Here is a 54,469-nt window from a genome sequence, read left to right as displayed (position 1 = left end):
TTTCAAATCTCCAATCGGCCATACGCCTCTGCACATTGAATATTGTTTCTATATAATTTTGATAAGGTTTGCCCTTGAATCCACGGGCGTGTATTGGCATCCGGTGTACAACATCTTGGAAGATGGGCGAACTGTGATTTTGGTCAATCCACAACATATGAAGGCGGTTCCTGGACGCAAAACAGACATCAAGGACAGTGAGTGGCTCGCAGAGCTCTTGCGCCATGGTCTGCTCCAAGCCAGTTTCATCCCCCCGAAACCCATCAGGGAACTCCGAGATTTGACGCGGTATCGCAAGTCCTTAGTCTCTGAGCGTACCCAAGAGGTCAATCGTCTCCAGAAGCTGCTCGAAGGGGCGAATATCAAACTTGCCTCAGTAGTAACCGATGTGTTAGGCAAAAGCGGGTGAGCAATGCTTCAAGCGCTCTCGGTAGGAGAAAGCGACGCAGAAGAATTGGCAGCGCTCGCTCGTGGTTCTTTACGAAAGAAGATTCCCCAGTTGCAATGAGCCCTCACTGGTCTGGCTCAACCTCATCATCGCTTTCTTATCGGACAGATTCTCACCCATATTGATTTCCTTGAGGGTACCATTGCCCAGGTGCAAGGCGAAATTGAGCAGCAACTCCGCGAGCAAGCACAGGAGGCTGAATTGCTTCAAACCATTCCCTCCATCAAAGCGAATGCCGCTGCCATCATCCTTGCCGAAATTGGGACAGACATGAGCCGCTCCCCTCGGCCAAGCATCTGGCATCCTGGGCAGGGGTGTGTCCTGGGAACAAACAGAGTGCTGGCAAGCGTCTCAAGAATGGGATCACCAAAGGAAATCCGTACTTGCGCGCGGTGCTTGCAGAAGTCGTCTGGGGGATTACGCGTACTGACACCTATCTGGCCGCCCAATATCATCGGCTCGCACGGCGCAAAGGGAAACGTCGTGCCGTGATGGCAGTCGCGCACAGCCTTCTTGTCATTATCTATCACGTCTTACGCGAGAAGAAACCATATGAGGAACTGGGTCCAGATTACTTCGATCAGCTCGATACTGAAAGGACACAGCGCTATTACGTTCGCCGCTTAGAGCAGCTGGGGTTTAATGTGGAACTGGCCCCGGCTCACATTGCCTGAGAGGAGAGGTTTTCTGCCCTCCACCCCGACGACGCAGATTTTCCGAGGAATGCAGTCGGCATCTTTTCGCGCGAAAGAGCGTAAGATATCAATTCATTCAGCAACATCGGCACGAGTATTGCATCACGCTCTTGTGCCGAGTGCTCGATGTGTCGATCAGCGGGTACTATGCCTGGTGCAAGCGCCTGCCGAGCGAGCACAGCCGGAAAGATGCCGAACTCGCTGAGCAAGTGAAAAGTGTTTTCCAAGCCAATCGTAAGGTGTATGGTAGCCCACGGATACATGCCGAGCTGCGGGATTAAGGGGTGAAGTGTGCGCGTAAACGGGTGGCTCGATTGATGCACGAACACCAGTTGTTTGCCAAACGTCCTGGGCATCGCACGATCACGACTCACAGCGATCCCGAGGCACGAGTGGCGCCGAATCTGTTGTATCGGGATTTCACTGCCGAGCAGCCCAACACCAAGTGGGTCGCTGATACGACCTACATTTGGACTGCTGAGGGCTGGTTGTACCTAGCCGTCGTGCTCGATCTGTTGCGCACGCATGGTCGTGGGCTGGTCAATGTCAGTCGCTCAGGACGCCACCCTGGTTGTCCAAGCACTGCACATGGCAATCACCCGGCGTCGCCCACCATTTAGGTTGCTCCATCACTCTGACCGTGGTAGCACCTACACGAGCAAGAGCTATCAGATGATGTTAGCAGAAGCGCATATGATTGGAAGTATGAGTCGGACAGCTGATTGCTACGATAACGCTGCGATAGAAAGCTTCTTCCACAGCTTGAAAGGAGAGTGTCTCGCAGAACATTCGTTTCAGACACGAACGCAAGCCAGGAGCGTGACCTTTGATTGCATTGAAACGTTTTACAATCGAATCCGAAGACATTCCACGCTCCAGTATATGAGTCCTCTCATGTACGAACAATCTATGAGCTAGCTCTTCTCTTTGGAGATTCTACTTTTTCGGGTGAAGATCAGGTGGGCTTACCCCGTTTTTGTAGAGTGTTCGGCATGAAAGGTTGTGTTGCAAAAAAGAAAGCTGATCTGTCAGAAAAAAGGAAGCAACTGTTTCCGAAAAAATAGGAAAAAGGGATCAATCATGGGCAAGACGCCACGCTTTTGGGCTTTTTGACAGATGAGAACATTTGCTCTATACTCAGGCAAATATGAGGGAAGGGAAAGAGCAGAACCACATGATTCGCGCCCATAAAATCAGACTGCATCCTACACCTGAGCAGGCCAACTCCCTTGCTCGTGCCGCAGGCGTTGCTCGCTTTGTGTGGAATTGGGCGCTCGCCGAATGGAACCGCCAATATGAAGCCGGGGAGAAACCCACTGCCTTGAAACTCAAAAAGCAATTCAACCAGATCAGGCGGGAGCACTTCCCCTGGACCTGGGACGTCACCAAGAACGCTTCTGATCAGCCCTTCCTGGACCTAGGCAAAGCTTTTACGGCCTTTTTCGCAGGCAAGGCTCGCCCTCCCAAATACAAAAGCAAGAAACGTGGTAAGCCAAGCTTCTACCTAGCCAATGATCAGTTGGCTCTGAGGGATCACCGCCTCTGGGTGCCCAAGCTCGGCTGGGTGAATATGGCTGAGAATCTGCGCTTTCACGGCAAGGTGATGGGCGCGCGGATCACCAAAACAGCGCAGTGGTGGTTTGTTTCCATCCAGGTCGAAATGCCTGATTGCATCTCGGTGAAGAAGCGAACTGCCGTAGGGATTGATGTTGGACTGAACCGACTGGTAACCTTGAGTACAGGAGAGCAAGTCGAGAACCAAGCCTTCCTCAAAACCGCCCTCAAGAAATTACGCCAGGCAAACAAACGCCTGCATCGTCGAAAACTGGGATCAAAGAATCGGGAGAAAGCGTGCCGACAGGTCGCCCGTCTGCATTATCGTATCACGTGCCTGCGCCAGGACGTCCTGCAGAAGTTCACGACGAGGCTGACAGAGAGTTACGGGATCATCGGGGTGGAAGATCTCCACCTCAGGGGACTGCTCAAGAATCGCCGTCTCGCTCGCTCGTTCGCAGATGCTTCGCTGGGCACCCTCAGAGAGCTGCTCGAGGCAAAAGCGGCACATCGTGGGGGAGTGGTAATCAAGGTGGGCCGTTTCTTTCCTTCCAGTAAGACCTGCCACTCGTGCGGTTGGACGTGGGAAGCGATGACGCTCAAGGATCGCCTTTTTGTGTGTCAGAATCCTGCTTGTCCATATGAGCAGTTTGAGCAGGATCGAGATCACAACGCAGGTCAGAATGTGTTACGGGAAGCCCTTCGCTTGATCGGGCTCGTTGATCAAGCCGTCTCCGGTACTGGCTCGGACGAAGACGCAAACTTGCCTGCGGACGCGGGGTAAGACCAAAAGGCTTCGGCCTGGAGGCACCTGCGGATGAAACAGGAACAACGAAATTCGGTGGAAACGCATGCTTGCATACGTTTGCATAGGAAAATTGGAGCAGGACCAGCTATGGCGGAGCAGTATTGTCAACTTGGCAATACTGCTGAACACTATGCAAAAATACCTTCATGAAAACACAGAATCTTGCCCCGATTACAAGGGTTTCCGCTTCCCGCCAGAAATCATCAGCCATACGGTGTGGTTGTATTTTCGTTTTTCGCTCAGTTTCCGTGATGTCGAAGAACTCATGGCAGAGCGTGGAGTTGTGCTCACCTTCGAAACCGTCCGTCAGTGGTGCCTTAACTTTGGCCAATTGTATGCCAATGAGCTGAGACATCGCCGTGCAAAGCCGGGAGACACATGGCATCTGGATGAGGTTTTTTGACGGTCAAGGGCAAAAGACAGGATCTATGGCGTGCGGTTGATCAACATGGCAACGTGCTCGATATGCTGGTCCAGAGTCGACGCAACACACAAGCTGCCGAGAGGTTCTTTTGCAAGCTCTTAAGGGGACTCAAGTACGCGCCTCGCGTCATCATCACTGACAAGCTGGCCGGCTCTGTTGCAGCTAAGAAGGAAATCCTGCCCAGCGTCGAGCATCGACAACACAAAGGCCTCAACAATCGAGCTGAGAATTCGCATCAGCCCACCAGATAACGAGAACGAACCATGTGACGTTTCACATCTCCTGGTCACGCTCAGCGCTTCCTCTCGGCCTTTGGCCCCATTTCCGATCATTTCCGACCCCGAAGGCATCATCTCAACGCCTCAGAGTATCGTGCGTTTCTACAGGAACGATTTGAGATCTGGAAGGAGGTTATCATCGAAAAATCAGCTGCATAATGGGCCTTTTCTCCAGTTCCCTCCTCCTCTTGTTCTCTCAGCAAGCGTTTTCTCGCTACTTCAAACATTAACTTGACAATACCCGTAAGAGGGCAGGTCGCCTTGGTTGCCAAGCTCCTTGGAGTGTTCGCCTAAATTGAACTAGGAGAAAACTCCATGAGTATTTTGATTTCTTCATAATTCTTGCAACACAACCAGGCGACGACGTCGCAGCTCATTTGCAAAGGCTTGCCCAAACGTCAAACACCACTGCCGGACCGTTTCATAGCTTACAACGATCCCACGTTGCGCCAAAAGCGCTTCGACATCACGAAAATTGAGCGAGAAACGGAAATAGACCTACACAATGTGACTGATAATTTCGGGTGGGAAGCGGTAACCTTTGTACGCAGGAGCAATACTGTTTGTTTGCAGAAAGCCATTCTCGCAGCGTGTTCAGTTTTCTCGCCGAGTTGACAATACCTTAGATATGGATACCAAACTCGTCCCGTAGCGAGAGCTGACCACTTGCCGTCAAGCGGACCGCGCGGCTAAAAGGTGTACGTGTAATCCATTGAAGCTCGAAAAGACGTTGCGCCAGGGCGGCACCTAGTGCTCCGGCGATATGCGGACGATGTTCACTCCAGTCTATGTGATGAGAAACGACCTCTAAACCACGCCTTTTAAGAGCCTCTCCCTCAATCCCAAAGTCACACAGCCATTGTTGACCATAGCTTGTCATGTAATATCCCTCTTCTGACGCGGCAAGCACACCTTTGTTCACAAGGGCCTGGGTGAGATCAACCCCAAGCTTGCCCGCCAGGTGGGTAGAGCACATTCGCGCGCTACGCACCGCTTGCGCGATTTGTGCTTCTCGTAGAGAATGGACCTGACGAACAGGCGCGAGAGCCGCCAATGCTTCAATGGCTTGCACAATGGCGGGGTCCGCGATGCGATAGTAACGATGCTTCCCCTGCTTCTCAGCGATCAGCAGTCCGGCGTCCATCAATTTAGCGAGGTGAGTACTTGCCGTTGATGGAGTCACATGCGCGCGCCGCGCTAGTTCTCCCGCTGATAAGGCTTGCCCATCGCTTAGCTCTTGCAGGATGCTCGCTCTTGTCTGATCCGCAAATAACAGGGCAATAGGAGCGATATTCACATCTCCTGGCATCTCTTTTCCCTCCTCAACTCTCAAGTATATACGAAGAACATTTCGATGCCACATGAAATATCTTTGCTCTATACTCCGTTAGAGCGCCGGAGGCAACCTACATGCCTCACTTCACGCTCAAAGGGATGCCTACCTCTAGAGAAGGCAATTTCTATCCCCTGGTTTCTTTTATTCCATCTTGCAAATTACCGCTTTCAGGAGATTTCTAGTGCAGCAACCTATCATCAATCACAACAATCCAGACCATTCCGTATCTTCCATTTCGCAAGCACATATGACGCACAGCACCGCGAGTTTACCTGATGGGTTTGTCCATCGTTTCACAAAGGTCAACGAAATGACGCTCCATGCTGTAGAAGGTGGTCATGGTGACATTATTGTCCTCCTGCATGGTTGGCCGGCAACATGGCGTGTGTGGAGAAAAGTCCTGCCCAACCTAGCCACACAGTACCATGTGATCGCTATCGATCTACCTGGACTCGGTGGCTCGGATCCGTCGCCATCGGGATACGAGAAAGCAAGCATCGCACGCGAGATACACGCACATCTCTCTACCCTCGGACACAAACACATATATCTTGTTGGGCATGACATTGGTGCGGCCGTCGCGTATGCCTATGCGCGCCAGTTCGCGGACGAGGTACTAAAACTGGTGGTCATGGATGATCCTCTGCCAGGCTTAAAGGAGTGGGAGAGGGCGCGTGAGCAGTGGCCGCGCTGGCACTTTGCCTTCCATAGCCTTTCCAACCTTCCCGAGCAACTGGTCGCGGGCAAGGAATTTACCTACCTGAGCTGGTTCTATCAAAATGCCTATCAGAAGGACGCCATCAGCGATGAAGAGCGGCATGTGTATGCGGCGAGCTATGCCAGGCCGTCTTCTCTGCACGCAGGCTTTGAATATTACCGCGCCTTCGAGCTTGACGCACAGTACAACGAACAACACGCTGCCATATTATCAATGCCGATCCTTGCCATTGGGGGAGAGCATTCCCCCTGGAAGGACATCCTTTCTACACAATTACAGGATTATGCATCAAGCCTTCAAGGTGCTATCGTTCCCGCGTGTGGTCATTTTATCCCTGAAGAGCGTCCAGACTGGGTAATCGAGCATCTGCCGCGCTTTTTTTCGTCACCCCTCAAATAATCTTGTGACCAGGAGCGATGAGAGTAGCAAGCCCTAGCAGTACGACGTGCTCATGGCGGGAGTTATTTGAGCGCTCAGTCCTCTCCCATCTGGTTGTGGGGGTGAATGACGTGCTTTGGATGGTGGTCATCTTTGCGAATATGATTCCCTCAAGGCTTGTGGCCTTTTAGAAGGAGGAGATGTTTGTGAATGTGCTGCTTCGTCAGGCGTCGCGCTTAGAGCTGAGGAGTGTCCTGGTGGTCGCTGCGAGGAATGTTGTGGGATCGAGCTTGTGGCTTCTAGATTCTTGCGCTCTTCCTCATCTGCGCTCACAGGTAGAGAGCGAGCAGGGAGCTGTACATGTTATATTTATAGCATCCAGATAGGACAACAACAAGGCAGACACAGCCCCAAATGGGCATCAAACTTCTATAGTGCAAGAGATTGTTCGTGATACTGGCGCGGGAGGTTGGTGAGTGAGGTCCCCTGCAGGAGCAGGGAGACGATCTCGGCAGGAAGGGCAGGGCATCAGGGATGGGCTGCCCCCGTTCACGCAGGCTTGCCAGGGCTTTGAGGAAGGCATGGAGTTCGGGCGTGACGCTTCGTTTGGGGACAAAGAAGACCTCACACCAGCCCGCGGCGTTGCTCAAGTGCGCATGGAGTTCAGGTAACTGCGCTTCAAAGTAGGCCAGGGCATGCTTTGCGTCTTCTGTCGATCCCAGGAGCGCGGTCACAGAGGCGCTCTGGGGTGTGAGAAACGTTTTTAAGAAAACATGTCAGCTGTTGACACTTGGAGACATCTCTGGTAGAGTGGTATTGGAAAACATGTTCTTCTAGAAAATGACACGCAAGTGACCCATCGACTTGAAGGATGTGGTGCTGCAAAGGTAGGAGGCCACCAGATGCAGTTGGTCGAACGACATCTCATTCGCCAGCATGATGCCCGCTTTGCTCTCATCGATCAGGCGGCCTTTGCTTCCAAAAACCTGTATAACCAGGCCAATTACCACGTCCGACAAGCCTTCCTTCATGAGGGAACCTATCTCCCTTACCCTGCCATCTTCCACCGCTTGAAACACCATGACGCCTATTGTGCCCTCCCTCGCAAGGTCAGTAACGCCATCCTCATTGCGCTTCACCACAATTGGAGGGGCTTTTTTGAAGGCATGAAGGCATACCGCCAAGACCCCACCGCCTTCATCGGACGCCCCAAAATCCCTGGCTATCTCGACAAAACCAAGGGCCGCTTCTTGCTCGTCTACGAGAAGAAAGCCCTGGGCAAGAGGGCCTTCAAGCGCACAGGCACACTGGTTCCATCGGGACTGCCCATCGAGATCGCGACCCAACTCCCCTGGGAGGTTATCCGCCAGGTTCGCATCATTGCACGCGCTGATGGCTACATGGTGGAGGTCGTCTATGAGCGGGAGATCCAACCGGCTGCGGTCAACCCAGCGCTTCGAGCCGCCGTGGATGTGGGCGTCAATGTACTCGCCGCCATCACCAGCGACAAGCCCGGCTTTGTGCCTCGCCTGGTGAGTGGCAAACCTCTCAAAAGCCTCAATCAGGGCTACAACAAAGAGCGTGCCAAGCAGCAGCAACGCCTCGCGCATGAGAAGCGATGGACCTCGCGGCACCTGGATCGTGTGACGACGAAGCGCAATCGCCGTGTGGATGGGTATCTGCACACGGCCAGCCGTCGGATCATTGATCTGCTGGTGAGCGAAGGCATCGGGACGCTGGTAATAGGCAAGAACCCCTTGTGGAAACAGGAGGTGCGCCTGGGGCGCAGGAACAACCAGCAGTTTGTGCAGCTTCCCCATGCCCGTTTTCTTGAGCAGTTGACCTACAAGGCGCAGCTGGTTGGGATCAGGGTCATTCTTCAAGAGGAAAGTTACACCAGCAAGGCCAGTTATCCGGATGGCGATCCCATCCCATCCTATGAGGCGAGCGCGGCTGAGAAGCAGGTGTTCTCAGGCAAGCGTGTGGCTCGCAGTTGGTATCGCGCCGGGGATGGACGCCTCATCCATGCCGATCTCAACGGATCCTACAACATCTTGCGCAAAAGTAGCTCCGACCCTTTGCAAGTGGGGCGAGGAGTAGCGGGAGCGGCAGTACTCCCCAGACGGCTGGCCGTCTGAACGGATGACTTCTCTGCCGAGAAGTCATCATTTTAAGATACTGTACGGGTCTGCTGTGTCTGTGAGCGCGGCGAGGAAGGGTGATTCTTCAGGGGAGTGCTCAAGATCCTCGAGACGGTGCATCGTCAGTGTGAGTGACGCTTCGAGCGCATGCATCTTGCCGCGAAGCCGACGGCGTCGCCAGAGCCTGATGGCATATGGAACGGAGCTGCTGCTGATAGACGCCGATCGCGCCTCCGTTATTGCTCACTCAGATTCAGTGCTTTGAAGGGACGAAGGCATGTGCTCGTGTTCTTCTTGTCTGTGACGAACGATTTGGCGAGAAGCCTCAAGAGCCAAGAGCCATTCAGCGAGAGAGCGTTCTGTTCTCACGCGAAACCAACAATGGTACCCACAGGTATGATCGTCGGCATCGCCTTCAAGCGAGTAGATATACTCCCCATGCTCAAAGATGACTTGCTCTCACCCTTGCTCCCAATCCCAAAAGTCGAATGGAATGCCGGTGAAAGTGTCTTGAGAGTAATCAATGACAGCATGGCCGATGAGGCCAAAATAGGCGAGTAGCCCTCGCTGTTGACTGAAGAAGCCCATATGATATCCCCAATCTTTCCGCCCGCCCCAGTTTCTGAATACCTGTGGTGTTGGAAAAGGGCCACTTCAAAATCATCAATGATGGGAAATGTGTCTAAAGGAAGTGCTTTTTTCTGGGCAGGAGAAAGCAGTTCAGTCCATGATCCAATAGGGTGCGGCAAGTTTTTTTGCGTGAGGCAGAGCCCAGGAAAAAGCACCGTACTACAATGATCCTCGAGCACTCATGGACCGGATGACAACGCTAGTGTTTCCAACTGGTAATTCAGGCGAAGAAGAGCGAGCAGGTTTTAGGGTGAAGAAAGAGCGAGCACTCGGCGCGAAGCGTGAGCTCAGGTATGAATGTCTCTGGGAATGGCGCTCTCCATCTGGTATACTCCCTGTGAGAGTTGTAAATTGCGTTCTTTATCGCTAGCTGATTGGCCGTAAGAACGCTTCATCTACCGCTCGTGCAGCAGAGATGCTGATGATCGTCCCAACTGGAAAAGGCAAGGTATTTCAGAAGGTTGAGCAGTATGAATGCTACGATAACACTGCAAGAAACAATCGAGCATATCTATACGACCTTTGCAAGCTATCTCCTGCACCATCCTGTGGAAGGCTGCCCACATTGCGTTTCACACGAGGACCAAGAGCGAATCGCCTCAAAACCCCTACGCGAACTTACCGAAGAGGATCTTCGGCGCTACACACTCAAAGCTCTCACCACCTGGGGAGATGTGAACGATTTGAAACATTTTCTGCCACGCATGCTTGAATTGGTCGTTTCCCATCGCTTCCCGTATCTCGATTACATTTGTAGCAAATTGAACTATGCAAATTTTGAAAGATGGCCAGAGGGCGAGCGTCAACCGATCATGGTTCTTGTATTGCAACTCTGGGACGCTTCCTTGCGCGACCTACCGCAATCCCCTTCCTCGCCTGACGTCCTGCTGGGAGAGTTGTCACCCATTCTTGACGATTACATCCCATTCCTGAATGATTGGCGCAGCAGACGCACACCCTACGCGTTACGCCACCTCGCATGGTTTATTTGTGGCAACATCTGGCAGGGGCAGTTCCAGAAGCACCAACAGATTCAACAATGGTTCCGTGAACCTGCCACGAAGGCGGCACTTGAAGAAGGTTTTGATCGCTTTATCGATGAATCTTGGGGCAATGATCTTGCCGAAGCTGTTGATATCCTGGAGTGGTCAACAGATTAGGGGAGGTAAGTTTTTTTGCGCTGAGCCTCTCCTGATCAGAAGGACACGATCGATTTCCATTGTTCCCAGCGCTTCATCGCTTGCCGCTGACAGTACGCCCGTTGGCGACACCGATGAGAACAGTACTCCTTGGTGCGGTGTCCCTTGAAGCGGATCAGCGGCATCCCACAGGGGCAGGTATCTGACTGTTGAGGGGCAACAGGGACCTGTAGATGCGCGGGAGGACGGGGAGAAGGAGACGGGAGGATGGGATGGACCGGTGGAAGGGGCGTGAGAGGAGGAGCGGCAGCCTTTGCGTGTGACGGAGGCTCAGGAGGAAGCGCGCGAGGCCTCGATGGAGCAACGAGGGGAAGGGCGGAAACCGAAGGAGAAGAGGTTCCTGTCAGGGAAGCTTGGACCTCAGACTCAGCAATGGCACTGCGTTGGCATGCGTCCCCCATGTGTTGCTGACGGATGGCCTTTTGCCACATCTCCTGCCAGCGGTCATTGCACACGGCCATGCGTAAGGTTAGCAGGGGATTGACATGGCTACGCAGCCAATGCATGCCCGATCCTTTCAGACGGGCATGCACGACCAGTTTATTAGCACTTTCCACCATGCCTGAGCCGATGGGCCAGCCCTGTGCGCGAAAAGCTGGATACTGCATCAACGCCTCACGCTTGCGCAGGTAGTCCAGATGTTCCCCAATCCCCTTTTGCTGCATGAGATCGCTCTCCAATCGGCCTGCCATGCGCAGCAACGCACCAGGTCCTCGGTGCTTGAGCACATGTAAACAGCGCTCCAGCATGCGATCAGGAAAACGCACGCCAGCATGTTCCAAGGTTTCGAGCATCTGGCTCAGGTGTTCTGCTGCATGCGGAAAATCCAAGATGCGCAAGGCATCAGGTCGATAGCTCGCCGTTACGTTTTGACACCACTCGGCTCCGTCGGTGACGCTACACACTTCCCTCGCCTCCAGAACCTTGCGCCGTCGGATCTCCCCTGCGACATGTTGGAGAAAGGTGAAGGCATCACAGAGACGGGACACATACGAGAGGCGCCCCACATGGATCTCCGGTTCACCATCAGTATCCGGTCCTACGTGAGGTTCTCCAATGGCCAGAGTACGTACTTCGGCCCACTGCTTGTGGACCAGAGAAATCATGGCCCATCAGCACTCAGGACATACCGTTGTGGAGCAGGCTGATCAGTGAGAGGAGGAAAGGAGGGGGCCTCATTGTCAGCAGCGTAGGCTACTTCCATGCAGGCACTCATGCGCTCGGTCAGAGAACGGGCGGTCTCCTTGGTCGTTCGCACTCCGAGGAGCGTTTCAAGCATCTGAGCGGCTTTCTCGAAGGGCATGAAGCATGCCAGGTGCGTCAGGTGTTCTTGTTGCCGGAGCGCCAGATGGCCTGGCAGCAGCCCGAGCTCCTCATCGAGGGGGAAAAAGACCGGCCCCACATCTGGGGCAGATGCCATAGTTTCGCTTCAAGGTCACGCTTTGGCCTCCATTGCCGTGCAGCGTTCGCTCTCGCTGGCCTCGTGCCTGCAGAGGAAGCGCACAGGTGGGGCACAACGGAGCAGGTGTGCCCGTCGATTGGCCCCATGCTCGGCGCTCGCTCGCCGAAGCCGCATCTTGCAAGATGTGAGCTTCCAGTTCCATCAGGTGAGCATGCACCTCCTCTTCGATTTCCACAAAGGTGGCTTGGGGATGCGCTTGTCGCCACTCCTTGATCTCCGTCAGGATCTCGACACTCTTTGCCTGCCAAGCTTGTTCATCCATTGGTGCTCCTTCTCTTGCTGTCGTTTTGCCGATGGTTCTCTTGTAGCACCACGTTCTTCCCTGGATCACGCTCAACGCAAAAAAACTTGCCGCACCCGATCCAATACGTGGTTCTTTCGCAAGAGGTACTGGATTTTCCCAGGATGGTGAAAGATATTCATCAAAAATACGCATGTCCTTTTGCGTGCCTTTCATTCTGCTGTGAACGTGACCTGCCACTGTGGAGCGAGGTCCTGCCATTCTACTTCTTTCCTACCAAGCTTGCAATCTTGAGTCGTGGAGCGAGGAGAAGGGGAAGGCATGCCTCACTTTTCCCTTTGTGGCATAAAGAGTTTCTACTTGACAGTAACAAAGGAACAAGATATACTGTGTAAAGACGCGAAGGCAGGGAACTGTGACAGGCGATGTTGCAGGCAGGACACGAGTGGGCATCAGAAGGAGGAGAGAGGCAATGGCAGCGATTTTAGGCTGGGTGCAGCGGCGTTGGAGTGAGGTCTTGGAGCCAGTGGTGAGCGGTGCCACAGTGGCGCAGGAGACGCAATTGCGAGAGGTGTGGGAGCGTGAACTGAACTGGTGGAAGAGCGAGCGGGGACTGGCGGGTGATTCATTGCGCAAACCGATCACGCAGGTGCGCCATTTGATCCGCCTGTTGCCTTTGACGCAGGAGAATAGCTGGGAGAATCCCCGGACGGGGGAGCCAGAACATATCGGGCTGCGAGTCTTCAACCTCTCGGAAGGGGAGTGGGTGCAGATGAATGCGCGTACGCAGGGCGTAACGCAGGATCGACTCACGCAGCAAGTGTTGCTCAAAGACCCCGATGCGCTGGTGGAGCGAGCCTTGTCCTTGCTCTTTTCGCCGGAGTGGGCCGACCTGGTGGTGGGGATTGCCGTGTGTACGGGTCGGCGGCTGGCCGAGATCATGAAGACGGGACGTTTCACGGTGAAGGAGGCGTATACGGTGTGGTTTGAGGGGCAGGTGAAAGGACGTGGTCGGGAGCCAGAACGCTATGAGATCCCAACCCTGGTGCGAGCGTTCCTGGTGGTCGAGGCGGTACAGCGGTTACGCGCCCTGGTAGACACCACAGACCTGGAGATCGAGCAGGTGAGTCAGAAGTATGGCAAGGCGGTGAACGAGGCCGTCGAACGCCGATATGGGGACCTGGAGGAGCTGGTGCGAGCCACGCGCGAGAAGGTGAGTGTGCATAACTTCCGAGGGATGTATGCCCGCATTGCCTGCTTCTGGTACGCGCCTCCACCAGTGGCCGACATCACGTATATGGCACAAATTCAGGGCCATCGGTTTGTCTTGGAGCCACGAGTAGAAGCCGGGACTCCACCTGAAGAGGTGGAGAAGATCCGCCTCAATTATGCCAGCCATGCCAACTATGCGGATTATAAGATTGCCGACAAGGATGGCAACATTGACGGACGCCAGGGCGTACGGTTAGGGCAGCCTGGTGTCACGGTGCTTGATGTGTTCCACAAGGAGTACATGACATGGGCAGAGAGCACGCACCCAGAACAGCTTCACCCTGTGATCATGCTCAAGAAAGGGCGAAAGAAGGCGGCCAAAGAGAACAAGACAGGATATTCGACGTTCAAGCCGACGATTCAGACGCGAGCCTGGGGTGATGATCTACGGGAAGAGATTGCTCGCCAGGTCAAGCGTGAGGTGAAGGATGATGAACTCTTGCGCCGCGCCTTTGCGGCCTATGAGCAGCAGGAGCGCCTGGGGGAGCAAGTGCAGGGCAGCGTGGTGCGTCAGGATGGGAAGGTCTCATTGTCGCTAGAGCACCTCAATCTCCCAGCAGAGACGGCTGCCCTCTTACGGGAAGGGATGGCCCAGACGGGAACGTCCGATCTCTTGTCCTATCTTGTTGCGGCAGGGGAGCGGGAGGCACGCCATCTGCGCAGCCAGGCGAGGCGACACGACAGCGAACGCTACGGCGCCATGCCTACGTCCAAACTGGCGGGAATGAAGGCTCCTGAAGCAGGGAATGAGCGCTATCGTCGGGCCGTGCATACACTCATGCAGTGGAATGAGACGCGCCGTCCGTTGGAGCGCTGGTATATTACCACGCTTGCGATCCAGAAGCTGGTTGGTGGGCGCAAGGAAGCCATCAATGCCTATCTCGAAACGCATGAGGAGGAGATTAAGGCGCATCATGCGCGCCTGGAGATTAAGCCCTCATTCAACCGCAAGCCCGAACCCATCACGGAGATGATCCACATCGCTGAGGAGCCGACCTCGTTCCCCTGGGGGAAGCCTGAAGAAGAGGAAGCTTCCTCACATTGAGAGGCAAAGGAGGCTTTCCCTCACGCGTCTCCTCAGGTCGCCTTGAAGCCCATCTTCTCGTCCGACACTGAAAGAGAACGTCCGTGCCGGACGAGAAGATGGTTGCTGTGTGAGTCTCTTGCATCTTTTTTCCTCTCTCGCTTTGAGGGAGGTGGAGACGAGATGGACGTACCTTCTCTGTACCCCTGTAATTCTTCTCGTCATTGAGGGGTATTGGTCGCCCTGCACACGGATGTGCGAGGAGGAGACATGCTGTGGTGGTGGTGGCGGGGTGTTCACCACAGCCACCACGCACTCCTTGCCAGACCGACTAGATCGAGAGTGCTCATTCTCCACGCCTCCTGCCAGGAGGAAAGATAGATCAGGCATCCATGGCACGGCGGAGCAAGCCCAGCACACGCTGACGAGAGGTGCCCAAACGTTCAAAGCCCCACTCGTCGTATACCTCTTCTCCTCCATGAACAGGAAATCTCTCTTGCAGGATTCGTAAGCAACGGAGTGCGAGGCGCGGAGCAAAATCAGCAAATGAGAGGATCAGCCAGGCGCGTGTGTTTCCTCCTGCTCCAGGTATCAGCGTCCCAGCACGAGCGAATCCTCTATCGGTAAAGACCATCTCGCCTCTTGACTTAAAGCTAACTTGAAGAGGTAGAGTGGCGATATGAAAGAGCAATGGCACATGCTATTTGCCCAACATAAACAATTACAAGCTGAAAGAGTGAGACATATGCGTATCCTGGCAATCTCTGGAAGTCTTCGGATCTCTTCAACGAACACCTCTCTCGTGCGGGCGGCAACAACTCTAGCCCCTGAGAACATGCACATCATGATCTATACCGAGCTTGGAACCTTACCACCATTTAGTCCTGAACTTGACGGAGATGATGCACCTGCGTCAGTGAAAGAGCTGCGCGCTCAAATTCAATCATCTGATGGCGTCCTTATCTGTACGCCAGAATATGCCTATGGTATGCCTGGCTCTCTGAAAAACGCTCTCGATTGGACAGTTTCTTCAGGTGATTTACATGGGAAGCCCCTCGTCGCGATCAGTGCCTCACCTGGAGGAGGAGAGCGTGCGCTTGCCTCCCTCTTACTCACGCTACAAGCCTTGAACGCGAAAGTGGCAGAGGGGGGAACTCTTAGTATCTTTAATGCTCGTGCGAAAGTCGATGCTCATGGAAACGTCGCAGATGAGGCTACTGTAAAAGACCTCAAAGCGATTCTTGAAGCGCTGGCGCGAGCAATTGCAGGCGAATAACGCCTCTCATAAAGAAGCAGAGCAGTTTCTCCGTGAGGAAGACAAGCCAGCAGCACGATTCCAATACCGTGCATGCTAGTTGAGAAAAGTCCTCTCAATGACGATGAGCGTTTCTTCCCTTCAAGGGAGCAGAATCCATCTGAGGTCATGGAGGCGTGCACTTGTATTATAGGCGAGTCTAGTGGAGTGGGTTTCTCATATCGAGGAAGGTGCACACGAAGTACTCTGGGCGCTATGAGAGCCTCTTGTGTGAGTTGGCGCTTGACGGGAGTCTGGAGCAGTCGCGTTGATGCGTGTGAGACCGGTATGGTGGTGGGAACATGTTTTGAAACGTTGTGAGCCAGGTGCGTAAGAGGCTGGGCAGTGCGAGAGTTGCGGCTGTTTCGCCCGGCGTGTGTGTATCACTGGTAGGAGAGGGCAGGGGAGAGGAACAGGAGGACAGGCGTTTCGTGTGCGTTTTTGGTGCATTTCAAAACGCACACGAAACGCCTGGTCTTGCCGTGTGGTGCCAGGTGGCTGGGGTGTGAATCCTGGAATGCCTCATGCTCGGTTCTGCTTGGGTGATAGGACGCTCTGGCTGGCGGTGAGACAGGAGAGGGTTGCTACCTGCGTGTGAGGAACACTATGAAAAGTTGTGAGCCAGGTGCGTAAGTGGTTGGGTAGCGCGTGGGCCGTGGCTGCTTCGCCTGACGCGTGTAATGTTTCGGCAGGAGCTGGAGCGACCAGGGGAAGATCCGCGTCAAGGTGCATGTTGGCGAAGGATGCGTGCGCCCGTCTCTGGCGCGCCAGTTCTCGCACAGGCGTTAGAAGCCCTGGGGCGTGAAAGGGGAGGGGGGAGAGTCGTTGAGGAGGACGAGGCTGATGGTGGAGGTGTGAGCGTCTTCGCGCCAGCGAGAGCGGACGGAGGGTCCCAGCTGCACGATATGGAAGATGACATCGTGATACTGGCGCGGGAGGTCGATGGGTGAGGCGCCCTGCAGGAGCAGGGAGACGACCTCGGCAGGGAGAGCCTGGGCTTATGGCATCAGGAATGGGCTGCCCCCGCTCACGCTGGAGAGCCACTAGGCTTCGGGAATCTGGATTAAGGCATGGAAATGATACTGCTGGAAGCTGTTCCTTTTCTTAGCTATCATCTCGTCAAAGAGCACCCCAATGCCAGCAACAACGCCTCCTGCACGCTCAACGAGTCGAATAGCAGCTTGGCCTTGCTCTCCGCGTTCAAACCAATCATCTAGAATTAGGACGCGGTCACCTGGCAGAATTCCATGTGCATGGATTTCGATTTCAAGGATTTTGTGTTGCCCTGAGTAATCAATGCTCACGGGATGCGCAACGCGATAAAAGCAAGGAAGCGAAGAATAAACTCAATGCCAAACAATTTCCGGAACAAGAGACGAAGAGAAGAGAGCTCACCTGTTCAACGCTCACATCCAGCTTGTGCCTTCCATTTGTTGGTCCAGCGGCGTGCAGGAGCTAGTTCGTTCGGGATGTGTTTGTAGCGCGGTGCGAGATTGTACTGGATGACGGTCCCCGCCCAGGTATAGAAGAGAGACATATCCTTGAAGCGCCCACGCTCGCGTTGATAGCCGATGCGCCAGGCTTGTTCAAAGATGCGCAAGCCCAGCAACACCAGCAACGGCTTACGTGCCAGGGGATCGACACGCAGGATAGAGACCGTGCGCGCGACATCAGCCCGTGGGTCACCTGCAAGCGCGTTCGTCCAATCCACAATTCCAGTGATGTGTTTGCCATCAGTTAGGACATTGCGCAAATGATAGTCCAGATGCAGCAAGGCTATCTGGTCACCTTGTAGATGGCGCAAGCCATCTTGCAGAGCCTGTTCTCCTTCGCATTGCCAGGCGATCCACGCATCTGGCCGCTGACGGAGCAGAGCAGGAGCAGGTATCGCATGGATCTTGGCCTGCATGTGACCGAATGCGATCCCCAGCGACCAAAGCCGCCATGGTCGTGCCCGTAGCTCGTCTTCTACTGTGCGTCCGGCAAGCCAGCTGAGAAGCAGCGCCGGGCGATCCTGCCAGACTCCTGCTTTCTGTACCTCTGGCACAGGCAGACCTGCGGCACGTGCGGCTTCCATCACGCTTTGTTCGTGCTCGCAATCCTCATGCGCTCCCACACGAAATACACGGAGAGCAGAGATCTGACCCTCGTGCTCAACCTTCCACATGGCCATGTCAAACCCACCCTGCACTGGAGTGGCAATGGGCATTCCGTTGATCCCAAGCGTCTGGAGAATTTCTAGGGGTGCTAGCTCAGATGGCATCATCGAGACTCCTTCATGAGAAAAAATGATAGAGGCGAGCCGGGCAAACCACTCGACGTTTTCCTCTGCAGAGAAGATACCACGGAAAAGGAAACAGGTTCAAGTGTGGAGCTAAACATGCCGATAATGAAATTCGCCGTACAGAAGACATCAGGAAAGAACCATCGCACAAAGGGATTTGCCTAACTCAGGCAGTCGTCACCAGACCGAAGCCAAAGGTGTAAATCAGAGGGTTTCGTGAGCGAAAATCGGATAATTGCGTGGTTGAGGAAGCAGCCAGAGTAGATAGCAGAGCTGCAACTAGCGTCTCTGAGTTGCAATTCATGCCGACTGGCCTCTGCAGTTCATACCTGTTTTACTGCCCACCGAGATATCCGATTTTCACTCACAAAATTCTCTGATTTACACATATAGCGCCAAAATGATGTCAGAATAATTTCCAGCACGGGTAACATACTGGAGGACTGTTTCGCCTTAATGATCATATCCCATGCCAGCTCAAATTTCTTTCATCCCGCGGCATCGGAAATCTGGTGTCAGAAGGGCTTGACATGGAGTGCACTCCATGTTTTATGCTGAGCATATGGAGAAGACATACACCACCAGCGACGTTGCCAGGCTCACAGGACTCAGCATCGACACCTTGCGCTACTATGAGCGCATCGGACTGATCCACGAGGTGGATCGGCTCTCAAACACGCATCGGCGCTACACAGACTCTGACGTCCAGTGGATTCAGTTTCTGCTCAGGCTGCGTGACACAGGCATGTCCATTCAGCAGATGCTCTCATATGCCCGTTTGCAGCGCCTGGGCGAATCAACGCTGCGCGAGCGCGTCGCTCTGCTCAAAGCACATCATGAACAGGTTGAGCTTCACATTCAGCAATTGCAAGAATATCTCGTGGTTATCGATCACAAAATCACCACCTATGAAGGTGCTTTGCTGACTTGTGAAACCGAGAAAGTAGAGGAGAGCGCGCGTTAAAGGAGCGTACGCCACTCATTGTCGGCCAGGCCAGCAAGATCGGTTGCTGGTCGCGTGGTAGATTGTCTTTTTTCGAGCCTCCCCACACTAATTGTGACCTAGCACACAGCTAGGTCCGGGTACGTTTTGCCCAATTTTTGCGCAGAACAGTGCCATCGTCACATGAGCAAAAGGAGAACTTGTGTATGCGTCTTGGATTACAGGTGCCTAGCTTTACCTGGCCAGGCGGGCAGAGTCAGCTTGGCGAGACCTTTGGGCTGATCGCTGAACACGCCGAACGCGCTGGTTTCTACAGTCTATGGGTCATGGATCACTTTTTTCAGCTCGAGGGCATAGGATCGGTGGAACAGGAGATGCTTGAGGGCTGGAGCACGTTGGCCTTCGCGGCGGCTCGCACGAACCGCATCAAACTGGGTACGCTGGTCACAGGCGTTACCTATCGTCATCCCAGTATCCTGGTGAAGACGGCGACGACGCTGGATGTGCTCTCGCACGGGCGGGCCTACTTGGGCATCGGCGCGGCCTGGAACGAGGAGGAGCACAGGGGATTGGGGGTGCCTTTCCCACCTGTCAAAGAACGTTTCGAGCGGCTGGAGGAGACGTTGCAAATTGCGCTCCAGATGTGGTCGGGCGATGAGCGGCCATACGAGGGCAAGCACTATCAACTGGCCCGGCCACTCAACAGCCCGCAGGCCATTCAGAAACCGCACCCGCCGATTCTGATCGGCGGCGGTGGTGAACGCAAGACGCTGCGACTCGTGGCCCGTTATGGTGATGCCTGCAACCTGTTCACCTCTGGCGATCACGCCGAGTTACGGCACAAGCTCGACGTGTTGCGCGAGCACTGCCAGAGCGAGGGGCGTCCCTATGAGCAGATCGAGAAGACGGCCTACAGCCATGTGCTGCTCCAGCTTACCCGCGATGGGCGTGATCAGTCCTGCACCCCTGGGGCCTTCATAGAGCAGTGCGCGCACCTGGCGGAACTGGGCATCGACCAGGTGACGCTGAGCCTGAAAGATGTCCACGAGGCGGAACCCTTTGAGTTGTTTGAGCACGAGATCATTCCAGCGGTTGAAAAAATCCCTGTCGCTGGCCGTTAGGGTGTCTTTTGCCTCCAGGGTGTAAATTTGGGAATTCTCTGGTTGGAATCAGGATAAATCGGTGAGCAATCTGCTTTCTTCTTGAGGGAGGAGCCGTTCACCAATTTATCCGATTTTCGCTCACGAAAGCAGGTCAGCCCACCCCAAGCGCCATTGATCTGCATCGCGAGATCAATGCTTTGAAGCACAGTGAGATTCCTTGGGCGTATGAGGTCAGCAAATGCGCCTTCCAGGAGGCGCTACGCGATCTGGATCAGGCCTTCAAGCACTTTTTTCGCAAGTGCCGGCTCAAGAAAGAGGGCACATGGAAAGGCACGTGTGGCTATCCCCGCTTCAAAAGCCGGAAGAAAGCCATTGGAGGATGCCGCTTCACCGGCACCATTCGGGTCTTTCATGATGCTATCCAGGTCCCTCGCCTGGGAGTCCTTCGGCTCAAAGAGCATGGCTATTTGCCCACCACTGTCAAGATCACTAGCGCAACCATCAGCGAGAAAGCTGGCAGATGGTCTGTGTCGATCTGTGTGCACCATGCGTCCCATGCAGATGGTTTACCACTTCTGGGAGAGGAAGAAGAAGGTCTACGACCAGCCCCAGGCGAAGCCATTGGCGTTGACCTGGGGGTAAAAATGCTGGCAACGCTTTCTGATGGACGGACCTTCGAGAATCCCAAGGCATTGCGCAAGAAGATTCCCGCCCTCAAGCGAGCCTCGCGACGTCACAGTCGCAAGCACAAAGGGAGTGCCAATCGCCAGAAAGCGCGCATGCGACTTGCCCGGATGCACGCTCGTATCGCCCATGTTCGCCAAAACGCCTTGCACCAAGCGACCGCACAGATCGTGGCGAGAATCCGCGCCCGATCAAGAGCGGCCGCGTGTGATCGTCCTCGAGGATTTGCATATTGCAGGTATGCTCAAGAACCGCAAGTTGGCCCGAGCCATCGCCGATGTGGGGATGTACGAGTTCAAGCGGCAGATCCTCTACAAAGCAGAACAGGCAGGGATCAAGGTGCTGCTGGCTTCCCGTTGGGAACCCTCTTCAAAAACCTGTTCGTGTTGTGGCTGGATCAATGAGGCGCTGACGCTCTCTGATCGGGTCTTTGCCTGCCTGGAGTGTGGAAGTGCCCTAGATCGAGACGCTAACGCCGCCAGAAATTTGGTGGCGTTGGCCTGATGAAAACAGCGTACCGCACGTTCTGCGGGAAGTGACGCCTGTGGAGCAGGGGTAAGACGAGCGAAAGGCTTGCTCTCTGCATTGAAGCAGGAACCGAACACGAAATGTGGCCTGTCCACGTTTGGGTAAGTTTCGGAGAACGGAAAGTGCGGCTGTGATGGAGAGGAAGGGCATCATGTTCTTGAGAGGTGTCCATGAGGGAGCACGTTCCAATTGCCCACGGGATGCGCACCAATGTGTCTACTTGTCAAATGCCTTGGAAGGGTGAGCCGCAGGCTCATCAAGTATCCTTGCGAGCTTGAGGCTTGGGAGAGGTCGCTGAAATGCCCGTTCCAGCCAGGAGCGTGGAACAAGCGATCCCGAGAGCAGCGACCCTTGACTGGGGTGGGAAAACTGGCAGAGCGAGAGCGAGCGGGAGGTGGCAACGCTCTTCAATGTAGTGCCCCGCTCGCTCTCGGCACTTAGCGCCCACCCATCCCAGTCAAGGGCGGGATCGCCCACGCGACTGGCTGACAGAAATGCCATAGTGTTGCTGATTGACCACTCCCCAGAGCCAAAAACAGCACAAACTGCCTCCTGTTAAGGCGGAGAGAGCTGTCGGTTTACCCTCGCCGTCTCACCTTGACGGAGAAGAAGCAGCAAGATGAACCGCCCTGCTCATTCTTGCTGTTGGGCCGCTCGAAGTTGCTTCTGCCGCTCAGACAGCCGATAGGTCGAGCCGTGGTAGGTGACCTGCTCGACCTCTTCACTCAAACCCAGCTGGTCAAGATAGCCGTACAAGAGCAGGAGCCGGTCACGTCTCTTGCCCGGAGTGGTTCCCGTCTGACTCATCCAGTGCAGCAATTTGCGGGTGACGGCCTCGATCTGTGCATGGCAATCTGCTTCCTGCTGGCTGAGAACATGCCAGATGGTCACGAGTAATTTCCGCGCAATGGCGACAATGGCCTTTTGTTTGCCAATGCGCGCGGCCAGGCGCTCAAACTGGGCTTTCCAGTGGGGATGATGTTCGACCGCCACCCAGGCTGCCTCAACCATGACTCCGCGCAGATCACTGCGCCCCTCCTTGGTGATACGACCACCGCGATCGGTTTCCCCTGACTGATGGACACTTGCTCCCAAGCCGGCATAGCCTACCAGGTGCTTGGCTGAGGGGAAGCGGCTGATCTCCCCAATGGCGGCCAGGATACGCAGAGCCGAGAGGACTCCTAGCCCAGGCAACTGCACCAGAAACGGCACCTGTTTGACCCACGGGTCAAAGGCGCGAAAGCCGACCGAGTTCTGCATCGCTCTCCTGAACCAGCGTTTCAAGGGTTTGATACAATCTCAGATCCTGTTGAACCCGGAGTTTTTCGGCCAGCGGGAGATCCAACGCCAGCCACCACTCCTGTTGATGAACCGCAAACGGGATGCCTGGGGGGGGATCGAGATTGTATCGATGCAACACACTGTGCAACCGATTCGCAGCCTGGGTGCGTTGCTTTACCAGCCGGTTGCGGTGCGTCACCAGCGCACGCAGCTCACGCACTGCTGGCGGTGGCACCCATACGGCGGGAATGAGGTTGGCAGCCAGCAAACTGGCCAATTTAATCGTATCCCGCTTATCCGTCTTCACGCGTGCAGCGGCGATCAGCTTCACCGCTTGCGGATGAGCGACAACCACTTCGGCGACCAGGGGCTGTAATTGATCATACAACAGCCACGCATTGCTTGTCGCCTCAAGCACCACCACATCCGCGTGGGTGAAATGGACTTGAGCCCACTCGGCAAACGCTGCGAAGCCAAAGCGCCGAGGGGTGAGGACAACCTGTTGCTGGCTATCTACTGCACCAACTACCAGGTACTGACGATGGACATCCAGCGCCACGAAACGCGTGGCGAGCGCATGAGGGAGTTCTGGCGTAGGCATCGCATGATCCTCCTCTCCACATTACGCAAACAATCCGGGTGGATGAGGCGCGTCATTTGGGCTTGTGGGAAATCACTCACCAATACGAGCTTGACCACCAGGGGTCATCGGAAGTCTCAGGTAATCGGGCGGGCGACCAAACAACGAGACGGGCTCAGTGTCCCATGCGCATACGACGGTCAGCCCCGACACCACGCACCACAGCGGCGTCCCCGCCTGTGAACACTGGTAGGGTAGCACGCGACGCACCTCATGACAACATCCTAACAACGAGCTGACCACATCGATTTGACAAAACTTCATAGGCTCACTCAATGTGTGTCTGCTATGGGAAAGAGAAAAGGAAGATCTCGACCCTCTGGAAGCGGGAAAACAAGGAAGTGACTGCCGGATGCGCATCAATTTTTTGCACAGCGAGGGAAGCAGAGCCGTAAAGCAATGATGGACACCCCACATTATTTCTTCTGTTGAAATGTCTCGCGGTATGCCTGTGGTGAAACGCAAAGGAGGCGTTGAAAGTGGAGACGGAGCGTGGCGGCAGAGCTGAAGCCACAATGAGTGGCAATTTGCTCGACAGGCAGATTCGTGCTTTCAAGCAAGCGTTGTGCCTGCATGATACGTTGCTGGAGCAGCCATTGATAGGGAGTGGTGCCAAAGGCTGCGCGGAAGCGGCGGGCAAAGGTTCGCGGGCTCATCCTGGCTCGCCCCGCCATCTGCTCCACCGTCAGATCCTCCTGCAAATGATGAACCATCCATGTTAAGGTGGTATTGAACGGCTCCTCATCGGCAACAGGCAGTGGCATCTCGATATATTGGGCCTGGCCTCCCTCGCGATACGGCGGCACCACCATGCGCCGTGCTACCGCTGCCGCAATAGTGGCTCCGTAATCTTGACGCACAACGTGCAGCGAAAGATCTATTGAGGCGGCAGTACCGGCGGAGGTCAGAATCTGTCCATCATCGATATAGAGCACCTGGGGATCAACCTGCACCAGAGGATAGCGCGCAGCCAGTTCTGCAGTCCAAAGCCAGTGAGTCGTGGCACGACGACCATCCAGCAATCCTGCCGCCGCAAGCACAAAGGTTCCCGTGCAGAATGAGATGACGCGCGAGCCGCGCAGATATGCCTGGCGCAGTGCATCGAGCAGCGCGTCCGGTACGGCCACGACGCCGGGCCGCGTACTGGGCACAATCACCGTATCGGCCTCGGCCAAATGCTGGAGGGTATAGGGCGTGCTGAGTGTGATGCCTGCAACCGAACGAATGGGGCGAGCTTCGGAGGCACACACCAGAAAGCGATACCAGGGCACCTTCAGTTCAGGGCGCTCGAAGCCAAAGATTTCCGTTGCCACCGCCAGCTCAAAGGGATTGACGGCATCATAGATAAGAATCGCAACCGTATGCATGGCAGTTTTCCGATGCTTGTTGTCTTTTCTGCCACTGGCAGATGTCAGCAATGTATGGCAGGATTCTAGCAGACTGATTCTTTTTTGCCAAGAGGAAGGAATATTGAGCACGTGGAGACACAGAGAGATACCTATACACAACTGATCGCCTTGCTTGATCAGCATCAGGCGACCTATCGCTTCATCGATCATGCACCCCAGGGGCAGACGGAGCTTGTCAGCGCCATGCGTGGGAATGCTCTCTCGCAAGCGGCGAAGTGCATTGTGCTGATGGTCAAGCAAGGCAAGAAAGTGACGAAATATCTTCTCGCGGTCGTGCCAGGTGATGCCAGAGTAGATTTACAGGCTGTGAAGGCGCTCCTGCAGGCAACGTACGTGGCATTTGCCAGCTTGGCCATTGCCGAACAACTCGCGGGCAGTGTTGCAGGCACGATCCTACCGTTCTCCTTCCATCCCGAGCTGGAGCTGATTGTCGATCCTTCTGTGCTGGAGAACGACGAACTCTACTTCAACGCGGCGCGACTGGATCGCTCGCTGGTACTCAAAACGAGCGACTATGTGGCAATAGCAAAGCCACGCCTCGCGAGCATTGCCGCACGTCAAGAAATTTCGCTTGAGAGAGAGGAGAGCATGATGGAGCAGCAAATACCCTATTCGATCCATCTCAATGCGCAGTACAAGCCATTGGAACTCATTGACGTCCCGACGCTTGTCGCAACCTGCCAGGCTGCCTGGTATAACCAGACATTGTGCCAGGTGAACGAGAGCGTCGTACGGCTTGGCATCATGCAGGGAGCGTTTCACTGGCACAAGCATGAGAAGGAAGATGAGTTCTTTTTTGTGATAGAGGGACGTTTTCTCATAGATCTGGAAGGGAGAACAGTTGAACTTGCCCCACAGCAAGGGTTTACTATCCCGAAAGGGGTAATACATCGAACAAGGGCACCTGAACGCACGGTGATTCTCATGATAGAGCGTGCCGGAATTGTCCCAACCGGCGATTGATGCTGTTGAATATGGAGAAGTGATTTCTATCAGTGGGAAAAGCTTTCAGATGAAAGACCGCATAGCTGCGAGCAAAGTCGCTGGAACATGATGAGGTGTTGCTGTCACAAAAAACGAGGAATGAAAAGGAAAAACCATGAGTCAGATCACAGCAAAAGAAAATCGTTTGAGAACGGGCCAAACTGTCCTGATCCGTTCGGCATTCCCTTCTGATGCTCAGGAGTTCTTGAGAATGGTACACTCTATGCTTGAGGAAGGTGAGTTTATGATTCGGGCTCCCGAAGAGCACACGATGAGCGTAGAACAAGCAAGGGAATGGATTGGGAACCAGAAGATGCGTGCGCGTAACGTGGTCATCGTCGTCGAAGCGGATGGAAGATTGATTGGGTTCCTCAATTTTTCTCAGGATACACGAAGACGCCTCTGCCATCAAGGGGAATTCGGGATGAGTGTGGACAAAGCGTGGCGAAAATACGGCGTGGGCAAGGCCATGCTTGAAGCACTTATTGAGTGGGGTGAAAGAGAGCCACTGCTCGAAAAGCTCCGGCTCGAGGTTTTCGCAACCAACGTCGGAGCTATTCATCTCTATACCTTGCTGGGTTTCAAGGAAGAAGGACGGTTGATGAAACAGGTGAAGATGGATGATGGTCGCTTCATTGACCTGGTGCTGATGAGGAAGTTCTTGAAGAAGGAAACCACTCGTCATTCAAACGTTCTACCTTCTACAAAGTAATGCTTTTGCTAGACCCACCTCCCCACGAATTGCGCAAGAGCGAGTCGGCATAAAACGTACCTCTTTGAGAAGGAAGAATACAACGCTTTCCTGAAAGCGAGGTACATATGAACAGTATCGCCGATGGATCAGTAATCATCCAGGCCTCTTGCGCGTCTGTCCCCTCGACGCCCTTCTGGTTTGGCGAAGTCGCTCTGATCGCCGAGCATCTTCGCAGGCAGGGTGTCCTGACCACGATCGATGAACGCGTGCGCTTTGCGCGGCGGCGCATGGGGCACTACGAGGTGATCGACTTCCTCGCGGTCCTCTTCGGGTACGCCATCAGCGGTGAACGTACACTAGAAGCTTTCTACGAGAGGCTCCAGCCTTTTGCGGTCCCATTCATGGCCTTGTTTGATCGTGACCAGCTTCCAGCCCGCTCGACCCTCTCGCGTTTTTTGGCGGCTCTGACCATGGAGCCAGTCGAAGCCCTGCGCGCCCTCTTTCTCGACGATCTGCTCGCTCGCCCGCTCACCGAAGAGCGGCAGAGAGGCGAACTGCTTGATCGAGTGGGGAGGCAGTGGGAGGTCTTCGACATCGATGGCACCCGCGAGGCGGCCCGCCAACGTGCCTTACCGAAGGGGGAGGAGCTGCCTCCTGCCCATCGTCGCCTGGATGAGGTCTGCGCTGCTGGCTACACGGGACGCAAGCGAGGAGAGGTTGTTCGCACCCGCACTGCCATTTCGCAAGCCCATACCTCTCAGTGGCTCGGCAGCTTCGGAAACAGAGGCAACGGGAAGTACCGAGAGGAACTGGCACGCGCGCTCTTCGTTATCCGTCGCTATCTGGAGGCCAACAATCAGCCTCAAACACGTGCCCTGCTGCGATTAGATGGCCTCTACGGCACTGGGGCCGTCATTGCGGATCTAGGTGGCCTCTGCTTCGTGATGCGGGGCAAAGACTATACGGTGTTGGATCACCCAACCATACAGGCACGACTCCACTTGCCTCCTGATGCCTCCTTCAGTCCCCCAGAAAGCTCTCTGGTACGCACGCTCTACGACTGCCCCGATGTTCCTGTGGGCAAGACGGGCTGCCGCTGTCGCGTCGTGGTGGCTACCCACCCAGCTACCGGGAAAAAGAGCAGTATCGGTCACACTCGCAAGGGCGTTGTCTACGAACTCTTTTTCACCCATCTTCCACAAGATGGCTTCACTGCCTTCGATGTCGTAGCACTCTACCTGCATCGTGGCGCTTTTGAACCGATGCTTGCTGATGAAGACCAGGAGATCGACCCGGATCGCTGGTGTAGCCATTCGCCTGCTGGGCAGGAGGCATGGCAAATCGTCAGTCAATGGATCTGGAACGTCCGCCTGGAGTTGGGGCATCTGCTTCATCCTGATCCAGTACGCGCCACCAAGTTTGCTCCCGCTGTGCCCGAGGCCAAAGAGCAGCAGCCCCACACCTGTGGCTATGGCAAGCCCTCGGTTGCCACCGCCTTCAAAGCGGGCCGCTTCTCTGGGCAGGACTTCGCCCTCCAGCCCGATGGCACGCTGCGCTGTCCTGCCAATCAGTCCCTTGTGGTTCACGAACGGCGCAACGAAGCCAGTGGAAGCCTGCGTGTGGTCTACGCGGCTAGCATTCGCAGTTGTCGTCCCTGTCCCCTGCGCGACCAATGTCAATGGAATGGCAGCGCTACTGCGAAGCCACGCCAGGTCAGCGTGCTCCTGCATCCGCTTGTCGTTGGTTCAGCACCCCTGCTCTGGCGTGACTGGAGCCGTCGGCCCTACCGGCGTGCGTGCATCCAGCTTTTGCGCCACCAACGCATCGAGGTCCAGGTCGGGCCTCCCACCTGCGCTAGCCTGGAAGTCTCGCCTAGGCTTCTGTTCCGTGCCCAACGTGCACATTATCGTCTTTCGTGGGAAGGGCGACTGGCTCGCAATGCCCGTGTTCCAACGTCTGGTCGGGTGACAATCAGACTGTTCGGGGTCCCAGAGAATTTTGCTACTTCGCTCGGCTTGGCGACGGCTTAAACTTCGTCTCGGTAGCCCCGGCGTGCTCTCTCCCCGGAAAGACTGCTGCTCCGAGTACAACCTCATAATCTCTTCTCTCGAATTTCCCTGCTTTCTCATCTTCTACCCTGTTCACTCTCCCTACCTCTAGTTCTGCCCTCTCACTCCACATCCAGTGCTACATGACTTTTGCTCATCCAGCCAGCGATTATCTCTTCAACGAAGCTCATTGCGCAATTCGTGGGAATTGCAAATGATAGCCTCTGTGTTCCTGGAGTAGTGATGAAAAACGTTGGTGATGTGATGGAAGGGAGAGGCCAGGGCAGGCGAACGAATCTTTGCAGGGTGGGAATGCGCGTGTGTATGAAAAGGGAAAGAGGAGTGAATAGGATGGTGAAAGAGGCGTGAACGCGCGTGAAAAGCACGATGAATAGATGCTTGAGAGAGTGCTTGAGGAGGAGTCCTGTGGGTATTGTCAACTTAGAGGAGTAATAGAAGAGCTTTTTAGAAAAGAAGAGCCAAGGAGAGGGAAAGAAGCTGAGGGGAGGGAGGAAGATGTGATATCATGCTGGTGTTTTTGCTTCTATTGTCTGGTTCCACACCTGGAACCGATCTTGCATGGTGGCGCGATGCTCTGCCGCACGCAGACAATGTCGTCGCGGCCGAAAATGATCCGAGAAGGGTCCAAAGGCGGAGAGAAAGCGTTGCGCATGGCATGCTGATTTGAATTTGCGCATTTTCTTCTCGCGCAGTCGCGTGGGTTGGTGTAAATTTTCCGCTCGATTGTTCAACACGCGGGTGCTGTCGATGCTCCACACCTGGCAAGATTTCGCGTTTGGCCGCACCATAGCTCCTTAGCTTGTCGGTAATGATCACGCGCGGCATGTAGCGCAGCCCTTTGAGAAGCTTACGGAAAAATCGTTTTGCCACTTTCTTATGGCGGCGGCTCTGGACCAAGATATCGAGCACATTTCCGTCCTGGTCTACCGCTCGCCAAAGAGAGTGTTTTTGCCCGCGAATCGTGAGGACGACCTCGTCCATGTGCGGGAGGTGCTGGCGCGATTGGGAGAGCGAGAGAAGGGAGTAGTCAGCCTGGTGAGCATGTTGCTCTGGTGGCAGAGGAGCGCGAACGAGAAGTAAGCCTTTTTGTAGGTTGAGACCCGCCAGTTGGGATAGCAGCGGCTAGGCCCGAATGTTCAACACAAGGCGCATGACACCTCCCATGTCATGCGCCTTGTGTTGAACGTCTCAGCGTTGTTCTTGTATGGTCGTGTTGCCTGTTCATAGGCATCTTGCATGAGATATCGTAAGTGCGCTATAGTAGGGAGGAAGGGGATTTTCCTTTCTGCAGCGCCGTCCTGGCCCGATTGGTCGTCTTGACAGGATGGCGTTTCTTCTGAGAAGGAGAGGCCGGTTTGAGATGTTTGCTTGCCCATATTAGACCAGCCCTGGGAAAAAGTCTTTTTTTATCTGGCTATGCTTGATTTTCATATTTCTCAACACTTGCTCATATGCTTTTACCATATCCGGCGGCCCTGAGAGATAGAAGATATATTCATTATAATCAGGAACTATCTTCATCAACATTTGCTCATTTATTCTACCAACGAGACCAGTCCAGTTTAGTGGAAGAGCAGTTCTATCAGTCAAGGTATAGAATATTTTGAGACCAAGCCTGGCCTGTGCTGCGCTTAAAATGTCGGCATACACAATCTCATTCCTGGTTTTGTTTATATAGAGCAGGGTAATATCTCGCCTCTGGTGTATATCAAGCAGATATTTCAACATACTTCTAAAAGGAGTAATACCTATGCCCCCTGCAATGAAGACGAGCTTTTGTTTTGGGTCTGGAGGAAGCGTAAAATCTCCGGCAACCTGCGCTCCAATAAATTGTGTTTTCCCATTCATGGTATACATTGCTTTCTTAAAGCTGCTTCCCTGCTCATAAAATCGCACTCCCAGGTGCACAAAATTCTCAGTTGGTGATGAGGCAAGCGTAAAATACCTTCGATTGCCTCTACTATCTGAATGAGGATGCGCAAGCGTAAACTCCATATATTGTCCAGGTGTAAAAGCTAATTTCTGTGAGGATTTGAAAACGAAATCAATTATGTCGGGAGCCATTTTCGTCTTTCTGCTCAAGGTCAGCGTGACTTTCTGCTTGGGACTCACCAGATAGGAGAAAACGTTCCCCATGACCAGAGCCAATTCTGGCGTAGAATAAAGCGTGCTGATATGAATCTGGGGGATGAAGAAAATGCCTGTCAGCACACCATAGAATCTCCTCAACTTTTTGGTAGGAGGAGCTGTTAGTGGTTCAGTGAGCATAATGAATGCAAAGAAAAACAGAGGGGACTGAGCAAGCATTTGATACAATTCTGTAGAGAGAGTTTGCCCTTGGACAAGGGTAATCCCACACGTACTCACAATTGTGGAAGCCACAAAGCTCCATACCATGTCTTCTTGACGTAACTTGCGAGCAATGAGTATCCCTCCAAGTAGCACGGCTGGTAACATACTTATGGTGCCTATCCACCAGCTTGCCGATTCGCCAAGCACAAAAGAGGTAAGAACGACCGCGATAGCAGCAGGGTTGAAGAAGTGCTTTTTGTTCAGGGCAAGGATATACTTTGAAGCCATTGCCAGAATTGCAGCCCAGCCAAGAAACTGAAAAGCAGCAGGTGATTGCGCGGGATCGACAATAAGAGCCAAAATGAGGGCAGTAATAGCGGACGATTCAACATTAGCCGGCACTTCAAAGATGCGGGCAAAAACTGTATTCATTGCCCAACACATAACAATGAGAAAAGCCGTTGACGCAAGAAGTGACAACGGGGAAAAGGGAAGCAACTGAAAGGCTGCCAGAATTGTCGCCAGACCAATCATGCCAAGAAGTGCATAGAGCACTAATCTATACATGGTGATATGATTGAGCACGGCATCTATAGGTTTCATCATTTTTGCAGTACGAACCTTTCAAATCCACTCGTAAATGTGGCTCTTCCCTGAGCATCGATCATGTACCCCTCAAAACCCGTCAATTTCTCGACGAACAGTATGCCTTTTCTTCCCATAGCAAACGCAGCCGTTGCATATCGGTCGGCTTCATACACATTAGGGCCAATAATGGTGATACTGACAATGTCCAAAAGAAGCTTATGCGGATTATATGGATCATAAATGTGTTGTCCTCGGATAGCGGTACCCGAGGTGGCAATTCCTCGATTGGTAAGAGCAAGCACTTTCACATGTTCGGCATGGTGAAATGGATTTCGTACGCCAACTCGCCAGAGATTGCCTTCTTTCTTTCCAGCGACCTGAATATCTCCACCCGCATCAATATAGAAATTACGAAATCCTCTCGCCTTCAACAGGTTGGTGGCATTTTGAATTGCCCATCCTTTGACAATGCCAGAAGGATCATAGATGTCGTCGCGACGAATATCGAAGTATCCATGCGTATCCTTTTTCGTTTGCTCGCTTAACGTGAGAATAGTCTTCATATCTTCGGTGTACTGTTCTGCGTAAAGTTCGCCTCTATTGATTTTTGAGATCTCGCTCGTCACCTTATAGGTGCTAAAAGTGGCATCGACAGAGGCAAAATAGGCAAACACACTGTCGAGGTCGTCTTGCCTGACTCCTGCGTCCACAACTTCGATGGTTATGGGCATGCCCATCAGGAGATGTGTCTGTTTCATTTTTATCCTTTTGCTTGGGAGAGAGCGTCAGCGAGTGATTGCATGAACGCCTCGCTGGTATCAGTCGCTCCTGTTACAATATCAACATTGGCACTTTGAGCTTGAATCGCCTCGCTGGAGAGTTGGGGATCAGCATACTCATTGATCATTACTGATCGACTCCGTTCGTTAGGATATTGTAAAAACGATACATCAGTTATTTTGCCGTTTTGGATCACGACTTTGACCTGTACATTGCCCCAGTGGGCATCCGCAACGCTCCCTGTATAGGAGCCATCTTTATAGAGAGCACCAAGTGTGGTTGTCGCATCTGGTGTTGTGGTCACATTAGGTGTCGTCGTTGCAGTGCCAGTAGAGGACGAACTTGATGAGGATTTTGAAGTAGCTACACTATTTGGTACGATAGCTGCATCATTTGAATGCCTGTAAAGGAGGCTATAGAGAATAAAGGCTACTATAATGAGAGCCGCAAGCGTGAATTTTTTCATCCTGTCTAACCCTTATCACAATTTTCCTTTCACAACTCTCTCTGCCACAAGCTTAGCCTTCCACTCCTTCTACAGGCATAGAAGTCTATCACTAGCGAGACAGAGATACGATAGATATCTATATATCACCTCAAAATGAGAATTTGATTGGAAAAATAACTTCTGTAACCCAATTTTCGGTAGGTATGGGAGGGATTGTCAACTTGTGGTGATGGGGGCCACCTGTTGGGCTGTGTTGCAAAAAGAAAGCTGATCTGTCAGAATGGTGAGAAAAGAAGAAAAAGAGGACCAATCATGGCGGAGCAGCACCCATTCAAATGGCGTCACTTCCAAGCCGAGATCATTTTACTGAGCGTGCGTTGGTAGTTGCTTTACGCGCTCAGCTATCAGGATCTGGAGGAGATGATGCGGGAACGGAGCCTCCAGGTAGATCACTCCACGATCTATCGATGGGTGCAGTGCGACGCTCCTGAGTTGGAGAAGCGCTGTCGGCCTCATCTGGCGGGCACCAATGATTCCTGGCGGGTCGATGAGACCTATGTCAAGGTGAAGGGCGTGTGGATGTACCTGTACCGCGCACTGGATTCTCAGGGAAACACGCTAGAGTTCCATCTGAGCGCCACTCGCGATACTCAGGCAGCCAAGAGCTTTTTCCTGAAAGCCCTTGGGGCCTCCCACACGGTGACTCCTCGCGTGATCACGGTGGACAAAAACGCAGCATATCCCAAAGCTCTTCAGGAAATACAAACAACAAGGGGTCTACCAGAGACGTGCGAACTTCGCCAGTGCAAATATCTCAATAACTTGATTGAACAAGATCATCGGTTCATCAAACGGCTGGTCAAACCTGGATTGGGCTTCTTTTCGTTTCAAACAGCATGGAGAACATTACAGGGATATGAAGTGATGAATATGATAAGAAAAGGACAAATGCAAGGAGTGCGCAAAGGAGGCGGCTTAGGGCAAGTGACATTCATTGCGGAATTATTCGGAATGACCATTTAAAACACAGCAGCACAATGGTGAAGCCCCATCCTTTGTGTTCCCCTCTCCGTTTTTGCAACACAGCCGAAAATCATCATTTTTGCAAGAAGATAGAGGCAAGTTGGCATATTTGTACCTATTTAACTATATAAGTCTAGAAAATATAAAACTAACTATAGCCCCCCCTGTTTGTCAAAGTATCTCTGTCTTCGTTTGCCAGAGGTCAGCTCCCCCGCTAGGTGCGTCAGAGCCAGAACATGGCTCTCCTTGGTTCTGGCAACACCTCTAGCTTACTCGCGCGCCTCGAAAAAATTTCTCCGATCTTGCTGAAAGATTTCATATGCATGAGAAAACGCCCCATTCTCCTCAAATATGCCGTAATAGCTAGAAGTGCTAATCCATTGGCGGGTGGTATGCATTAGAACACACTAGAACACATATTCTCTACTATGCCCTTGACCAAAGTGGTCATTTCGTGTAGAATAAAAATGACCAAAGTGGTCATTTTGCGAAGGAAGGAAAACCTCATGGAAGATGAAATGAAGAACAAAGCGGACGGCGATGCGACACCAGCGAATGTAGGGCATGGGCGAGGGGGAATTAAGCGACCAACGGAGCCCCGTATTCCGCTGGTGGATGTGTCCGCGCTGTCGGAAGATCAGCGCGCGGTGGCTGGTATTGGAGCGTCGAACGTCCTTCGGATGCTTGCGCGCCGTGGAGACTTGATGACTGCTTGGCTGGAGTTTGGAGCGCACCTCACGACCGGAGGGCGGATATCCATGCGAACACGCGAACTGCTGATCTTGCGGGTCGCACTCCGCTCCTCTTGCGAGTACGAGTGGGCCAACCACGTTCCCGGAGCCCTCAGTGTTGGCATAACCGCCGCCGAGATTGCATTCCTTGCAAAAGGTACGGGCTCATGGCCCGAAGCTGAAACGGCGGTACTGGACTTAGTCGATGACCTCTGTGCAGACGAGTGCGCCTCAGAGAAGACGTGGAAGCGACTTTCCGCGACGTATGACGAGGGTGAGATCATCGAATTGCTGGTGCTGATTGGCTTCTATCGAATGAACGCCGGCTTCCTGAATTCGCTAGGGGTGCAGTCCGAGCCTGGGCGTCCCCGACTCGGCCAGGGGATGTCTTACAAGGCACCTGTGCCTTCCCAAATGCTGGCCAGCACCTCCACGGCCGGAGCACCAGCAGAGGCGAAACCAAGCGGGACGTGGCACCTGAAATTTTATCACCCAGCTGCAACGCAGGAACTCCAGCTCGTGATCGTGATGAGGGGAGGACTATCCGGCTCGCTTACCAATGAGACCGCAGGCATCACTGTGCCAATCTCAGAGGGGAAGGTACACGGGCATCAGGTGATGTTCACGACTGTCATGACGAAACCGTATCAAGTAACCATCACATGGGATGGGACGATCGAGGGCGACTTCCTTGCAGGCACAGCCAAGATCAGCGGAGTGGGCTCATTCCCGTTTGATGGCACGCGAATCGGAGAGATGTGATTGGATGACGGTTGGTCAGGTGGGACGAAACGCGGGAGCGAGCCCGAAAAAGTGGGAGGGCATTCCGTAGTTCCGCCTTATTTGCAGTTTCCTCAGAGATGGAAACAGACCTTTTAGAAAGGAACACTGTTTCTACAATGCTCTTGACCACTTTGATCGCTTCATATAGAATAAGAAATGACCGAAGTGGTCATATTAACAAAGGAATAAGGCGGTTATCATGTACCCGAAATTTTCTAGTTTAGAACCGGAGAAGAAAGAACGTATTATCAAAGCAGCTATTAAAGAGTTTGCGCGTAGTGGTTATGAGAGAGCTTCTACCAATGAGATTATTAAAGAAGCGAATATAGCCAAGGGTTCGTTATTCAACTATTTTCATAATAAAAAGGAATTGTATTTATTTTTGCTTGATTATATAGCTGATTTTATTGAGAAAATCTACGATGAGCTGGATTGGGATGAAACAGATATTTTTAAAAGATTTAAGGAAATAGCATCTACTAAATTCAAAATGTATAATAGATTTCCGCAGGCATTTGATTTTCTTCAAGCTATTGCCCAAGAGAATGCCCTCGAAGTAAAATCTGAAATTGATAAAAGAATGAAGAAATTTGTCCTCGATAATGGTTTTGAAAGAATGTGCAGAAATATAGATGTCACAAAATTTCGTGACGATATTGATATTGAAAAAGCAATGAATATCATTAATTGGACTGCACTCGGTTTTGCAGAGCAACAAAGTGATCAAGTACATTCTTCTGAAGATTTCAATGTGGAGCAGTTGAAAGAATGGGATAGGTATTTGGATTTAATGAAGCGTTGCTTTTATAAAAAGGAGGAAAACGCATAAGAGCGGGATTCCGCTCTCCTTTCCCTTTGCGCGCGTAGTCCTGTTGTTGATAAATGAAAAGGGAGGCAAATGGTTCCGAATGAGAAAAGAAAAGGAGGCAAGAGGAGAGGGAACCAATGGGAGTGAGAAGAAAAGGAGCCACAGACAAACCTGTAAGGACATGCGGTCGTAAGTAGGAGAAGAGAGAAGGAGAAATATGGGGCTATGGGCGAGAGGAGAAATGAGAAAGAGGGGAGCCACGATGGTGGAAGGGATAGATGCATAGGGATGCATGGAAATAGAGGAAATAATAAGAAAGGGTTACCAAGGAAAAGAAGATTGAGTATCTTTAGAGGAGAGATATGTTTCAATAGATGAAAGAGGTGTAAAGTGTCATCGGGAGGAGAAGAGTGGGAAGTGGTCCGAAGAGCATAGTATGTTGAGCGGGAGAGTCAACGGCAGATTGCGAAAGAGGAAGGAATGAGTCGAAAGCGGGTGAAGCAGATCGTAGAGGGAAAGAAAGGCTTTCTATGTCAAGTCCTACAAACCCATCAATGAGAAACTGACGAGGTTGAGGAATGGAATCAAGGCACCGGAGAAAGCAGATTTGTGGGCAGAAAGCAGCATTCACGGATGTTCCCTTCCATTTGTTTTGCAAGATGGTCGCGATCCTGGATTCACCAGGACGCTTGAGACGTTGGTCGTATTGGCTAAAATTGGATCATCATTCACATTTAGGGTGTAAATTTGGGAATTCAGTGAGCGGGAATTATGGCAATGAGGTGAGCGGGTCTTCCCTGAGAAAGAGAGCAGGTCACTCACCGATGTATCAAAGATTCCACCCATGGAATTCCCAAATTTACAGGTATAGGTGTGTGTGAAAGTCGACTTCGCCACCAAGTAACAAGAGCGCGTCAGAGCCCAACAACCACTTTTATCTCAGGTAGGTAGCCTCCCAATCATTCTGATACCCCAAAGAATGATCTCCACTGAATTCGACAAAGGAGCCATACATTGTTGTTGTCCCACCGTATCCCTGATAGATTTCCATCGTCGTCCAATCCCTTGAAGTGGCTCGAATAAAGTACATAGGACAGTAATCACAGGAGGATGGCAAGGGGATAAAACCGATGATGGGTTGATTGACTGCCCAACCGAAACTGAGCGCATCGACTGGAGCCGCATCCAACGTTCCATTTGGCCCCTCACTTGTCAGAGACCAGCTATGACCAGTTTCGAAACTACTATTCTGCATGCCAACAAAGGTAGCAGCCCAGGGATGGGTTTCCGGTGCCATCGCATACGAATAGATATATTTACGAAGAGGAAAGTAGTATGTTTTGCTCCCTGTATAGACATTGAATGTCCCATGCATCGATTGCCCATCAGCCGATTGCACTCCATGATACACATTAAAGTAATCGGCGTAACCACTATCGCGAGTGGATAAAATGATAAAGTCTATACGGGTCGTTCCATCTGACTGTCTCTCTGCCTGACTTTGGACCCATTGCCCAAACACTGAACCTGAAGAAAAAAGAACATCGTTTTCTCCCCCATACCAGGGAAGTGTCAGGTACAGATAGTCGACATACCCATTGGCATTCAGGTACCAGATATTCTCATCTCGTCCCCCTCCCGAGGCTCGTGCAGTAGTAGAGTAAGAAAGAGCGAAATTTACAGCAAGAAAGAAACTAAGAAGCAAAAGAAGCGAAAAACGTGCCCTTTTCGTCAAAATGTGTGGGAGCATCATAAGATCTCCTTGCTCGAAGCGTGTTCGTCGTATGATGACCCTCGTTTGAATGAGGAGTCTAGCCTATGCCCATCTTAAAAACGCTACAATCGCTGCGAATTGGGCGCATATCTGTGAATTTGGGAATTCCATGGGTGGAATCTTTGATACATTGGTGAGTGACCTGTTCTCTTTCTCGGGGAAGACCCGCTCACCTCATTGCCAAAATCCCCGCTCACTGAATTCCCAAATTCCCAACTGACCAACGCTGGCCAGGAAGAGATCGCACGCCAGCATCTTCAATTCGCTCCAGAGGTTCTGCCTCCTGCATCACTGCCATTCAGAGCGTCCCATTGTCTGTGCAGAGCCGAGCAGGCTACTCTTCTCAGTTCTGCACAATGATACACATGGCCTTCTTCGCTGCACATCTGCATTTGCGGCTGCTCCTCTCAAGGAGATCAAGCATATACAAAAGGAGAGTTGCTTCAGGATCTCTACACGTGCTAGCATAGGGAAAGCGGCCCGTAAGTGCTTGTATCTTTCGAGCGTAGGGCTCCCAAGGGCAGGGTACGCAACTGGCGAGGGAGGGGCGGAATTGTGATAGGGTGATGAGAGAGGAGGCGTAGGAGTGTGCGTGGGAAGCGATGCGAGGAGGAGGGAAGAGCCGTTGAAGCATTCCAAAAAGTGACGGAGCAAGCAGCGCATATGCTCGGAATTCCTTCTTATAGGAAGGATGGATTGAACTGCGCCGTATGTGTCAACTCGCAGATGGTAAAAAGATATGAGGAGGAATACATGCCGTATCTACGTAGTCTTCTCAAAGACATGCGCACCCAGATTAGCCCTTTGGATTACCTGTTCTCGGTAACTATTGGTTGGATCTGGAGGACCCAGATTGTGCTCCACCCCAAGCGGACGATTGATACCATCCACCAGACGAATCCACCAAAGAGTCTCGAGATGCTCAGTGGCTCAGGATACAGCGGCATCTTCGTGACGGATGGAACGAACGTTTGCGCGCATTCTGGTTTCAACACAGGACATTCCTTCCTCTACCAAGGGCATACCCACCCGGTCAATGCGGTCAGCTCTCACTTTACCATGTTTTCTGTGGCCTCCGTCGATGAAGGGGGAGCTTGCATGTCTGGACATACCCTTCCTGGTTTGTTAGGGAGAGAGAGCCGATCAAGTATCAAACCTATCCTGCCTACGCTCTCAAAGCTGTAGCCTTCAAGCCCATTCCTCACAAAGAGAGCCACGACGCTGCGGAAGCGGCAAGACGTGCTGGGTACGCTCAATGCTTTCCTATCAGTATGGCCAATGAGATTGCCATTGGGGGAGAGAGCGATCAGATCCAGCTCTTCTCAACGTATAAACGTACAGTGATCGCTACCTATCTTCTTCCTCCCTCAACGATGGTGACCTGTCTGCACTGGTCTCCTGATCTCAAATATCTGGCTGCTGGAGGATACAACTCGAACGAACACAAAGGGGTGATTCGTGTCTGGGAGGTACAGACAGGAGTGGAAGCCTGCACCTATTGGCAACATCCACAGACGGTCAACGCTCTAGCCTGGTCCCCTGACAGTACCCGAATCGCCTCCGGTTCCGACGATACCACGGTCCAGGTTTGGGACGTCAGGACTGGAGATCGGACATTGACCTATCGCGGTCACACCCATCCTGTCACTGCCGTCTGTTGGGATAAGCCTCATCATTATTCTGAATATTGCTTTCCATCAGAGCAGATCCTCTCAGGTTCCCGGGACCACACGGTCCAGGCTTGGCACTCAAGGACTGGACGACGCAAGTTCACTCACCGACATCATCAGGCCGTTGCTAGCGTCTGCTGGAATGGGAATTACATTTCTTCTGGGTCGGAGGATGGTACTATCGACCTGTATATAGGTTCCCTCAGTCTCCTATGGAACATCCTCTACTCCCTTATTTACGGGAAGGAGAGGTAACTCTCTCGTCCATACGTGAGAAGGGGACGCGAGCGTCTTGGATTGCCAGCCCTCCAACTAGGGCTCTAGATCTACTCCGCTCATCTGCGTCTGCTCATATGTCTTGCGCCGTAGCATCCCCGTTGGTATTGTCAACTTAAAAAATTTTGTTGATGAGCTTTCACCACCTCGAGATCAAATGGGCTATAATTTTCTACCAATCAAGGCCAGAAAAAGGGCACAATCCCCACTTTTGGGTCCTTTTCTCGTAGGTAAGCTCTACAGTTTTGATGAAGTTGACAATACCTCTGTAGTTGGGTCTTATAAACATGCGTCATCCCGATTTTAACCTTCCCTCAATAGGGAAAGTATAAGCTTGTTTTTCACCAATAACCGATCTATACTAAATTACGTGAATATCGGTTGTCACTATCGAGTGACCGGGTTTGGTTCATCCCGCTGGAATTCCCGCGCGTCTTGATCGTTGAGACATCGCGGAGGACGCTGGTGGAGCCAGAAGAGGCGCAATGGTCATGCCTCTTATAAGATGAACCCCTTTGAGATGCGCTACTGCAGGGCATTGAGAAGGAGAGACCATGTCGATTACTAGTGTCATGCTTCCGACTCCTAGGGGAAATGATGAGTACTTTCCGGAACGGGCCGCTCACCGAGGCCCAGATGGCAGACTTTCTCAAGCTGCCTCCGGGCGAGCAGGAGCACGTTCTGCATTCCTTGCAGCCGGGCGAACAGGTCCAGCTAATACTGGCCTGCTGTGGCACCCACCACCCGGTGCGCCTGCTGGGGGATCAGCAGGTCGCAAACATGTTCTGCGCTTTGGAGAACTTCGAGGACCTGGAACACCTGTTGCGACTGATGGGAGAGCAACAACGCCAAGCCGTATTCACGCGGGTTTCTCCCGCGTGGTGGGGCAACGCGCTGCTACAGGTCCCCAGGGCCCAACGGCAAACCGTACTGCGGCTGATCCCGTTCGAACACCGGGAGACCGTGTTCGCTGAGGTTCCGACGCAGTGGTGGGCTGGCGAGTTTCTCGTCATCACCATTAACGTCGAGGGGCTGCAGGGCATTCCCCCATCACAGCGGCAGGCCGTACTGGAGCGACAAAATGCCGAGTGGTGGGTAGGTGAACTGCCCAACATCTCTGAGGAGGAGCAGGGTACCGTGCTGGGGTGGATGACCGAAGAACAGCAGCAGGCTGTACTGCTGGCTTTGGCAGATGCCCTCCCACGGCTGGGTGGGCTGGAGCGGTTCCGGCCCATGCTCCAGCGGGCTGATGAAGCCCTGCTCCCGAAGTTGAACCCGCAACAGGTCGCCAACCTTACGCTGGCTATGTCGTGGGAACAGCGGCAGAGGTGGCTCCCACTGTTGACCCCGGAGCAGCTTGCGGAGGCCGTACGGTCGGCACCGCAGCAGATGGGAAAGGTCATCTTGGGCGAGATGACCTCGGAGCAGCAGGAAACCGTCAGGGCTCTGCTGTCCACATAGCAGAGCAAGGCACTGTGCAAGAGGAAGGACATGAATCATCCCGAATTTTGAAAAGGAGGGATGGAGGGAGGAATGACCAGCCAGAGAAAGCTGAGAGCCTCCCTCAAGCGGTAGAGCGGCATCTGTGCCAACAGATGCCGCTTTCCTGTACGATGGCACCATTGGTCAAGCAGATCCTGTCGAAGTCCTTGGGAGGAAACCTCAAGCAAGGAGAGCAGAAAGGCAAAGGCAAGGCTGGCGATCATCAAAAGCTTGATGCGTGGCTCCCACGCCCACAGGCGTGGGCTTTCGAAGCCCAATTCGCTCTTGGTGAAGCGCCACGCCATCTCAATGCGCCACCTGCGTGCATAGGCAAAGACGATGCTCCACGCGTCATCTTCGGTTTCGATGGGTTCATTGGTCAGCAGATACCAGGGAAGCCGTCCTTTGCCTGGACGCGATACCACCAACCAGAACTGTCCACCAACGTGGGGATGGGTCACTGGCAATGCGACGACCCCTCCTTGAGACCATTGCTGTCGATGGCTCTCCCACAGCGCTCGCTTCCCCCAGGACCGCTTCCCCTGGGCGATCTTCCAGGCGCTACGCTCCCGATACTGCCCATCACGCAGGTGGTAGTCCTTGGGCCAGCGCATGACAAAGCGAATGCCTGCTTGCCTGCACTCTTCGAGCCAGGGTTCACCAGCGAATCCCCGATCAAAAACATGGAGCACCTCACGACCCCATGCCGCCATGCATTTGCCCAGCCACCATCCTTCCTCACAACGTCGCTTGACTGCGAACGCGGCCGCGATTGGTCCACCACTGCAAGGCGGCAAGCACGGGAGGGCTGCTCATGCCTACGACCAGCAACCCGAGCCATTGCATGCCTGGCACGAAGATGGAGCCTCGAGGGGGTTGATAAAAGCCTGGCTTGAGCGCACTGAGCCGAGCCCTTCTAAGGTAAGGCTCTCAGGTTTCTCCAACACGCTCTCATCCCACACCAGCAGGGGCGTTTCCCCTTGGCTCTTGAGGGATGCAATCGCTTGGCTGGCTTGGGTCCAGAGAAAGTGTTCAATCACACGAGCATGCCAGCATGGAGAGTGCAATAGGCGGCTCAGGCGCTTGGTACCAGCAGGAGCATGGGCTGGGGACGCGAGAAAGGCTCCTAGTTCACTGAGCAGCATGGCCTTAGAAGCGTCGCGCCACACAATGAGCGCTTGCACGGTCTCGAAAAGGGTTCGGACCAAGCAGGTGTCTAGCAAGGTATCGAGCACTTCCAGCAAAGGGGTCAAGAGCGTAACAAGGTGCCCAGTCGTTTCTTGCGAAAGTTGCTCTCCAGCTTGCCTTTCTCTCTCAGAGAGGGCATACTGTGACCACATAAGAAACCTCCTGATGAGAAAATGAGTGTTCCTACTTTCAGTTTCTCTCAGGAGGTTTCTTTCTGCAATCTCATCCCTTCAAAGTTTGGGATGTTTCATGTTTGCATATCCTTAGGAATGGGTGGGATTAGAAAACGGCGATGGTCTGGGTGTCCTGCCCTTCGGCAGTGGTAACGAGCGTCACGGTCGTATCTTTGGATGAACCAGTCTTCCAGCGCTGCTGCCAGAGAACATGGCCGTCCTGCTTGCTTAGGGCTACCAGATTCTGGTGCAATTCCATTGGGCCGGGCTGGATAGCCTCGACGGCGATCACTGTGTTTTGAGAGGTGTTTAGACTAAAGAGGCTAGGTTGCAAGGTCTTCTGACACCAGTGCTCTTTGCCGCTCGCCGGATCGAGTGCGCAGAGTTCTTTTTGAGGTGTCGGGACGTTGCCGTATCCCTTGTAGGCATAGATCATCTCCTGGCTGGAAATCAGTGTCAGTTGGTTGTAGTTGTGGAAGCGGTGCCAGAGTAACTTACCCGTGTTCACATCCAGGCGCATCAATATGGCTTCTTGTCCCTTTGGCGCTTTGGGATTAAAGTTCAAACCACTTAGATATAACTGAACGCCGAGCGCGACGGCATTCATAGCGCCAACATCAACAGGCATATGTGTCTCCCAGGTTACCTTACCACTTGATGGCTCAAGCCCCTGTACGCTCGTTATGTGACTGATGCCAGTATAGGTGGGATTCGGATCTATCTGCCTGATGATGATGACGGACGTTTCGGTCGCGAGCAGCTTGAACTTCTCACCCTCACCTTTGTTGTAATACTCCTTGCGCCAGCTTACTTTGCCGTCCTCTGGATGGAGTGCGATGACATTAATCTGGTCGGTGTTTATACGCAGCTCAGTCGCGAAGAGGGTTTCCTTTGTGGCGATTAGAGACGAAAGGAAGCGCATCTCCTCACTGGCATAGACCCAGCGTTCCTCGCCGTCTTTTGCGCTCAGAGCATGTAGACTGACAGTTGGTTTGGCATTGGTATCTGTAGGGGCCATCGCGAGGTAGATTTGCCCTGCACAGATCTCAAAAATTTGGATGTCTGACTGCTTGTACTCACGCTGCCAGAGCAAGTGCCCATCCTTTGTGTCGACGGCCAGGAGCAGGGTTGGCTTCTGGTATGTAGACGCAAGGATATAGAGCACGCCATCAACGACTTTCTGCCTGCTCGATTGGTACATTGTCGTGATCTGTGTGGGGACTTTCTGCCAGAGTTGTTTACCAGTTTGCGTGTCGAAGGCCGTGACATGCAGAGTAGAGGTGCCCTGGTTGTTATCAGCATCCTTCGCGATGGCATCCCATGAGACGGCGTATAGGGTATGAGCTGATTGGTTGTTGTTGTTGTTTATAGAGCACCTCGCTTCTTGTTTCTGTGGTGATGGCGTCGAAGTTGCTTTGGTGGACGCGCCCTCTTGCGAACCACAGCCCGCGAGAAGGTACATGAATAAAAGGGCGATAAGACTATACGTGTAACGTAGGGCTAATGTTACTTTCCTGCTAGATACAGTGTATTGATACATAGAGAAACCCTCCAGGTACAAGTACCATAGACTGGGATTAGAATTCATGCGCCAAATATAGAGCATATGATATGGCAGGTTGATGGTGCATATGACCCATTTGTGGCTAAATTGGAGGGAAGGTGAGTATAAGGCCGTAGAAATGCTAAGAGAGAGGGAGGGCTATTTCTTGAATACAACGATGCTTATGCGCAACCTGGGTGGCTCCTCGCTGAAAGTGATGCCGCTGTGCCTGAGCGGCAATGTCTTTGGCTGGAACGCCGACGAGGAGGTGTCCTTTAAGGTGCTGGACGCCTTTGTGGAGGTGGGCGGCAACTTTATTGATACGGCGGATGTCTATTCGCGCTGGGTGCCAGGCCATAAGGGCGGCGAGTCTGAAACGGTACTCGGGAAATGATTGAAGCGTTCGGGGAAGCGCGATCAGATTGTGCTCGCGATGACCTTACATTGTTCAGGAAAGAGGGTTAAAACAAGTTTCTTGAAGAGTGGACAAATAGTTCTTTCCGTTGACATCTGTTGCTCTTGCATTCGTATCTCGTTTTCTGCTATAATTACTTCTTGTACGGTGAGTTACACTGGAATGTACGCCTGTGGAGATCCTGTAAGAACTGGTCTATCCAGGCACGTTGTTCGTTGAAGCAGGAACCGAACGCGAGATATGGCTTGTCCCTCTTTGGGGAAGTTTCGGATAACGGTTGCTGCTTCACATCTGGCATGGACGTGCACAGGCAGAGGGAGCACGACGGATTCGCTTGATCTTATTCCACCCATTCCTCTTCTTCTCTAGAAAGATGCGTGCATTATAACGCATTGCCATCAATCTGTATACTCCTGGTACAACGAGGTTCTTCTGTAGAACATAAAGCGCGTTGTCGGGAAGAGGCACACAACGTCATGTCCATATTTCTCGCTCAAAGCCGTTTGTTCAGTTGGTAATGCAGTGGGCCTTAACAGACCAGCGTTTTCCGGAAGACGTATTCCAACTTCCTGACCACGTCTGCAAGATCCCCACCACTGATCCTGACATGCTGGGTCAGGACGGCAGCTGCCCGAGGCCTTTCAGCGACCAGTGCTTGCACCGGCTCTACCTGGAATGGTGTGTCGGCCAGAGCTGTCTTGGCGGTTGCGAGGAAGCGCGTTTTGTAGAGCCCCGGTGCCATGATGAGGTTGCCGAGCCGATCGAGATCGGGTAGAAGATACTGCTCGTTGGTCGCCTTCCACTGGTGAGTGAAACCGGGAGCTGTGAATGTGTCTTACCCAGTTACACACAAAAGGTCTGCACTGGCGTCCTCATAGGTTCATGAAAGATCGTAACACATTCCCCACTTATCTCAAAAGAGTTGATCTCCATAGCGCTTGCCGGGTTCTTCAACTCCCACCTTCAGAGTAGCTAGCCCTAAGTGCCTCCCTCAATAAGCAGGTTATCCAATTTCTTAGCAAATAGCAAGGCTGCTGTGTGTAGCGCTTGATCGTCGCGCGTGAAACATAAAATCGTTCGATGATCTCCGTATGAGACATCCCTTCATCCACAGCTTGAAGGACGTGCTGTCGGAGTTCTTGAGAATGGGCTCGCATAGTTTGAGTATGACATCTGGCTCAAGCTTTTTGCAAGCCCAAGTCAACAAACTACCGCTAGGTGTTCGTTGATTGCGCCTTCTGCTTTGCCCTCTTGACAAATCGCTCACGGTCAATGAGATATCGTTCGTGTGTGCCCTTGGTAATGATGTCGAGACTGTCGTGAGCTTCCACTTCGAAAATCAAATGACGCCCATCTACCTTGACGACCGTAACCTTCACAGTGACAACTAGTCCTGGAGGCGTTGCTGCGAGATGACTGACATTGATATGAGTCCCCACCGTTTGCTCGTGTGGCCAATCAAGATAGGGATGAATGGCTTTGATACACGCCCATTCCAGCAGCCCTACCAGAAATCCTGTCGCAAAGACCTCTGGCATCTCCTGAAATTCTGGCGATTCAGGATAGAGTGCTGGAACAGTCTTCGAGTGGGGGATACGAAATTGGAACGTATACACAATCCCAGCCTTAAGTGTGTTTTTCATGGGATCCTCCAGAAAACCTTTCTTAAGTCTAGCTCAGTTTGCAGAGCAAAACAATCCTCATAGCTTGTATACTCGTCATTGTCTATTTGGTCTGCATGAATGCGAGTAGTTTGGCGCAGGAAAACGTTGCAAGCGAACCTACGATTTCATGTTCCGCACCTATTACTACTTGACAATGGTGATTCTCTATTTGGCTGCGATTAGGAGGTGGAAAGTATATGTATATAAAAAAGCAAAGATAATCTTTCACCGCTTTTCTTCCTATTTTACCACAGGGGAACTGTAACCGACTGTGATGCAAAAAGAAAAAGTTGTTCCAGCTTTAGATTAGTTTGAAGGGCTTTCTACGCCAAAGATCGTTTGTTGTTGATAAATGAAAAGGGGGCGAAATGGTTCCGAATGAGAAAGAAAGGGAGCCAAGAGGAGGAGAAGCCAAGGCGAGCGAGAAAGAAAGGAGTTGCAGCTACGCTTGTAAGGACATGCGGTTGTAGGAGAGATGGGGAAAGAAGCGAAGGAGGATCATGCCACTGTGAGTGTGAGGAGAACTGAGAAAGAGGGGAGCTACAAGGGGGAAGTGAATAGATGCGTAGAGACGTATGGAAATATGGAAAGCGATAAGAAAGAGTTGCCAAGGAAAAGGAGGTTGGGTATCTTTAGAGGAGCGATAGGTATCAATAGATGAAAGGAGTGGAAGGTGTCACTGGGTGTTGTTGATAACTGAAAAGGGAGCCATTTGGCTCCGAATGATAACGGAAAAGGGGTCAAGAGGAGAGGGAGTGAAGGGGAGTGACAAGGAAAGGGGCCTCAGGCACGATTGTAGGCTGTGTTGCAAAGACAAAACTGATCGGCTACAGCGGGGAGAAACGAGCGAATGAGGTTTCCTCCATGAGCAACCCAAGTCAAAATCCGTTCAAATGGCGTCACTTTCAGTCTGACATTATTCTCTTGTGTGTTCGCTGGTATCTGCGCTATTCCTTGAGTTAGAGGGACCTCGAAGAAATGATGCAGGAACGTGGCCTCCAGGTCGATCATACCACCGTTTACCGATGGGTCCAGCATTACGCTCCAGAGCTTGAACGACGTTGTCGTTCCCATTTGAAGCCCACGACCGACTCGTGGCGCGTTGATGAAACGTCTATCAAAGTCAGAAAGGAGTGGCTCTACCTCTATCGAGCGGTCGATTCTCAAGGAAAGACGCTCGATTTCGTGCTCAGTCCAAAGAGAGACGCGCAAGCTGCCTCGTACTTTTTTCGCACAACGCTTGCCGCTTCTCATACCAGCTCGCCACGGGTCATCAACGTCGACAAAAACGCGGCTTACAAAAACCGAGCGAGAAAGCCCCGCTCGGTAGCACTGCGCTAACTGGTGAAAAGGTCAGGAAAGCTTGAAAAAAGCAGCGTCCAAAGAGATGCTGCGCTTATGCAAAAAAGTACAGAGCCAATGGACGCATCCTCTCAATTTTGCCCGAACGAGATGTGTTGCGCAAGAGGCAAAAAAGGGGCAGGAAACATCAGTATTCATGGACGCAAGCGACCACGATATCGATGTCAGATGTGTCGAAAGACCTTTAGTGCCCGCAAAGGGACGATGCTGGAAGGCCTACGCAGGCCAGCGAGCCTGGTGATCATTGTGATGACGTTAGTGGCCTATGGTTGTCCGGTCCAGGCCATTGTGCAGGCGTTTGGGTTAGACGAACGCACCGTCGCCAGTTGGCGTGATCGAGCAGGCGAGCACTGCAAGCAGGTCCATGAGGCGATCGTGCAGCAAGGACAGCTTGATCTAGTGCATGTGCAGGCCGATGAGATCCGGGTGAAAGGGCGTCAAATGGTTGCCTGGATGGGGTTAGCGATGATGGTCTCAACGCGTCTGTGGCTGGCTGGGGTAGTGAGCCGAAGGCGCGATAACCAGCTCGCTGATTGCCTTCTGCGGCAGGTGCGAGCGTGCAGCCAATCGTTGCGGACGCTACTGGTCTGCACGGATGGATGGGCATCGTATCCGGGCAGCATTCGTCGAGCTTTCCGTGAAAAGGTGAAAAAGACCGCAGGCAAAGGAAGAGCATGCTTGATGCCGTGGCCTGACATCGTGATTGCAACGGTCATCAAGCGCACGGAGAAAAAGCGTGTAGTGGAAATCACGCGGAGAATGACACAAGGTCTGCTGTCTTCAGCCGAAAAGCTGTTACAGCAGTCACGAGGCGGAACGGTGCTCAACACCGCTTTTATCGAGCGCTTCAATGGGACCATGCGCGAACGGCTCGCGAGCCTCACGCGTAAATGTCGCCATGCGGCCCATCGTGTACACGCGCTGGAAACGGGCATGTATCTGCTCGGCTGCACCTACAATTTGTGCTTTGCACACCACGAATTGAGTTCGGCCAAGCATTTCGGGTTTCCTTGTACGCCAGCGATGGCGTCAGGCCTCACCAATCATATCTGGGGCATTGGCGAGGTGTTGACCTTCAAGATTGCTCCAGCACCTTGGGTTGAGCCGAAACGGCGGGGACGTCCTCGCTCACGCCCGTTGCCTGATCCAACGGTGCCCAAGCGACCGCGAGGGCGTCCCCGCAAGCTCGCTTGAGCACGTTCACCGGTTAGTGGGGCTGTACCCTTCCCAGTGGAGAGAAATGTTTTTGTGGGAATACTTGTCCTATTTTATACACTCGTTCCTGGTTTGTTGAGTTGGTGTATTTTCCTTCGAGACAAACGCCGTCTTGTCCAATGAGAGTAGCAGTACACTATTTCTTCGACATCAAAAAAGGCGGTGTTCTCTCTATGGGTTGTGTTGGCTGGCCAATCGACAATGGCTATGTCGAACACGTGTGTCGATGTTCGTTTCTTCTCCTCGTTGGAGACGTCCAACATTACTGAAGCAAAGGTAATTGAAGTACTCCCTTACCGTGACCTGCGGCGGCTTCGCTTTGCGCGTGTGTCACTAGCAGGATCTGGGGTGACCTGGAGACGATCTACTTCATGGTACGTCTCGCCAACGCGAGAAGGCAGTGAAGAGATTGAGGCTTTTAATATGAGGCGCATGACATGCTCCGTTTTCCCACTTAGCTTGCGTTTTAACCACGACAAGGGAAGCGAAGGCCAAAAAAGGTGATCGCAAGCCAAAAAGAAAAGCAAAACGGAGGATTTAAGCAGCCTTTTTGACGGCAGGATAACGCGGTGCGTGCCCAGAAAGGCGGCCTTTTGGTCGTCCGGGCGATCGTCCACAAGGTTTCGGTACATTTGCAAGCCTTGGGAGATGTCTCAGAAGTGACGGAAACGCGCGACGCACGCGATAGGGAGTCAACTTCCCCTCGGTCAAGGGCTTTTCCCAGGGTAATCGGTGATCAGCCACAAGAGGGCGGGCCAGACGCAGTTGCGTGTATGCGAGTGCGACCAGCCATGTCCAGCGGTCCGCCTGTTCAGGGTGACGAACTCGTGGCAAAGTCCAGTTGAGAAATTGTTTGACAAAGCGAAAGGTGTGCTCCAAGGTAAAGCGGGCGACATAGGCGCGCCAGACCTGCGACAGGAGAGGCTGCTGAGGAGCATGCCACCACAACCACAATTGTTTAGGGACACGCGTGTGTTTGGGCAGCTGAGCGACCTCAACGAGGATCAACGTGCCACGCATGAGCGGTCGTGGGCCACGAGTGCCGCGTTTGGGATGATTCCGAGGGATAGCGTGGAGGTGGTGCCAGGCGCGCACATGAACATGACCATACTGCGAATCCTCAGATGCATACTCCTGATCGGGCTCAAGCCAAGTGGTGTGATCAGCGCAAGCGAACTTGTGCCCATGTCTTGGGGGACGTCCCGTGGAAGCCAGTTCCGTAGGATCAGTGTAAAAGCAGCGCCCCGATCGTAAGCGAGTGAGAGCAGCTGCTCGTAGAGATCCCCAGGCAAGAGCCAGTTGTCCCGGCTCATAGCCTGCATCAAAGACAAAGATAGGCACAAGAGCATCATCGGGATACTCCCGCAACAGCTCTTTGATTTGTTCGACTGCAACTTGATTGATGTTGTCAGCAGGCTTCAGACGACGGATTTTGCGCGGAGCGGTCCAACTGTCGTGAGCGAAGCTCACCTGGGCAATCCAGTGATAGGCCCAACCTGCCACAATTGGTTGACCAGCCGAGTGACGGGAAGGATGATGATAAAAAGCGCGTTGGGGGCTCGTTTCAGACCCCGCCAGAGGATACTTGACGAATTTGGGCTGTGAACCTGGGACCGCCTGCTTACCCAAAAACTCTTCACATGGAAAAAAGTCCTACTTCATTGACTGATGCCAAAGGGTTGGGTATAGAAGAAAGATAAGGTGATGTGTGTACATCCTTACTAGTAGAGTGTTTACAGCGAGAGAAGACGGTGCCCAATCCCAAAGAAAAACTTCCACGTATTGCGCGAACGGATGATTGGCACACGGTGAAGCAGCGATCTCTCTGGCCGGAGCAAGTGACCTATGAGATGATACGCCCCGTGGTCCTGTTCTCGGAGACGGCAGCCGAGCGCGCGAAAGAAACCGGCGAACCAAGAACGAGCCTGTATCGTGCTGTTGAGCGGTTCGAGCAACAGGGCATGAGCAGTCTGTTTACTCCAACACAAAAGCAGCGCGAGGATACCCATCGGAGTCTTCCTACCGCAATACGCGAGGTGATCATTGAACTGAAAGCTGAATTTCCTTTTCTTCATCTGCGAGAAATTGCCACGATCTGCTATGTACGGTTTGGCCGTAAGCCCTCTCACCATACGATCCAGCGGGTGCTCGCTGAGACAGCTCCACGTCCCAACAAGCACCGGAGATATCCTCTCTGGGCAGAGATGACAGACCCAGCTGAACGAAGGCTGGCAGCCATTCGGCTCCATGCTGAAGGGTTTCATATTGCCAGCATCGCTACCTATTTGGGAACCAGTCGGCAGACCATCCACACGACCCTCAAGCGGTGGATTGAAGAGGGTGTACGTGGGCTGGAGGACAAAAGTCATGCTCCAAAGCATCCCAAGCGCAAAATCACCCTGGATAGTATGAACGAGATTCGCAAATTGCAGGAAAATCCAGACCTTGGTGAATGGCGTATCCACGCAGCCTTAAAGGACATCGGTATCAAACTCTCTCCAAGGACATGCGGAAGGATATTGCAGCTCAATCGTCAATTGTACGGATTGAAAGGCCCACAGAAGGAGCCACACGAACCAAAGGAGATGCCTTTTAAAGCCTCTCGAAGGCACGAGGTATGGACAGTGGACGTGAGGTACATTGAGGACCATTTGCTTGGTCCTGACCCGATCTATTCGATCACGATTATGGATAATTTCAGTCGTGCCATCATTTCGAGCGCACTCTCTCCGAAACAGGATTTGACTGCTTATCTGATCGTTTTGTACTCAGCTATCCGCCTCCACGGTGCGCCGGAAGCGCTTGTGAGCGACAACGGATCAATCTTTAAGGCCAAACAAGCGATGCGCATCTATGAGCTTTTAGGCATTCGCAAAAAGTTTATCAAGAAGCGTCAGCCATGGATGAGCTATATAGAGACAACGTTCAATATTCAAAGAAGAATGGGAGATTTTCACTTCAAAAAAGCGAAAACCTGGGAAGACATGCGTGTCGAACATGACCGTTGGGTGGCCGATTACAACTACCAGGTCCACTGGGCACATCGTCATCGTGAAGATAATCGACATTCGCCTGCTGAAGTTCTCGGATGGGTTCATGGCAAAGACTGGACCCCGAGCAACTCGACCGGATCTTCTACTCGACCCGCTTTGTACGAACATTGAACAAGGGAGGCTATCTTCGGTTCAGGCATTGGCGTCTCTACGGTGAACTGGGTCTGGCAAAACGAAAAGCCAACATCTGGCTCTCCAAAGAACATCTCACGGTGGAATTTGGTGATGAGCCTCTTTCGCAATATGCCGTACGATATCAGTCCGACGAGAAACGTCTGCGCGATATTGTGGAACCTCGCCGTTTCGAGACCAGGTATCGTTCTCCTCAACTCGAACTGTGGCAAAGTGGTGAAGTCGAATGGCATTTGGTGAAACGGTTACCTGACTATGCTCTCAGGCGCAAACGCAGAGCCGAGGGCGACGTGATTCAAATTCCATTCCCTGAATTTGACACTCGAAAGCAAACCTCATCATAACCTTGTTCACATCAGTGATTCATCTTTCTTAGACGAAAATGAGCAGCAGATGACGAAAATGATGTAAATGTGCTCGCTCTGTGGGAGGAATGCTCGCTCATTGCGTGGGAGGTTCGATCTCTTTGACGCCGCGATCCAATGGTGCGTCGGCCCACGAAACGTGCCAACTTCCTCCCGACATCCGCGAGCACATTTACACCTTGGGCGACGTACAGGCGTGTGCCGTTGATAGGTTCATTGCGTCTCTGTTTCTCCATCGGCAGTGTGCTGTGATGATTCTGAATCAAAGATCACCGTCTCCTGGCCCACCTCTACTTCGCCGTACTTGAGGCCGCCCACACGTTCGTAAACATGCAGAGCTGCACCAGTCGTGGTCAGTTGTGTCTCGACAAGGCGAAAACTGCGCGGGACCGTGCCTCCCTCGAACAGACGCTTCCCAGTACCGAGAACGACAGGAAACTGCCAAATACGAAGGGTATCAACGAGATCGTGCTGAAGAAGGGTTTGGATGAGGTTGCCGCTGCCGTGGACCTGAATCTCACCGCCTTCCTGTACCTTGAGCGAAGCCACCTCCTGGGCAACATCGCCCTTGAGCAGGATGGAGTTGTTCCAGTTGACCTTCTGGAGCGTCCGGGATGCGACGAACTTCGGCCTCGTGTTGAGCGGTTCCACTGGATCAGTGGACTTGGGCCAGGAGCCTGCAAACATCTCATAGGTTTTCCGACCGAAAAGAAAGGCGTCAGCGTGCCTCGTCCACTCAGACATGACCTCGCCAAATTTCTCATCGATATAGGGGACGAGCCATCCGCCATGTTGGAAGCCACCGTCGCGATCCTCGTTCGGGCCGCCAGGAGCCTGCATGACACCATCCATCGTCACGAACGTGCCCACAACCAATTTTCTCATGTTTCTTCTCTCCTTGTCTTGCGAGTGTACTGCCTCAAACAGGGCTACCCTAACTCATTCAAAGAGATTAGTATTGTACAGAAACGACAACTGCCCCGACTGATTTCTATCCTTGATTTGTGCAGGCGTCCACCCGATAAAACGTTTCAGTTCCCTCATCAGGTGTGACTGATCGAAATACCCTGCCTGGTAAACCACGTCTTGAATGGATATGCCTTGTTGTAAGAGAATTGTCGCATGACGAGCGCGTTCAATAAGGCGAGCATCAGTGTGGGACATCCCAGTAGCGCGGAGGAAACGACGCTGTAAAGAGCGTACTGATAGAGCGTTTGGTTGACCACGTAAGAGAGATTCTATGACAGGTTCAGTCACCAGTAGGCCCTCACGTACGAGCTGATCAACAAAGGTCTCGGCATTTTCATAGTTTGGAAACTGCCACCCCGATCCATGCAGCCAAAAGGATTGGCGCGTCGCGAGAGGCAAAGTCACCCCTCCATCCACCAGAGTAGAGGTGGGAAAGAGGGGCATACATGTGCCGAACTTGAACAAGATACCAGTCCATTCACCATCTGCCGGACAGTACACCTGTGTTGCTTTCGTCTCTGGCCCTTGTATGTCGAGCGTGATTGTGTCTTGAAGCCTTGTAACAACCATCATCCAATGAGTGGCGGCAATCGACGTAAACATCCCACACCCGTGGCTATAACTGCTCCAGACCCTTTCCACGAAAGAGGAATCCGATGGTCTTTCCTTGAAGATAACCCTCACCCCTTCAACTGGAGGCTCAAGGGTTTCGTGAGGCTTGGATATTCGCAGTTGTTCACCCCCTTTGTGTTCTCAACTCTATCCTACTTGAAGATCACCTTTTCGGCAAGTGTTCGTCCCAGGTTCACAGCCCAAATTCGTCAAGTATCCTCTGGCGGGGTTTGTTTGGCGAGCAAGGTCTCGACGGCTTGTCCATCGATTTTCCCATCAACCAGAGCATCGTAGATGCTGCCCCAGCTCCGCTGAAAACTGGCGGCCAGACTCAAATGTGCTGGGGAGAGAACCGCACCAGTCGTAAGCAAGGCGTCAGTGAGGTCAAAAAGTGCATCGCGACGCCGCGTGAAGAGTTGATACATCTGCTGACGGAAGCTCGTCAGTGGTTCCAGGGGAGTGGTATTCATGCTCATAGTATCGCATATTCAGCTTGTTTTGTCAGTTTCTGCCTGCTTGTTTGACCTCGCTGGTTAAAACACAAGCTTAGAGCTTATCCGAAAACCATGTGATAGAATACCAGGCAAAAACGAATTAAGGAG

General features: G+C 52.9%; 60 protein-coding genes and 7 pseudogenes (2 of these 67 running past the window's edge). 35 read left to right on the top strand and 32 right to left on the bottom strand.

Features of this window, described 5'->3' with window-relative positions; all coding sequences use genetic code 11:
* Nucleotides 1–22, bottom strand: partial view of a hypothetical protein gene (locus K3T82_RS41940; RefSeq protein WP_220199432.1) — the 5' end (the start) only. 281 nt of this gene lie to the left of the window's left edge; only the first 22 of its 303 coding nucleotides appear in the window; it begins with the start codon at nt 20–22; its stop codon lies beyond the left edge, outside the window.
* Between K3T82_RS41940 and K3T82_RS41935 the strand changes: the two genes are divergently transcribed.
* Nucleotides 1–409 carry the 3' portion of an IS110 family transposase gene (locus K3T82_RS41935; protein WP_307811386.1) on the top strand. Its footprint begins 80 nt before the window's first position, so only the last 409 of its 489 coding nucleotides appear in the window; its start codon lies beyond the left edge, outside the window; its stop codon occupies nt 407–409. The two genes, K3T82_RS41940 and K3T82_RS41935, sit on opposite strands and share 102 nt — an antisense overlap.
* 69 nt (nt 410–478) lie before the next feature.
* Here the strand turns inward: K3T82_RS41935 and K3T82_RS41930 are convergent, their stop codons facing one another.
* Nucleotides 479–658 carry a hypothetical protein gene (locus K3T82_RS41930; RefSeq protein WP_220199430.1) on the bottom strand — a complete coding sequence of 60 codons (180 nt, stop codon included), beginning with the start codon at nt 656–658 and terminating at the stop codon, nt 479–481.
* On the opposite strand from K3T82_RS41930, the gene K3T82_RS41925 reads away from it, so the two are divergent.
* The 6 genes and pseudogenes from K3T82_RS41925 to K3T82_RS41905 all read left to right on the top strand — a co-directional run bounded on the left by K3T82_RS41925 (nt 649) and on the right by K3T82_RS41905 (nt 4,366).
* Nucleotides 649–1,122: a transposase gene (locus tag K3T82_RS41925; RefSeq protein WP_268886736.1), complete on the top strand. Its 474-nt coding sequence runs from the start codon at nt 649–651 to the stop codon at nt 1,120–1,122. The two genes, K3T82_RS41930 and K3T82_RS41925, sit on opposite strands and share 10 nt — an antisense overlap.
* A 140-nt stretch (nt 1,123–1,262) precedes the next feature.
* Nucleotides 1,263–1,424: an IS3 family transposase gene (locus K3T82_RS50580; RefSeq protein WP_420799408.1), complete on the top strand. Its 162-nt coding sequence runs from the start codon at nt 1,263–1,265 to the stop codon at nt 1,422–1,424.
* A 36-nt stretch (nt 1,425–1,460) separates the two neighbouring features.
* Nucleotides 1,461–1,763, top strand: coding sequence for a hypothetical protein (locus K3T82_RS41920; protein WP_220199428.1), 303 nt, complete (start codon nt 1,461–1,463; stop codon nt 1,761–1,763).
* Nucleotides 1,669–2,061, top strand: coding sequence for an integrase core domain-containing protein (locus K3T82_RS50575; protein ID WP_420799404.1), 393 nt, complete (start codon nt 1,669–1,671; stop codon nt 2,059–2,061). The genes K3T82_RS41920 and K3T82_RS50575 overlap by 95 nt, the downstream gene beginning before the upstream one ends.
* Before the next feature lie 256 nt (nt 2,062–2,317).
* On the top strand, nt 2,318–3,481 hold the full coding sequence (locus K3T82_RS41910) for an RNA-guided endonuclease InsQ/TnpB family protein (protein WP_220199426.1): 1,164 nt from the start codon (nt 2,318–2,320) through the stop codon (nt 3,479–3,481).
* Nucleotides 3,482–3,635: 154 nt separating this feature from the next.
* Nucleotides 3,636–4,366: pseudogene (locus tag K3T82_RS41905) on the top strand (IS6 family transposase).
* Nucleotides 4,367–4,564: 198 nt separating this feature from the next.
* Here K3T82_RS41905 and K3T82_RS48625 read toward each other — a convergent pair.
* Both K3T82_RS48625 and K3T82_RS41900 read right to left on the bottom strand, forming a co-directional pair.
* Nucleotides 4,565–4,780, bottom strand: a pseudogene (locus K3T82_RS48625) (IS6 family transposase); the annotation flags it as partial.
* Nucleotides 4,781–4,829: 49 nt separating this feature from the next.
* Nucleotides 4,830–5,516 (bottom strand): ArsR/SmtB family transcription factor, encoded by a 687-nt coding sequence (locus K3T82_RS41900; RefSeq protein WP_220199425.1) that lies wholly within the window; start codon nt 5,514–5,516, stop codon nt 4,830–4,832.
* A gap of 208 nt (nt 5,517–5,724) precedes the next feature.
* Here K3T82_RS41900 and K3T82_RS41895 point away from each other — a divergent pair, with 208 nt between their 5' ends.
* Entirely contained in the window at nt 5,725–6,660 is a 936-nt protein-coding gene (locus K3T82_RS41895) for an alpha/beta fold hydrolase (RefSeq protein WP_220199424.1), read from the top strand.
* A gap of 308 nt (nt 6,661–6,968) precedes the next feature.
* On the opposite strand, the gene K3T82_RS41890 is transcribed toward K3T82_RS41895, so the two are convergent.
* A complete protein-coding gene (locus tag K3T82_RS41890) occupies nt 6,969–7,373 on the bottom strand; it encodes a hypothetical protein (RefSeq protein WP_220199423.1) in 405 nt (134 codons plus the stop codon).
* A gap of 168 nt (nt 7,374–7,541) precedes the next feature.
* Between K3T82_RS41890 and K3T82_RS41885 the strand changes: the two genes are divergently transcribed.
* From K3T82_RS41885 to K3T82_RS41875, 3 genes are all read left to right on the top strand, one after another.
* Complete coding sequence (locus tag K3T82_RS41885; protein ID WP_220199422.1) at nt 7,542–8,777, top strand: RNA-guided endonuclease InsQ/TnpB family protein; 1,236 nt, start codon at nt 7,542–7,544, stop codon at nt 8,775–8,777.
* Nucleotides 8,778–9,176: 399 nt separating this feature from the next.
* Nucleotides 9,177–9,341, top strand: coding sequence for a hypothetical protein (locus K3T82_RS41880; RefSeq protein ID WP_220199421.1), 165 nt, complete (start codon nt 9,177–9,179; stop codon nt 9,339–9,341).
* Nucleotides 9,342–9,880: 539 nt separating this feature from the next.
* Nucleotides 9,881–10,570: a hypothetical protein gene (locus K3T82_RS41875; RefSeq protein ID WP_220199420.1), complete on the top strand. Its 690-nt coding sequence runs from the start codon at nt 9,881–9,883 to the stop codon at nt 10,568–10,570.
* A 35-nt stretch (nt 10,571–10,605) separates the two neighbouring features.
* Here the strand turns inward: K3T82_RS41875 and K3T82_RS41870 are convergent, their stop codons facing one another.
* From K3T82_RS41870 to K3T82_RS41860, 3 genes are read right to left on the bottom strand one after another with little or no spacing between them, the layout of a single operon-like run.
* Nucleotides 10,606–11,715 carry a hypothetical protein gene (locus K3T82_RS41870; protein WP_220199419.1) on the bottom strand — a complete coding sequence of 370 codons (1,110 nt, stop codon included), beginning with the start codon at nt 11,713–11,715 and terminating at the stop codon, nt 10,606–10,608.
* Entirely contained in the window at nt 11,712–12,029 is a 318-nt protein-coding gene (locus tag K3T82_RS41865) for a hypothetical protein (RefSeq protein ID WP_220199418.1), read from the bottom strand. The genes K3T82_RS41870 and K3T82_RS41865 overlap by 4 nt, the downstream gene beginning before the upstream one ends.
* A complete protein-coding gene (locus K3T82_RS41860; protein WP_220199417.1) occupies nt 11,983–12,333 on the bottom strand; it encodes a hypothetical protein in 351 nt (116 codons plus the stop codon). Before K3T82_RS41860 ends, K3T82_RS41865 begins: the two co-directional genes overlap by 47 nt.
* Nucleotides 12,334–12,784: 451 nt before the next feature.
* Here K3T82_RS41860 and K3T82_RS41855 point away from each other — a divergent pair, with 451 nt between their 5' ends.
* The gene (locus tag K3T82_RS41855) at nt 12,785–14,629 is read left to right on the top strand and encodes a protelomerase family protein (RefSeq protein WP_220199416.1); all 1,845 of its coding nucleotides are present in this window, start codon (nt 12,785–12,787) and stop codon (nt 14,627–14,629) included.
* A 361-nt stretch (nt 14,630–14,990) separates the two neighbouring features.
* On the opposite strand, the gene K3T82_RS41850 is transcribed toward K3T82_RS41855, so the two are convergent.
* The gene (locus tag K3T82_RS41850) at nt 14,991–15,242 is read right to left on the bottom strand and encodes a hypothetical protein (RefSeq protein ID WP_220199415.1); all 252 of its coding nucleotides are present in this window, start codon (nt 15,240–15,242) and stop codon (nt 14,991–14,993) included.
* Nucleotides 15,243–15,353: 111 nt separating this feature from the next.
* On the opposite strand from K3T82_RS41850, the gene K3T82_RS41845 reads away from it, so the two are divergent.
* Complete coding sequence (locus tag K3T82_RS41845; RefSeq protein WP_220199414.1) at nt 15,354–15,884, top strand: NADPH-dependent FMN reductase; 531 nt, start codon at nt 15,354–15,356, stop codon at nt 15,882–15,884.
* Between the two features lie 540 nt (nt 15,885–16,424).
* Here the strand turns inward: K3T82_RS41845 and K3T82_RS41840 are convergent.
* Complete coding sequence (locus tag K3T82_RS41840) at nt 16,425–16,634, bottom strand: hypothetical protein (protein ID WP_220199413.1); 210 nt, start codon at nt 16,632–16,634, stop codon at nt 16,425–16,427.
* Nucleotides 16,635–16,645: 11 nt separating this feature from the next.
* Here K3T82_RS41840 and K3T82_RS41835 point away from each other — a divergent pair, with 11 nt between their 5' ends.
* Nucleotides 16,646–16,852, top strand: a complete 207-nt coding sequence (locus K3T82_RS41835; protein WP_220199412.1) for a hypothetical protein — start codon at nt 16,646–16,648, stop codon at nt 16,850–16,852.
* Between the two features lie 120 nt (nt 16,853–16,972).
* Nucleotides 16,973–17,119 (top strand): hypothetical protein, encoded by a 147-nt coding sequence (locus tag K3T82_RS41830; protein WP_220199411.1) that lies wholly within the window; start codon nt 16,973–16,975, stop codon nt 17,117–17,119.
* Between the two features lie 182 nt (nt 17,120–17,301).
* On the opposite strand, the gene K3T82_RS41825 is transcribed toward K3T82_RS41830, so the two are convergent.
* Entirely contained in the window at nt 17,302–18,168 is an 867-nt protein-coding gene (locus tag K3T82_RS41825; RefSeq protein WP_220199410.1) for a phosphotransferase family protein, read from the bottom strand.
* 562 nt (nt 18,169–18,730) lie between these two features.
* Between K3T82_RS41825 and K3T82_RS41820 the strand changes: the two genes are divergently transcribed.
* Entirely contained in the window at nt 18,731–19,150 is a 420-nt protein-coding gene (locus K3T82_RS41820; RefSeq protein WP_220199409.1) for a MerR family transcriptional regulator, read from the top strand.
* A 185-nt stretch (nt 19,151–19,335) separates the two neighbouring features.
* On the top strand, nt 19,336–20,250 hold the full coding sequence (locus K3T82_RS41815; protein ID WP_201381333.1) for an LLM class F420-dependent oxidoreductase: 915 nt from the start codon (nt 19,336–19,338) through the stop codon (nt 20,248–20,250).
* On the opposite strand, the gene K3T82_RS41810 is transcribed toward K3T82_RS41815, so the two are convergent.
* On the bottom strand, nt 20,247–20,438 hold the full coding sequence (locus K3T82_RS41810; RefSeq protein WP_220199408.1) for a hypothetical protein: 192 nt from the start codon (nt 20,436–20,438) through the stop codon (nt 20,247–20,249). The two genes, K3T82_RS41815 and K3T82_RS41810, sit on opposite strands and share 4 nt — an antisense overlap.
* On the opposite strand from K3T82_RS41810, the pseudogene K3T82_RS50570 reads away from it, so the two are divergent.
* Nucleotides 20,430–21,038: pseudogene (locus K3T82_RS50570) on the top strand (RNA-guided endonuclease InsQ/TnpB family protein); the annotation flags it as partial. The gene K3T82_RS41810 and the pseudogene K3T82_RS50570 sit on opposite strands and share 9 nt — an antisense overlap.
* A gap of 85 nt (nt 21,039–21,123) precedes the next feature.
* Complete coding sequence (locus K3T82_RS49470; RefSeq protein ID WP_268886732.1) at nt 21,124–21,420, top strand: RNA-guided endonuclease InsQ/TnpB family protein; 297 nt, start codon at nt 21,124–21,126, stop codon at nt 21,418–21,420.
* A gap of 240 nt (nt 21,421–21,660) precedes the next feature.
* Here K3T82_RS49470 and K3T82_RS41790 read toward each other — a convergent pair whose 3' ends face one another.
* The 5 genes from K3T82_RS41790 to K3T82_RS41775 all read right to left on the bottom strand — a co-directional run bounded on the left by K3T82_RS41790 (nt 21,661) and on the right by K3T82_RS41775 (nt 24,732).
* Nucleotides 21,661–21,945, bottom strand: coding sequence for a hypothetical protein (locus K3T82_RS41790; RefSeq protein ID WP_220199406.1), 285 nt, complete (start codon nt 21,943–21,945; stop codon nt 21,661–21,663).
* A gap of 132 nt (nt 21,946–22,077) precedes the next feature.
* Nucleotides 22,078–22,704 (bottom strand): transposase, encoded by a 627-nt coding sequence (locus tag K3T82_RS48615; protein WP_236031884.1) that lies wholly within the window; start codon nt 22,702–22,704, stop codon nt 22,078–22,080.
* Nucleotides 22,673–23,326: an IS110 family transposase gene (locus K3T82_RS48610; protein ID WP_236031883.1), complete on the bottom strand. Its 654-nt coding sequence runs from the start codon at nt 23,324–23,326 to the stop codon at nt 22,673–22,675. The genes K3T82_RS48615 and K3T82_RS48610 overlap by 32 nt, the downstream gene beginning before the upstream one ends.
* A 72-nt stretch (nt 23,327–23,398) precedes the next feature.
* The gene (locus K3T82_RS41780) at nt 23,399–23,629 is read right to left on the bottom strand and encodes a hypothetical protein (RefSeq protein ID WP_220199405.1); all 231 of its coding nucleotides are present in this window, start codon (nt 23,627–23,629) and stop codon (nt 23,399–23,401) included.
* Nucleotides 23,630–23,781: 152 nt separating this feature from the next.
* A complete protein-coding gene (locus K3T82_RS41775; RefSeq protein WP_220199404.1) occupies nt 23,782–24,732 on the bottom strand; it encodes a helix-turn-helix domain-containing protein in 951 nt (316 codons plus the stop codon).
* 111 nt (nt 24,733–24,843) lie between these two features.
* On the opposite strand from K3T82_RS41775, the gene K3T82_RS41770 reads away from it, so the two are divergent.
* From K3T82_RS41770 to K3T82_RS41760, 3 genes are all read left to right on the top strand, one after another.
* Nucleotides 24,844–25,737, top strand: a complete 894-nt coding sequence (locus K3T82_RS41770; RefSeq protein ID WP_220199403.1) for a YbaK/EbsC family protein — start codon at nt 24,844–24,846, stop codon at nt 25,735–25,737.
* Between the two features lie 136 nt (nt 25,738–25,873).
* Nucleotides 25,874–26,470: a GNAT family N-acetyltransferase gene (locus K3T82_RS41765; protein ID WP_220199402.1), complete on the top strand. Its 597-nt coding sequence runs from the start codon at nt 25,874–25,876 to the stop codon at nt 26,468–26,470.
* Nucleotides 26,471–26,577: 107 nt separating this feature from the next.
* Nucleotides 26,578–28,482 carry a hypothetical protein gene (locus K3T82_RS41760; RefSeq protein WP_220199401.1) on the top strand — a complete coding sequence of 635 codons (1,905 nt, stop codon included), beginning with the start codon at nt 26,578–26,580 and terminating at the stop codon, nt 28,480–28,482.
* 542 nt (nt 28,483–29,024) lie between these two features.
* Here K3T82_RS41760 and K3T82_RS41755 read toward each other — a convergent pair.
* Nucleotides 29,025–29,505: pseudogene (locus K3T82_RS41755) on the bottom strand (IS6 family transposase); the annotation flags it as partial.
* Between K3T82_RS41755 and K3T82_RS49465 the strand changes: the two are divergent.
* Nucleotides 29,470–29,601, top strand: coding sequence for a hypothetical protein (locus K3T82_RS49465; protein ID WP_268886731.1), 132 nt, complete (start codon nt 29,470–29,472; stop codon nt 29,599–29,601). The pseudogene K3T82_RS41755 and the gene K3T82_RS49465 overlap by 36 nt on opposite strands.
* 297 nt (nt 29,602–29,898) lie before the next feature.
* Here the strand turns inward: K3T82_RS49465 and K3T82_RS41750 are convergent, their stop codons facing one another.
* From K3T82_RS41750 to K3T82_RS41740, 3 genes are read right to left on the bottom strand one after another with little or no spacing between them, the layout of a single operon-like run.
* Entirely contained in the window at nt 29,899–31,419 is a 1,521-nt protein-coding gene (locus K3T82_RS41750) for an RnfABCDGE type electron transport complex subunit D (protein ID WP_220199400.1), read from the bottom strand.
* Nucleotides 31,416–32,159: an FAD:protein FMN transferase gene (locus K3T82_RS41745; protein ID WP_220199399.1), complete on the bottom strand. Its 744-nt coding sequence runs from the start codon at nt 32,157–32,159 to the stop codon at nt 31,416–31,418. Before K3T82_RS41745 ends, K3T82_RS41750 begins: the two co-directional genes overlap by 4 nt.
* 2 nt (nt 32,160–32,161) lie before the next feature.
* The gene (locus K3T82_RS41740; protein WP_220199398.1) at nt 32,162–32,647 is read right to left on the bottom strand and encodes an FMN-binding protein; all 486 of its coding nucleotides are present in this window, start codon (nt 32,645–32,647) and stop codon (nt 32,162–32,164) included.
* Nucleotides 32,648–32,941: 294 nt separating this feature from the next.
* On the opposite strand from K3T82_RS41740, the pseudogene K3T82_RS41735 reads away from it, so the two are divergent.
* The 3 genes and pseudogenes from K3T82_RS41735 (at nt 32,942) to K3T82_RS41725 (ending at nt 35,995) form a co-directional block, all read left to right on the top strand.
* A pseudogene (locus K3T82_RS41735) lies at nt 32,942–33,652 on the top strand (IS6 family transposase).
* Nucleotides 33,653–34,356: 704 nt separating this feature from the next.
* The gene (locus K3T82_RS41730; protein ID WP_220199397.1) at nt 34,357–35,145 is read left to right on the top strand and encodes a carboxymuconolactone decarboxylase family protein; all 789 of its coding nucleotides are present in this window, start codon (nt 34,357–34,359) and stop codon (nt 35,143–35,145) included.
* A gap of 220 nt (nt 35,146–35,365) precedes the next feature.
* Nucleotides 35,366–35,995 carry a TetR/AcrR family transcriptional regulator gene (locus K3T82_RS41725; RefSeq protein ID WP_220199396.1) on the top strand — a complete coding sequence of 210 codons (630 nt, stop codon included), beginning with the start codon at nt 35,366–35,368 and terminating at the stop codon, nt 35,993–35,995.
* A gap of 913 nt (nt 35,996–36,908) precedes the next feature.
* Here the strand turns inward: K3T82_RS41725 and K3T82_RS41720 are convergent.
* Nucleotides 36,909–37,727 (bottom strand): hypothetical protein, encoded by an 819-nt coding sequence (locus tag K3T82_RS41720; RefSeq protein WP_220199395.1) that lies wholly within the window; start codon nt 37,725–37,727, stop codon nt 36,909–36,911.
* 774 nt (nt 37,728–38,501) lie between these two features.
* Here K3T82_RS41720 and K3T82_RS41715 point away from each other — a divergent pair.
* From K3T82_RS41715 to K3T82_RS41700, 4 genes are all read left to right on the top strand, one after another.
* On the top strand, nt 38,502–38,933 hold the full coding sequence (locus K3T82_RS41715) for a hypothetical protein (RefSeq protein WP_220199394.1): 432 nt from the start codon (nt 38,502–38,504) through the stop codon (nt 38,931–38,933).
* Nucleotides 38,843–39,673, top strand: a complete 831-nt coding sequence (locus K3T82_RS41710) for a WD40 repeat domain-containing protein (protein ID WP_220199393.1) — start codon at nt 38,843–38,845, stop codon at nt 39,671–39,673. The genes K3T82_RS41715 and K3T82_RS41710 overlap by 91 nt, the downstream gene beginning before the upstream one ends.
* Nucleotides 39,674–40,248: 575 nt before the next feature.
* A complete protein-coding gene (locus K3T82_RS41705) occupies nt 40,249–40,668 on the top strand; it encodes a hypothetical protein (RefSeq protein ID WP_220199392.1) in 420 nt (139 codons plus the stop codon).
* Nucleotides 40,658–41,155, top strand: coding sequence for a hypothetical protein (locus K3T82_RS41700; RefSeq protein ID WP_220199391.1), 498 nt, complete (start codon nt 40,658–40,660; stop codon nt 41,153–41,155). The genes K3T82_RS41705 and K3T82_RS41700 overlap by 11 nt, the downstream gene beginning before the upstream one ends.
* Nucleotides 41,156–41,190: 35 nt before the next feature.
* On the opposite strand, the gene K3T82_RS41695 is transcribed toward K3T82_RS41700, so the two are convergent.
* The 3 genes from K3T82_RS41695 to K3T82_RS41685 form a co-directional block, all read right to left on the bottom strand.
* Nucleotides 41,191–41,973, bottom strand: coding sequence for a transposase (locus tag K3T82_RS41695; RefSeq protein WP_220199390.1), 783 nt, complete (start codon nt 41,971–41,973; stop codon nt 41,191–41,193).
* Between the two features lie 21 nt (nt 41,974–41,994).
* Nucleotides 41,995–42,516, bottom strand: coding sequence for a hypothetical protein (locus K3T82_RS41690; RefSeq protein WP_220199389.1), 522 nt, complete (start codon nt 42,514–42,516; stop codon nt 41,995–41,997).
* A 127-nt stretch (nt 42,517–42,643) separates the two neighbouring features.
* Entirely contained in the window at nt 42,644–44,077 is a 1,434-nt protein-coding gene (locus tag K3T82_RS41685) for an outer membrane protein assembly factor BamB family protein (RefSeq protein WP_220199388.1), read from the bottom strand.
* A 181-nt stretch (nt 44,078–44,258) separates the two neighbouring features.
* Between K3T82_RS41685 and K3T82_RS41680 the strand changes: the two are divergent.
* Nucleotides 44,259–44,471: pseudogene (locus tag K3T82_RS41680) on the top strand (aldo/keto reductase); the annotation flags it as partial.
* Between the two features lie 553 nt (nt 44,472–45,024).
* Here K3T82_RS41680 and K3T82_RS41675 read toward each other — a convergent pair.
* From K3T82_RS41675 to K3T82_RS41665, 3 genes are all read right to left on the bottom strand, one after another.
* Entirely contained in the window at nt 45,025–45,237 is a 213-nt protein-coding gene (locus tag K3T82_RS41675) for a hypothetical protein (protein ID WP_220199387.1), read from the bottom strand.
* Between the two features lie 208 nt (nt 45,238–45,445).
* Complete coding sequence (locus K3T82_RS50565) at nt 45,446–45,652, bottom strand: helix-turn-helix domain-containing protein (RefSeq protein ID WP_420799403.1); 207 nt, start codon at nt 45,650–45,652, stop codon at nt 45,446–45,448.
* Between the two features lie 57 nt (nt 45,653–45,709).
* A complete protein-coding gene (locus K3T82_RS41665; RefSeq protein ID WP_220199385.1) occupies nt 45,710–46,138 on the bottom strand; it encodes a thioesterase family protein in 429 nt (142 codons plus the stop codon).
* A gap of 885 nt (nt 46,139–47,023) precedes the next feature.
* On the opposite strand from K3T82_RS41665, the pseudogene K3T82_RS41660 reads away from it, so the two are divergent.
* Nucleotides 47,024–47,491 (top strand): annotated as a pseudogene (locus K3T82_RS41660) (IS6 family transposase); the annotation flags it as partial.
* A gap of 66 nt (nt 47,492–47,557) precedes the next feature.
* The gene (locus K3T82_RS41655) at nt 47,558–48,715 is read left to right on the top strand and encodes a hypothetical protein (RefSeq protein ID WP_220196968.1); all 1,158 of its coding nucleotides are present in this window, start codon (nt 47,558–47,560) and stop codon (nt 48,713–48,715) included.
* A gap of 558 nt (nt 48,716–49,273) precedes the next feature.
* Here K3T82_RS41655 and K3T82_RS41650 read toward each other — a convergent pair.
* The gene (locus tag K3T82_RS41650) at nt 49,274–50,365 is read right to left on the bottom strand and encodes a transposase (RefSeq protein ID WP_220199384.1); all 1,092 of its coding nucleotides are present in this window, start codon (nt 50,363–50,365) and stop codon (nt 49,274–49,276) included.
* 77 nt (nt 50,366–50,442) lie between these two features.
* Between K3T82_RS41650 and K3T82_RS41645 the strand changes: the two genes are divergently transcribed.
* Nucleotides 50,443–51,900 carry a helix-turn-helix domain-containing protein gene (locus K3T82_RS41645; protein ID WP_220199383.1) on the top strand — a complete coding sequence of 486 codons (1,458 nt, stop codon included), beginning with the start codon at nt 50,443–50,445 and terminating at the stop codon, nt 51,898–51,900.
* Nucleotides 51,825–52,265: a hypothetical protein gene (locus K3T82_RS41640; RefSeq protein ID WP_220199382.1), complete on the top strand. Its 441-nt coding sequence runs from the start codon at nt 51,825–51,827 to the stop codon at nt 52,263–52,265. The genes K3T82_RS41645 and K3T82_RS41640 overlap by 76 nt, the downstream gene beginning before the upstream one ends.
* 234 nt (nt 52,266–52,499) lie before the next feature.
* Here K3T82_RS41640 and K3T82_RS41635 read toward each other — a convergent pair whose 3' ends face one another.
* The 3 genes from K3T82_RS41635 to K3T82_RS41625 form a co-directional block, all read right to left on the bottom strand.
* Nucleotides 52,500–53,171, bottom strand: coding sequence for a dihydrofolate reductase family protein (locus K3T82_RS41635; RefSeq protein ID WP_220199381.1), 672 nt, complete (start codon nt 53,169–53,171; stop codon nt 52,500–52,502).
* A 54-nt stretch (nt 53,172–53,225) separates the two neighbouring features.
* The gene (locus K3T82_RS41630; protein WP_236031881.1) at nt 53,226–53,858 is read right to left on the bottom strand and encodes a helix-turn-helix domain-containing protein; all 633 of its coding nucleotides are present in this window, start codon (nt 53,856–53,858) and stop codon (nt 53,226–53,228) included.
* A gap of 218 nt (nt 53,859–54,076) precedes the next feature.
* Nucleotides 54,077–54,343, bottom strand: a complete 267-nt coding sequence (locus tag K3T82_RS41625) for a hypothetical protein (protein WP_220199379.1) — start codon at nt 54,341–54,343, stop codon at nt 54,077–54,079.
* Nucleotides 54,344–54,469 lie beyond the last annotated feature (126 nt).

This window comes from Ktedonospora formicarum (assembly GCF_016587355.1).
GTDB lineage: Bacteria > Chloroflexota > Ktedonobacteria > Ktedonobacterales > Ktedonobacteraceae > Ktedonobacter > Ktedonobacter formicarum.
The sequence above is the reverse complement of the archived record's forward strand: the minus strand, read 5'-3'. Positions and strand labels throughout refer to the sequence as shown.

Excerpts from the sequence above, each read along its gene's own strand:
- K3T82_RS41880 (WP_220199421.1), top strand. The coding sequence starts at position 9,177 with ATGATCGTCGGCATCGCCTTCAAGCGAGTAGATATACTCCCCATGCTC.
- K3T82_RS41870 (WP_220199419.1), bottom strand. The coding sequence starts at position 11,715 with ATGATTTCTCTGGTCCACAAGCAGTGGGCCGAAGTACGTACTCTGGCC.
- K3T82_RS41655 (WP_220196968.1), top strand. The coding sequence starts at position 47,558 with ATGCAAAAAAGTACAGAGCCAATGGACGCATCCTCTCAATTTTGCCCG.
- K3T82_RS41745 (WP_220199399.1), bottom strand. The coding sequence starts at position 32,159 with ATGAAACAGACACATCTCCTGATGGGCATGCCCATAACCATCGAAGTT.
- K3T82_RS41855 (WP_220199416.1), top strand. The coding sequence starts at position 12,785 with ATGGCAGCGATTTTAGGCTGGGTGCAGCGGCGTTGGAGTGAGGTCTTG.
- K3T82_RS41705 (WP_220199392.1), top strand. The coding sequence starts at position 40,249 with ATGTCGATTACTAGTGTCATGCTTCCGACTCCTAGGGGAAATGATGAG.
- K3T82_RS41665 (WP_220199385.1), bottom strand. The coding sequence starts at position 46,138 with ATGAAAAACACACTTAAGGCTGGGATTGTGTATACGTTCCAATTTCGT.
- K3T82_RS41815 (WP_201381333.1), top strand. The coding sequence starts at position 19,336 with ATGCGTCTTGGATTACAGGTGCCTAGCTTTACCTGGCCAGGCGGGCAG.
- K3T82_RS41920 (WP_220199428.1), top strand. The coding sequence starts at position 1,461 with ATGCACGAACACCAGTTGTTTGCCAAACGTCCTGGGCATCGCACGATC.
- K3T82_RS41690 (WP_220199389.1), bottom strand. The coding sequence starts at position 42,516 with ATGTGGTCACAGTATGCCCTCTCTGAGAGAGAAAGGCAAGCTGGAGAG.
- K3T82_RS41875 (WP_220199420.1), top strand. The coding sequence starts at position 9,881 with ATGAATGCTACGATAACACTGCAAGAAACAATCGAGCATATCTATACG.
- K3T82_RS41850 (WP_220199415.1), bottom strand. The coding sequence starts at position 15,242 with ATGGTCTTTACCGATAGAGGATTCGCTCGTGCTGGGACGCTGATACCT.
- K3T82_RS41720 (WP_220199395.1), bottom strand. The coding sequence starts at position 37,727 with ATGATGCTCCCACACATTTTGACGAAAAGGGCACGTTTTTCGCTTCTT.
- K3T82_RS50575 (WP_420799404.1), top strand. The coding sequence starts at position 1,669 with ATGGTCGTGGGCTGGTCAATGTCAGTCGCTCAGGACGCCACCCTGGTT.
- K3T82_RS41630 (WP_236031881.1), bottom strand. The coding sequence starts at position 53,858 with ATGTTTACGTCGATTGCCGCCACTCATTGGATGATGGTTGTTACAAGG.
- K3T82_RS41840 (WP_220199413.1), bottom strand. The coding sequence starts at position 16,634 with ATGCACCTTGACGCGGATCTTCCCCTGGTCGCTCCAGCTCCTGCCGAA.
- K3T82_RS41740 (WP_220199398.1), bottom strand. The coding sequence starts at position 32,647 with ATGAAAAAATTCACGCTTGCGGCTCTCATTATAGTAGCCTTTATTCTC.
- K3T82_RS41730 (WP_220199397.1), top strand. The coding sequence starts at position 34,357 with ATGACTGCTTGGCTGGAGTTTGGAGCGCACCTCACGACCGGAGGGCGG.
- K3T82_RS41715 (WP_220199394.1), top strand. The coding sequence starts at position 38,502 with ATGCCGTATCTACGTAGTCTTCTCAAAGACATGCGCACCCAGATTAGC.
- K3T82_RS41760 (WP_220199401.1), top strand. The coding sequence starts at position 26,578 with ATGAACAGTATCGCCGATGGATCAGTAATCATCCAGGCCTCTTGCGCG.
- K3T82_RS41685 (WP_220199388.1), bottom strand. The coding sequence starts at position 44,077 with ATGTATCAATACACTGTATCTAGCAGGAAAGTAACATTAGCCCTACGT.
- K3T82_RS41860 (WP_220199417.1), bottom strand. The coding sequence starts at position 12,333 with ATGGATGAACAAGCTTGGCAGGCAAAGAGTGTCGAGATCCTGACGGAG.
- K3T82_RS41820 (WP_220199409.1), top strand. The coding sequence starts at position 18,731 with ATGTTTTATGCTGAGCATATGGAGAAGACATACACCACCAGCGACGTT.
- K3T82_RS41635 (WP_220199381.1), bottom strand. The coding sequence starts at position 53,171 with ATGAGAAAATTGGTTGTGGGCACGTTCGTGACGATGGATGGTGTCATG.
- K3T82_RS41750 (WP_220199400.1), bottom strand. The coding sequence starts at position 31,419 with ATGATGAAACCTATAGATGCCGTGCTCAATCATATCACCATGTATAGA.
- K3T82_RS41865 (WP_220199418.1), bottom strand. The coding sequence starts at position 12,029 with ATGGCATCTGCCCCAGATGTGGGGCCGGTCTTTTTCCCCCTCGATGAG.
- K3T82_RS41780 (WP_220199405.1), bottom strand. The coding sequence starts at position 23,629 with ATGAAGTTTTGTCAAATCGATGTGGTCAGCTCGTTGTTAGGATGTTGT.
- K3T82_RS41845 (WP_220199414.1), top strand. The coding sequence starts at position 15,354 with ATGCGTATCCTGGCAATCTCTGGAAGTCTTCGGATCTCTTCAACGAAC.
- K3T82_RS41775 (WP_220199404.1), bottom strand. The coding sequence starts at position 24,732 with ATGCATACGGTTGCGATTCTTATCTATGATGCCGTCAATCCCTTTGAG.
- K3T82_RS41830 (WP_220199411.1), top strand. The coding sequence starts at position 16,973 with ATGGAAATGATACTGCTGGAAGCTGTTCCTTTTCTTAGCTATCATCTC.
- K3T82_RS48615 (WP_236031884.1), bottom strand. The coding sequence starts at position 22,704 with ATGCAGAACTCGGTCGGCTTTCGCGCCTTTGACCCGTGGGTCAAACAG.
- K3T82_RS41790 (WP_220199406.1), bottom strand. The coding sequence starts at position 21,945 with ATGGCATTTCTGTCAGCCAGTCGCGTGGGCGATCCCGCCCTTGACTGG.
- K3T82_RS41900 (WP_220199425.1), bottom strand. The coding sequence starts at position 5,516 with ATGCCAGGAGATGTGAATATCGCTCCTATTGCCCTGTTATTTGCGGAT.
- K3T82_RS41910 (WP_220199426.1), top strand. The coding sequence starts at position 2,318 with ATGATTCGCGCCCATAAAATCAGACTGCATCCTACACCTGAGCAGGCC.
- K3T82_RS41835 (WP_220199412.1), top strand. The coding sequence starts at position 16,646 with ATGCGTGCGCCCGTCTCTGGCGCGCCAGTTCTCGCACAGGCGTTAGAA.
- K3T82_RS41765 (WP_220199402.1), top strand. The coding sequence starts at position 25,874 with ATGAGTCAGATCACAGCAAAAGAAAATCGTTTGAGAACGGGCCAAACT.
- K3T82_RS41675 (WP_220199387.1), bottom strand. The coding sequence starts at position 45,237 with ATGGCACCGGGGCTCTACAAAACGCGCTTCCTCGCAACCGCCAAGACA.
- K3T82_RS41725 (WP_220199396.1), top strand. The coding sequence starts at position 35,366 with ATGTACCCGAAATTTTCTAGTTTAGAACCGGAGAAGAAAGAACGTATT.
- K3T82_RS48610 (WP_236031883.1), bottom strand. The coding sequence starts at position 23,326 with ATGCCTACGCCAGAACTCCCTCATGCGCTCGCCACGCGTTTCGTGGCG.
- K3T82_RS41640 (WP_220199382.1), top strand. The coding sequence starts at position 51,825 with ATGGGTTCATGGCAAAGACTGGACCCCGAGCAACTCGACCGGATCTTC.
- K3T82_RS41825 (WP_220199410.1), bottom strand. The coding sequence starts at position 18,168 with ATGATGCCATCTGAGCTAGCACCCCTAGAAATTCTCCAGACGCTTGGG.
- K3T82_RS50565 (WP_420799403.1), bottom strand. The coding sequence starts at position 45,652 with ATGCGAGCCCATTCTCAAGAACTCCGACAGCACGTCCTTCAAGCTGTG.
- K3T82_RS41625 (WP_220199379.1), bottom strand. The coding sequence starts at position 54,343 with ATGAGCATGAATACCACTCCCCTGGAACCACTGACGAGCTTCCGTCAG.
- K3T82_RS41885 (WP_220199422.1), top strand. The coding sequence starts at position 7,542 with ATGCAGTTGGTCGAACGACATCTCATTCGCCAGCATGATGCCCGCTTT.